Annotated in this window: 48 protein-coding genes (1 of these 48 running past the window's edge); 23 read left to right on the forward strand and 25 right to left on the reverse strand. The window is 62.8% G+C overall.

Annotation, left to right across the window (positions count from 1 at the left end):
- Window positions 1-751: 751 nt before the first annotated feature.
- Entirely contained in the window at window positions 752-1867 is a 1116-nt protein-coding gene (locus BLT42_RS11265; RefSeq protein ID WP_091770837.1) for a THUMP domain-containing class I SAM-dependent RNA methyltransferase, read from the reverse strand.
- A gap of 176 nt (window positions 1868-2043) precedes the next feature.
- Here BLT42_RS11265 and BLT42_RS11270 point away from each other — a divergent pair, with 176 nt between their 5' ends.
- From BLT42_RS11270 to BLT42_RS11285, 4 genes are all read left to right on the forward strand, one after another.
- Entirely contained in the window at window positions 2044-3480 is a 1437-nt protein-coding gene (locus BLT42_RS11270; protein WP_091770839.1) for an amidohydrolase, read from the forward strand.
- Window positions 3480-4751 (forward strand): amidohydrolase family protein, encoded by a 1272-nt coding sequence (locus BLT42_RS11275; RefSeq protein ID WP_233342451.1) that lies wholly within the window; start codon window positions 3480-3482, stop codon window positions 4749-4751. The genes BLT42_RS11270 and BLT42_RS11275 overlap by 1 nt, the downstream gene beginning before the upstream one ends.
- A 132-nt stretch (window positions 4752-4883) precedes the next feature.
- Window positions 4884-6452, forward strand: a complete 1569-nt coding sequence (locus BLT42_RS11280) for a DEAD/DEAH box helicase (RefSeq protein WP_091770842.1) — start codon at window positions 4884-4886, stop codon at window positions 6450-6452.
- Window positions 6453-6608: 156 nt separating this feature from the next.
- Window positions 6609-7664, forward strand: coding sequence for a GGDEF domain-containing protein (locus BLT42_RS11285; protein ID WP_091770844.1), 1056 nt, complete (start codon window positions 6609-6611; stop codon window positions 7662-7664).
- A gap of 95 nt (window positions 7665-7759) precedes the next feature.
- Here the strand turns inward: BLT42_RS11285 and BLT42_RS11290 are convergent, their stop codons facing one another.
- The 11 genes from BLT42_RS11290 to BLT42_RS11340 all read right to left on the reverse strand — a co-directional run bounded on the left by BLT42_RS11290 (window position 7760) and on the right by BLT42_RS11340 (window position 16857).
- Complete coding sequence (locus tag BLT42_RS11290) at window positions 7760-8350, reverse strand: glutathione S-transferase N-terminal domain-containing protein (RefSeq protein WP_091770846.1); 591 nt, start codon at window positions 8348-8350, stop codon at window positions 7760-7762.
- 2 nt (window positions 8351-8352) lie between these two features.
- Complete coding sequence (locus BLT42_RS11295) at window positions 8353-8712, reverse strand: HesB/IscA family protein (protein WP_091770848.1); 360 nt, start codon at window positions 8710-8712, stop codon at window positions 8353-8355.
- 17 nt (window positions 8713-8729) lie between these two features.
- Window positions 8730-9113, reverse strand: coding sequence for an SUF system Fe-S cluster assembly protein (locus tag BLT42_RS11300; protein WP_407657303.1), 384 nt, complete (start codon window positions 9111-9113; stop codon window positions 8730-8732).
- A gap of 59 nt (window positions 9114-9172) precedes the next feature.
- Window positions 9173-10432 carry a cysteine desulfurase gene (locus BLT42_RS11305; RefSeq protein ID WP_091770852.1) on the reverse strand — a complete coding sequence of 420 codons (1260 nt, stop codon included), beginning with the start codon at window positions 10430-10432 and terminating at the stop codon, window positions 9173-9175.
- Window positions 10429-11451 (reverse strand): Fe-S cluster assembly protein SufD, encoded by a 1023-nt coding sequence (gene sufD / locus BLT42_RS11310; RefSeq protein WP_176780341.1) that lies wholly within the window; start codon window positions 11449-11451, stop codon window positions 10429-10431. Before sufD ends, BLT42_RS11305 begins: the two co-directional genes overlap by 4 nt.
- A gap of 8 nt (window positions 11452-11459) precedes the next feature.
- A complete protein-coding gene (gene sufC, locus BLT42_RS11315) occupies window positions 11460-12224 on the reverse strand; it encodes a Fe-S cluster assembly ATPase SufC (protein WP_091770856.1) in 765 nt (254 codons plus the stop codon).
- Window positions 12225-12290: 66 nt separating this feature from the next.
- Window positions 12291-12968, reverse strand: coding sequence for a hypothetical protein (locus BLT42_RS11320; protein WP_143024124.1), 678 nt, complete (start codon window positions 12966-12968; stop codon window positions 12291-12293).
- A 38-nt stretch (window positions 12969-13006) separates the two neighbouring features.
- Window positions 13007-13732 (reverse strand): hypothetical protein, encoded by a 726-nt coding sequence (locus tag BLT42_RS11325; protein WP_091770860.1) that lies wholly within the window; start codon window positions 13730-13732, stop codon window positions 13007-13009.
- Window positions 13729-15204 carry a Fe-S cluster assembly protein SufB gene (gene sufB, locus BLT42_RS11330; RefSeq protein WP_091770862.1) on the reverse strand — a complete coding sequence of 492 codons (1476 nt, stop codon included), beginning with the start codon at window positions 15202-15204 and terminating at the stop codon, window positions 13729-13731. The genes BLT42_RS11325 and sufB overlap by 4 nt, the downstream gene beginning before the upstream one ends.
- Before the next feature lie 14 nt (window positions 15205-15218).
- On the reverse strand, window positions 15219-16370 hold the full coding sequence (locus BLT42_RS11335; RefSeq protein WP_091770864.1) for a cysteine desulfurase family protein: 1152 nt from the start codon (window positions 16368-16370) through the stop codon (window positions 15219-15221).
- A gap of 4 nt (window positions 16371-16374) precedes the next feature.
- Entirely contained in the window at window positions 16375-16857 is a 483-nt protein-coding gene (locus BLT42_RS11340; RefSeq protein ID WP_091770866.1) for an Rrf2 family transcriptional regulator, read from the reverse strand.
- Between the two features lie 209 nt (window positions 16858-17066).
- Here BLT42_RS11340 and BLT42_RS11345 point away from each other — a divergent pair, with 209 nt between their 5' ends.
- The gene (locus tag BLT42_RS11345) at window positions 17067-17750 is read left to right on the forward strand and encodes an alpha/beta hydrolase (RefSeq protein ID WP_091770868.1); all 684 of its coding nucleotides are present in this window, start codon (window positions 17067-17069) and stop codon (window positions 17748-17750) included.
- A 73-nt stretch (window positions 17751-17823) separates the two neighbouring features.
- Here BLT42_RS11345 and BLT42_RS11350 read toward each other — a convergent pair whose 3' ends face one another.
- Window positions 17824-18933 carry an anhydro-N-acetylmuramic acid kinase gene (locus tag BLT42_RS11350; RefSeq protein ID WP_091770870.1) on the reverse strand — a complete coding sequence of 370 codons (1110 nt, stop codon included), beginning with the start codon at window positions 18931-18933 and terminating at the stop codon, window positions 17824-17826.
- 63 nt (window positions 18934-18996) lie between these two features.
- On the opposite strand from BLT42_RS11350, the gene tyrS reads away from it, so the two are divergent.
- Entirely contained in the window at window positions 18997-20250 is a 1254-nt protein-coding gene (tyrS, locus tag BLT42_RS11355) for a tyrosine--tRNA ligase (protein ID WP_091770872.1), read from the forward strand.
- On the opposite strand, the gene BLT42_RS11360 is transcribed toward tyrS, so the two are convergent.
- Window positions 20247-23795: a YhdP family protein gene (locus BLT42_RS11360; protein ID WP_091770874.1), complete on the reverse strand. Its 3549-nt coding sequence runs from the start codon at window positions 23793-23795 to the stop codon at window positions 20247-20249. The two genes, tyrS and BLT42_RS11360, sit on opposite strands and share 4 nt — an antisense overlap.
- Before the next feature lie 102 nt (window positions 23796-23897).
- Between BLT42_RS11360 and BLT42_RS11365 the strand changes: the two genes are divergently transcribed.
- From BLT42_RS11365 to BLT42_RS11380, 4 genes are all read left to right on the forward strand, one after another.
- Window positions 23898-24371 carry a peroxiredoxin gene (locus BLT42_RS11365; protein WP_091770876.1) on the forward strand — a complete coding sequence of 158 codons (474 nt, stop codon included), beginning with the start codon at window positions 23898-23900 and terminating at the stop codon, window positions 24369-24371.
- Window positions 24368-25213, forward strand: a complete 846-nt coding sequence (locus BLT42_RS11370) for a ferritin-like domain-containing protein (protein ID WP_091770878.1) — start codon at window positions 24368-24370, stop codon at window positions 25211-25213. Before BLT42_RS11365 ends, BLT42_RS11370 begins: the two co-directional genes overlap by 4 nt.
- Before the next feature lie 83 nt (window positions 25214-25296).
- Complete coding sequence (locus BLT42_RS11375) at window positions 25297-26529, forward strand: peptidoglycan DD-metalloendopeptidase family protein (protein ID WP_091770880.1); 1233 nt, start codon at window positions 25297-25299, stop codon at window positions 26527-26529.
- A gap of 61 nt (window positions 26530-26590) precedes the next feature.
- Window positions 26591-27043 (forward strand): bactofilin family protein, encoded by a 453-nt coding sequence (locus BLT42_RS11380; protein WP_233342452.1) that lies wholly within the window; start codon window positions 26591-26593, stop codon window positions 27041-27043.
- Between the two features lie 103 nt (window positions 27044-27146).
- Here BLT42_RS11380 and prfB read toward each other — a convergent pair.
- The 3 genes from prfB to BLT42_RS11395 all read right to left on the reverse strand — a co-directional run bounded on the left by prfB (window position 27147) and on the right by BLT42_RS11395 (window position 32172).
- Window positions 27147-28275, reverse strand: a protein-coding gene (gene prfB / locus BLT42_RS11385; RefSeq protein ID WP_143024125.1) for a peptide chain release factor 2 whose coding sequence is annotated in 2 segments (ribosomal slippage) — window positions 27147-28205 and window positions 28207-28275 — 1128 coding nt in all. Because the reading frame shifts where the segments join, the coding sequence is not laid out codon by codon here.
- Between the two features lie 99 nt (window positions 28276-28374).
- Window positions 28375-30867, reverse strand: a complete 2493-nt coding sequence (locus BLT42_RS11390) for a penicillin-binding protein 1A (RefSeq protein ID WP_091770884.1) — start codon at window positions 30865-30867, stop codon at window positions 28375-28377.
- A gap of 93 nt (window positions 30868-30960) precedes the next feature.
- Window positions 30961-32172, reverse strand: coding sequence for an N-acetylmuramoyl-L-alanine amidase (locus BLT42_RS11395; protein ID WP_176780342.1), 1212 nt, complete (start codon window positions 32170-32172; stop codon window positions 30961-30963).
- A gap of 486 nt (window positions 32173-32658) precedes the next feature.
- Between BLT42_RS11395 and BLT42_RS11400 the strand changes: the two genes are divergently transcribed.
- The 5 genes from BLT42_RS11400 (at window position 32659) to BLT42_RS11420 (ending at window position 39114) form a co-directional block, all read left to right on the forward strand.
- Window positions 32659-35439, forward strand: a complete 2781-nt coding sequence (locus BLT42_RS11400) for a ribonuclease E/G (RefSeq protein ID WP_091770952.1) — start codon at window positions 32659-32661, stop codon at window positions 35437-35439.
- 113 nt (window positions 35440-35552) lie between these two features.
- Entirely contained in the window at window positions 35553-36914 is a 1362-nt protein-coding gene (locus tag BLT42_RS11405; protein ID WP_091770888.1) for a M48 family metalloprotease, read from the forward strand.
- Between the two features lie 3 nt (window positions 36915-36917).
- Entirely contained in the window at window positions 36918-38102 is a 1185-nt protein-coding gene (locus tag BLT42_RS11410; protein ID WP_091770890.1) for a GNAT family N-acetyltransferase, read from the forward strand.
- A complete protein-coding gene (locus BLT42_RS11415) occupies window positions 38102-38533 on the forward strand; it encodes a putative signal transducing protein (protein WP_091770892.1) in 432 nt (143 codons plus the stop codon). Before BLT42_RS11410 ends, BLT42_RS11415 begins: the two co-directional genes overlap by 1 nt.
- Before the next feature lie 149 nt (window positions 38534-38682).
- Window positions 38683-39114, forward strand: a complete 432-nt coding sequence (locus BLT42_RS11420) for an HIT family protein (RefSeq protein ID WP_091770894.1) — start codon at window positions 38683-38685, stop codon at window positions 39112-39114.
- Here the strand turns inward: BLT42_RS11420 and recQ are convergent.
- The 3 genes from recQ to BLT42_RS15330 form a co-directional block, all read right to left on the reverse strand.
- Window positions 39111-40919: a DNA helicase RecQ gene (recQ, locus tag BLT42_RS11425; RefSeq protein WP_091770896.1), complete on the reverse strand. Its 1809-nt coding sequence runs from the start codon at window positions 40917-40919 to the stop codon at window positions 39111-39113. The two genes, BLT42_RS11420 and recQ, sit on opposite strands and share 4 nt — an antisense overlap.
- A 115-nt stretch (window positions 40920-41034) precedes the next feature.
- Window positions 41035-41856, reverse strand: a complete 822-nt coding sequence (locus BLT42_RS11430) for a DUF2306 domain-containing protein (protein WP_091770898.1) — start codon at window positions 41854-41856, stop codon at window positions 41035-41037.
- Window positions 41849-41971, reverse strand: coding sequence for a hypothetical protein (locus BLT42_RS15330; protein WP_267887701.1), 123 nt, complete (start codon window positions 41969-41971; stop codon window positions 41849-41851). The genes BLT42_RS11430 and BLT42_RS15330 overlap by 8 nt, the downstream gene beginning before the upstream one ends.
- A 124-nt stretch (window positions 41972-42095) precedes the next feature.
- Between BLT42_RS15330 and BLT42_RS11435 the strand changes: the two genes are divergently transcribed.
- A complete protein-coding gene (locus tag BLT42_RS11435; RefSeq protein WP_091770900.1) occupies window positions 42096-43181 on the forward strand; it encodes a helix-turn-helix domain-containing protein in 1086 nt (361 codons plus the stop codon).
- Window positions 43182-43297: 116 nt separating this feature from the next.
- On the opposite strand, the gene clpA is transcribed toward BLT42_RS11435, so the two are convergent.
- From clpA to BLT42_RS15240, 3 genes are all read right to left on the reverse strand, one after another.
- Window positions 43298-45610, reverse strand: a complete 2313-nt coding sequence (gene clpA, locus BLT42_RS11440) for an ATP-dependent Clp protease ATP-binding subunit ClpA (protein ID WP_091770954.1) — start codon at window positions 45608-45610, stop codon at window positions 43298-43300.
- A 4-nt stretch (window positions 45611-45614) separates the two neighbouring features.
- Entirely contained in the window at window positions 45615-45944 is a 330-nt protein-coding gene (gene clpS / locus BLT42_RS11445; protein WP_091770902.1) for an ATP-dependent Clp protease adapter ClpS, read from the reverse strand.
- 217 nt (window positions 45945-46161) lie between these two features.
- Entirely contained in the window at window positions 46162-46905 is a 744-nt protein-coding gene (locus BLT42_RS15240) for a phasin family protein (protein ID WP_233342453.1), read from the reverse strand.
- 164 nt (window positions 46906-47069) lie between these two features.
- On the opposite strand from BLT42_RS15240, the gene BLT42_RS11455 reads away from it, so the two are divergent.
- The 6 genes from BLT42_RS11455 to rpmG all read left to right on the forward strand — a co-directional run bounded on the left by BLT42_RS11455 (window position 47070) and on the right by rpmG (window position 55612).
- Complete coding sequence (locus BLT42_RS11455) at window positions 47070-48362, forward strand: D-alanyl-D-alanine carboxypeptidase family protein (protein ID WP_091770904.1); 1293 nt, start codon at window positions 47070-47072, stop codon at window positions 48360-48362.
- A 119-nt stretch (window positions 48363-48481) separates the two neighbouring features.
- Window positions 48482-51184 (forward strand): type I DNA topoisomerase, encoded by a 2703-nt coding sequence (gene topA / locus BLT42_RS11460; RefSeq protein ID WP_091770906.1) that lies wholly within the window; start codon window positions 48482-48484, stop codon window positions 51182-51184.
- A 5-nt stretch (window positions 51185-51189) separates the two neighbouring features.
- Window positions 51190-53448 carry a ribonuclease R gene (gene rnr / locus BLT42_RS11465; protein WP_091770908.1) on the forward strand — a complete coding sequence of 753 codons (2259 nt, stop codon included), beginning with the start codon at window positions 51190-51192 and terminating at the stop codon, window positions 53446-53448.
- Window positions 53445-54125 (forward strand): NUDIX hydrolase, encoded by a 681-nt coding sequence (locus BLT42_RS11470; protein WP_091770910.1) that lies wholly within the window; start codon window positions 53445-53447, stop codon window positions 54123-54125. Before rnr ends, BLT42_RS11470 begins: the two co-directional genes overlap by 4 nt.
- 57 nt (window positions 54126-54182) lie before the next feature.
- Window positions 54183-55361: an MFS transporter gene (locus BLT42_RS11475; protein ID WP_091770912.1), complete on the forward strand. Its 1179-nt coding sequence runs from the start codon at window positions 54183-54185 to the stop codon at window positions 55359-55361.
- Between the two features lie 83 nt (window positions 55362-55444).
- Window positions 55445-55612, forward strand: coding sequence for a 50S ribosomal protein L33 (gene rpmG / locus BLT42_RS11480; protein WP_009800672.1), 168 nt, complete (start codon window positions 55445-55447; stop codon window positions 55610-55612).
- 111 nt (window positions 55613-55723) lie between these two features.
- Here rpmG and BLT42_RS11485 read toward each other — a convergent pair whose 3' ends face one another.
- Both BLT42_RS11485 and BLT42_RS11490 read right to left on the reverse strand, forming a co-directional pair.
- Window positions 55724-57088 carry a PleD family two-component system response regulator gene (locus BLT42_RS11485; RefSeq protein WP_091770914.1) on the reverse strand — a complete coding sequence of 455 codons (1365 nt, stop codon included), beginning with the start codon at window positions 57086-57088 and terminating at the stop codon, window positions 55724-55726.
- An 11-nt stretch (window positions 57089-57099) separates the two neighbouring features.
- Window positions 57100-57465 (reverse strand): response regulator, encoded by a 366-nt coding sequence (locus BLT42_RS11490; protein WP_091770958.1) that lies wholly within the window; start codon window positions 57463-57465, stop codon window positions 57100-57102.
- A 155-nt stretch (window positions 57466-57620) separates the two neighbouring features.
- On the opposite strand from BLT42_RS11490, the gene BLT42_RS11495 reads away from it, so the two are divergent.
- Window positions 57621-57671, forward strand: the beginning of a protein-coding gene (locus tag BLT42_RS11495; protein ID WP_233342454.1) for an ROK family protein. It continues 891 nt past the right edge of the window; only the first 51 of its 942 coding nucleotides appear in the window; the start codon lies at window positions 57621-57623; the stop codon falls past the right edge of the window.

The raw sequence follows: 57671 nt of genomic DNA on the forward strand, positions 1-57671 counted from the left end.
CACCGAAATCTCCACGCCGCGAGCGGCTGGAGGTTTGAGTGGTTCCCATCGAGATGGGAGGGTGCGGGACGCCGGCGAATGCCGGTAACCGGTAATGTTAGTAGCGTGACATTCGTGACGTCCCGCACGTGCAGTTTTCCCGTGGCGTCTCCACCGCCGTTTCCAATCCAGAAAGGTACTCAGGTCGGTCGTTTAGTGCCGTCAGACCTTAATGGACGCCCTGCCAGTGCTCAGGTTGTCACCCCTTCGCCCGGACAGGCTGCACGCTCCCGTTCGCCGCGACTGACTGAGCTCGTGCCTCCCGTGCGACCGGAACGGGCGGATTATGCGCGCAGGTTGAGGGGGTGGGGATAAGTTTGACGATTTATCGTCATCCCGACGAAGGTCGGGACCTCGATATCGCAGGCTCCGACCCTGTCACGTCACGGTCCCGGCGTACGCCGGGATGATGTGGGATAATTGTCGGGCGTTGGGGGATAAGTCGCCAAGCCGCCCACCGCCGGCGCCCGTCATCCTCACCAGCTCCGACCGCTTCGCGGCCACCTCTTCCATCAAGGATTCGCGGCCACCTCTTCCATCAAGGAAGAGGAGGTGATGATACCCACCGCCTCGATGACCGCCCTCCTCTTCCTTGATGGAAGAGGTGCGCCGGGCGCAGCCCGGGGCGGAGCTGGTGACGGCCTCGCGCTTGCGTTTGCGGTGCTCCGTGCACGCCCGAAATACGAACCTTCGTTATCCCGGGCGGACGCCCCTACTCCAACACCCCGGTCACAAACAACCGCACCTTCAACCCGCCATGATCGATATAGGGCCCGGGCGCGCCGAACGGCAGGCGCGTCGCCTTGGCGAGTGAGACCTCCGTCGTGACAAGCCCGACCCGCCAGCCAGCGAACCGCGTCATCAGCGTCTTGCCGAGACCGCGATAGAGGCCCTGCAGGGCGGTTTTATTGCCGATGCGGGTGCCATAGGGCGGATTGATCATCACCAGACCGGGCTTGCAATCGGGGGCCTCGAGCTCGGAGACGGGGCATTGCTGAAACTGGGTCAGGTGCGAGACGCCGGCGCGTTCGGCATTGTCGCGGGCAACGCGGATGGCACCGGCATCGCGGTCCGAGCCGTAAAAGCGCAGATCGGTGGTCCGCGGCGCGCGGGGTGCGCGCATCTTGTCCCAGGCAGCGCGGTCGAAGCCGACCAGATGCTCGAAGGCGAATTCGCGTGAGCGGCCGGGCGCGAGGCCGGCGGCGATTTCGGCGGCTTCGATGATGAAAGTGCCTGAACCACACATCGGATCGAGCACGGGCCCGGTGCCGTCATAGCCACATTGGCGCAGGAAGAGCGCGGCCAGGGTCTCGCGCATCGGCGCCTTGGCGACCGCCTGTTTATAGCCGCGCTTGTGCAGGAGCTCGCCGGAGGTATCGATGCTGAGCGTGCACAGATTATCCTCCAGGCGCGCCCTCACCTGCACGGCGGCATCGGCAGAGATCTCGGCACCGAGTTCTTCGCGGATCGCGGTCTCGATGCGCTGGGTGGCGGCGCCGGCATGGTAGATTTTCGAGCGTTTCGAGCTGGCATCGACGCGCACCGGGACATCAGGACGCAGGATATCGCCCCAGGGGAAACGGCGCGCCAGCTTGTCGAGCTGGGACAGATGCACGGCATGGAAGGATCCGATACGCGCGAGCACCCGGCTGGCGCCGCGAATCTCCAGATTGGCACGCCAGACGTCCGGCCAGCCGCCCTTGATCGTGACGCCGCCGGATTGCGCAACCGGTTCGGCAAAGCCCTTCTCCACCAGTTCGGCGCAGAGCATGGCTTCCAGGCCGGGCGCGGTGACGAGAAAAATATCGAAGGGTGCGTGCTGGGTCATGGCCCAGACTTATCCGAGAACGCATCGCGGATCGACGGCGCTGAGCTGTGCGATGGCGTCGCGGCGTATCCGCACATGACCCAATCGTTAATTTGACGCAAGGGTCGCAAACGCGCTCTATTCCCTCAACTTTGCCTGCGTGTGATTCAGCGGGCGCTATTGGGGAAGCAATCACAATGACCTTGAAAGCATGGATGCCAGCGACGGCGCTTGCCGCCGTCTTTGCGCTGGCGGCGTGTAGCGGCGAAACCGGAACCTCCGGCGGCGATACACAAACGGCCAGCAGCGAGAGCGGCGATGTCGTCCGTTACAGCCTCGATCCCTATCCCTCGACCTATGTGCCACGCGAGAGCGGCGTCACCCTGATCCAGAACGCCACCGTGTTTGACGGTATTGGCGGCCGGATCGAGGATGGCGATGTGCTGGTCGAGAATGGCCGGATCACCGCGGTCGGAACCGGTCTGGAAGTGCCTGAAGGCGCCACCGTGATCGATGCCGCCGGCCGTTATGTGACGCCAGGCATTATCGATATCCACTCCCATCTGGGTGATTATCCGTCGCCCGGCGTCAATGCCCATAATGACGGCAATGAAATGACCTCGCCGGTTACCGCCGAGGTCTGGGCCGAGCATTCGGTCTGGCCGCAGGATGTCGGTTTTGAAGCCGCCCTCGCCGGCGGTGTGACGACGCTCAATATCCTGCCCGGCTCGGCCAATCTGTTTGGCGGCCGCGGCATCACCCTGCGCAATGTCCCGTCACGGACCGTCCAGGGCATGAAATTCCCCGACGCGCCCTACACGCTGAAAATGGCGTGCGGCGAGAATCCGTCGCGCGTCTATGGCAGCCGCAACCAGTCGCCCGCTACCGATATGGGCAATATGGCCGGATATCGCGCCGCCTGGCAAAGCGCGGTCGAATACCGCACCAGCTGGAATAATTACTGGGAAAGCGCCGAGGCCGGTGAAGACGCTTCGCCGCCAAGCCGCAATCTCGAACTCGACACGCTGATGGGTGTGCTCGACGGCGAAATTCTCGTCCAGATGCATTGCTATCGCGCCGACCAGATGGCGCAGATCATCGACCTCTCCCACGAGTTCGACTACCAGGTCACAACCTTCCACCACGCTGTGGAGGCCTATAAAATCCCCGATCTGCTGGCGGAAAACGGCACCTGTGCCGCCGTCTGGGCCGATTGGGGCGGGTTCAAGATGGAAGCCTATGATTCCATCCGTGAAAACCTGCCAATGGTCCATGCCGGCGGTGCCTGCGCCATGATCCATTCCGACAGCGATATGGGCATTCAGCGTCTCAACCAGGAAGTCGCCAAGGCCCTGGCCGATGGCCGCCGCGCCGGGATTGATATCTCCGATGCCGAAGCCTGGCGCTGGCTGACCTCCAACCCGGCCACCGCGCTGGGTATTGCCGATCAGACCGGCTCGCTGGAAGTCGGCAAACGCGCCGATATCGTGCTGTGGTCCGCCGACCCGTTCAGCACTTATGCACGCGCCGACCGCGTCTGGATCGACGGTGCCCTGACCTATGATCGCCGCGACGAGGCCGTTCAGCCCGTCCGCGACTTCATGCTCGGCCAACCCGGTGAGGGAGACCAATAATGCAACGCTTTATCTCTGCTATTGCACTGAGCATGGCCCTGGCTGCGCCTGTGCTCGCCCAGTCCTATGCCGTCACCAATGGCCGCGTCGTCACCAATACCGATAGCGGCATCATCGAGAATGGAACCGTACTGGTCCGCGACGGCTCGATTGTCGCCGTGGGCGGCGATGTCACCATCCCGGTCGGCACCACGGTGATCGATGCCGATGGTGGCTGGATCACGCCGGGCATTTTCGCCCCGGTCACCCAGCTGGGCCTGATCGAGGTGGCGCTGGAAGGCTCAACCAATGATACCAGCGCGGATGAGTCGCCCTATTCGGTCGCCCTCGACGTGGCCGACAGCTTCAATCCGGCCGGGATGCATATCGATTCCAACCGGCTCGGTGGCATCACCCGCGCGGCGCTCTATCCGGGAACGGGCTGGAATATCTTCGCCGGCCAGGGCGGACTGATCGACACCAGCGGTTCCAATACCTCGCTGTTCGAAACCGGTAGTTTCGTCGTCGCCGATCTGAGCCAGTCCGGCGCCGCGACGGCGGGCGGCTCGCGCTCGGCGGCCTGGACCTATCTGGACGCGGCCTTTGCCGATGCCCGGGGCTATCCCGGCCGTTTCAGTGGGGATCATCAGGGCGATGCCCTCAATCGCTATGATGCGGCAGCCCTGGTGCCTGTGGTGCGCGGACGCGTACCGCTGGTGATGGAGCTTGATCGTGCGGCCGATATTCGCCGGGCGCTGCGTTTCCGGACCGAGCATGCGCCGATGCAGCTGGTGATCGCCGGCGGTGCCGAAGCCTGGATGGTGGCTGACGAGCTGGCCGCGGCCGGCGTACCGGTGCTGATCGACCCGATCCGCAATCTGCCCAGCTCCTTCGACGCGCTCGGATCGACCCTGGCCGGCGCCCAGCGCCTGCAGGAGGCCGGGGTGACCGTTGCCTACACCACGCAATCGGCTGACGGGTATTTCAATGCCCGCTTGCTGACCCAGCATGCCGGCAATGCCGTCGCGCATGGCGTGCCATGGGATGCGGCGTTCCGGGCGATCTCGCTGACACCGGCGGAAATCTACGGCGTCGGGGATCGCTTCGGCGCCCTCGCGGCCGGCTATACCGGTGATGTCGTGGTCTGGGATGGCGATCCACTCGAAGTGATGAGCGCGCCGGTGGCGATGCTGATCAATGGGGAGCCGACCGCGATGACATCGCGCGAAACCCAGCTTCGCGACCGTTACATCAATATCACTGATGAGACGCCTTTCGCCTATCGTCGTTGATGAAATACCGCCTGTACGTTGACAGAACGCACAGGAAACGTATTTTGCCCCTGCATTCGTGGCCGCGCCCTTTCGGCGCGGCCACGTCATTTTTGCTCCCAGCTATTGCTGCTTCAGATTTTAAAGGACGCCATGACGTTCGAAGACCTCGGGTTAAGCCCGAAACTGCTCACCGCAATCACTGCGGCCGGCTATACAGAACCCACACCGATCCAGGCCGGCGCCATCAAGCCAGCATTGACCGGACGCGACGTGTTGGGCATTGCCCAGACCGGCACCGGCAAGACAGCGGCCTTTGTGCTGCCCCTGATCGAACTGCTTTCGCGCGGCCGGGCCAAGGCCCGCATGCCCCGCTCCCTCATCATTGCACCGACCCGTGAACTCGCAGCGCAATGCGCCGAGAATTTCGAAGCCTATGCCAAGGGGCAGCGGCTTTCGATGGCCCTGCTGATCGGCGGCGTCGCCTTCGGACCCCAACAAGCCATTCTCGACCGCGGCGCCGATGTGCTGATCGCGACCCCGGGCCGGCTGCTCGACCATTTCGGTCGCGGCAAGCTGCTGCTCAACGGTGTCCAGATCCTCGTCGTCGATGAAGCCGACCGCATGCTCGACATGGGCTTCATTCCCGATCTCGAGAAGATTTTCTCGCTGACACCGCCGCGCCGCCAGACCCTGTTCTTCTCGGCCACCATGCCGAACGAGATCAAGAGCCTGATCGACCGTTTCCTCAATGATCCGATCCGCGTCGAAGTCGGCCGCCCGGCCACGGCCGGCGCCAATATCGAACAATACATGGTGCGCGTTCGCGACGCCCAGCCCAAGACCAAGCGGACCGCCCTGCGCGAGGCGATGACACGCACCGGCGTCAAGAACGGCATTATTTTCTGTAATCGCAAACGCGATGTCGACACGGTGGCGCGCGAGCTGACCAAATACGGCATCCCCGCCTCGCCGATCCATGGCGATCTGGATCAATCGGTGCGGACCGCAACGCTGGCCGGATTCAAGGATGACAGCATCCGCTTCCTCGTCGCCAGCGATGTCGCCGCGCGCGGACTCGACATTCCTGATGTCAGCCATGTGTTCAATTATGACATGCCGCACAATGCTGATGATTATGTCCACCGCATCGGCCGCACCGGCCGTGCCGGCAAGGCAGGCACTTCGATCACCATCTTCGCGCCGGGCGATGAGAAAAATCTCGACGCCATCCTGAAGCTGATCCGCCAGGACATTCCTGACCTTCCGCTCGAGGGCGCGGCCCCCGCGGCACCAGCCGCCGCTGCGCCAGCACCGGCCGCAGACGCCGCAGCCCCTGCTGCGTCCTCCGAAGCCGGCGAAGAAGCCGCCGCGCAGCGCACACCGCGCGGCCGCCGCTCGACGCGCAAGCCTCGTGAACCAAAGGCGCAAGCAGCGCCTGCGGCCGCCGAGACGCCCGCACCGGTCACCGCACAGCCCGATGCACCGGCAAAGCCGGCGGCTCCGGTCGCACCCGACGCTCCGGCTCCAGCCGCCGCGAAACCCGCCCCGGTCACGCCAGAACCCCGCAACCCGCCCCGCGCCGCCAAGTCAGAATCGACCCGCAACAGCCGTTCAGGCGAACGCAAATCCGGGTCCCGCCGCGGCCAGGGCGATGGCCCGGACCGCGATGTTCTCGGCTTTGGCGAGCATGTACCGGGTTTCATGCAAACCGAGGGTTGATGGCCGGAAATACCGGATCGGGGGATGCCCGGTGGCTCGCCCGATCCAGAATACTCATACCGTATGAGCAATTTTTACCTCTTCTTTTCCTTTCACGGTTAGCTTGCTTGAAAGGCCGCCGATGCCATCGGGGACCTCGGCAGGGAAGGGTTTCTCGTGAACGGACGATTATTGGGTAAGGACGGCAAGGAGTTCGCGCAAAAAGCGCTGGACCTCATGGAACAGTTCGATGTCCCGCCGACCCCTGAAAATTACGCCGTCTGGATCAGCTTCGCCAGCGACACCAATCCCGAGCTTTGCGAATCTGTCCGCAGTCACATCCAGTCTGCAGCCGCCTTCACGCCAGAAGTCAGCTCCGATCTGTTCGACCAGTATTTCCAGTGGCACGCCATCCAGGACGCAATCCTGGAAAGCGGCGGCGTCATGAGCGAAGAACTCGGCCATGTCCGCGAAACCCTGCGCGCCGCCGAAGCCGACACCCTTGCCTATGGCGAAACCCTGGCCGGCGCCACTTCCCAGCTCGACGGTGCCGTCACCGATCCGGGCATCAAGAAACTCGTCGAATCCCTGGTCAGCGCGACCGCGAAAATGCAGCGCCGCAGCCATGATCTTGAAAGCAAATTGCAGGCGACCTCGAAAGAAGTCACCAAATTGCGCGACAATCTCGAGCGTGTCCGCGAAGAGGCCATGACAGATGCCCTCACCGGCATCGCCAATCGCAAACGTTTTGATGAAAGCCTGCGCAAGGCGCGCCGCGAAGCCGATACCCATGGCACGCCGCTGAGCCTGGTCCTGTGCGACATCGACTTTTTCAAGCGCTTCAACGATACCTGGGGCCATCAGACCGGCGACCAGATCATCCGTTTTGTCGCGGGCTGCCTGACCCGGCACGCCCCGGAAAGCCATATCGTCGCGCGTTATGGCGGCGAGGAATTCGGCATCGTGATGCCAGCCGCGACGCCGCAGGAAGCCTATGCGATCGCCGAGAAGATTCGCAGCACGGTCGAATCCAAGAAATTACTGCGCAAATCGACCAATGAGGATCTCGGCAATATCACCATCTCGATGGGGATTGCGAGTTTCGAGGCCGGCGAATCCATCGAATCGCTGATCGAACGCGCCGACACCCATCTCTACCGTTCGAAAACCGAAGGTCGAAACCGCACGACCACGGATGGTGCCGAAAACCAGCTCGGGCGCAGCGCCGCCTGAGCCAGACCCGCCGCAGACCAGACACGAAAACGCCGCCCTTTCGGGGCGGCGTTTTCGTGTCTGCGCTCGATTCCCAGATTAACCCGATTCTCAGATCAACCCACTGGCGGAGCGGTCCCGGCAAAACTCGCGCGCCCGGACCAGTTGGCATGCAGGCTTTCCAGCCCGGGATGGCGCTGGCGCCAATCACTCTCCGGGTAGCGGAAGTCGAGATAATCCAGCGCCACCGCAATCGTCAGCCCGCCAAGGCTGACCGGGCTGGCGAGCGTGGCCATCTCGGCCTCCAGCTCGTCCAGCGCGCGCAATATCCCGCGCTCACGGCGCGTAATCCAGAAATCACAGAACAGGCCCGGCTCACGGACCATTTCCACCCGGCGGGCCACTGCCAGATCGAGCAGGCCATGGCCCAGCGCTTCAAGCCGGCGATCATCCCAGTCGGAGCGCCAGGGATTGGCGGCCCGCGCATTGAGCCAGGCCGCGATCAGACCGCTCTCGGTCAGAGCGCGGCCATCCTCCATCACCAGGCAGGGCACGCGTCCGAGCGGGTTGGCGCGCAGCAGGACGTCATCATCCTCGAAGGGATTGGCAGCGGTTTCGGTAATCGCCGGCTCCAGACCCAGTTCGCGCACCAGAATCCGGCACTTGCGGGCATAGGGTGAAGTCGGCGAATAGATCAGCTGGGCCATGCTCAATTCTCGCGTACCGGCACGATGGTGACGCTCTCGCCGCAGCCACAGGCATCGGTCTGATTGGGATTTCGGAACACGAATTTGGAGTGCAGCGGCGTCGTCTCATAGTCCAGCTCGGTGCCGAGCAGGAAGAGCAAGGCCTTGGATTCAAGCACGATCTCGACGCCCTTATCCTCGACGCGCTCGTCGAGAACTTCCGGCTCGTCGACATAATCCATCACATATTCCATGCCGGCACAGCCGCCATTCTTGACGCCGACGCGCAGGAAGCCGGCGCCGCGCATGGCCATGATGGATTTTACCCGTGTCGCTGCCGCTTCCGACAGGGTAACGGCCTTGGGTCTTTCGCGTCGTGCCATGATGGGGTTTCCGTCGGTCAAAACATGTTCAGGGAAAGCCGGGCCTCGTCGGACATCCGGTCCGGGGTCCAGGGCGGATCGAAGGTGAGTTCAACCTCGGCCTTGTTGACGCCGTCGACCCGCGCCACGGCATCATGCACCCAGCCGGGCATTTCGCCCGCTACGGGACAGCCGGGCGCGGTCAGCGACATCACGACTTTCAAGGTGCGGTCATCTTCAAGGTCGACCTTGTAGATCAGACCGAGCTCGTAGATATCGACCGGAATTTCCGGATCATAGACGGTCTTGAGCTGGACGATGATCTCATCGGTGATCCGGGCCAGTTCCTCGGCCGGAATCGGTTCGGGCTTTGGCGCATCGACGTCGGCCGGCGCGGCAGTGGCCGCTTCAGGCTGCGTCATGGCGGGCGATCCGGAAAGATCGATCACGTCTCGGGTGGTGCTATCGGTCATGGTCTTACCTAGATGAGAAAGTCACGGGCCTTTTTCAATGCGTCGACGAACGCATCGGCCTCTTCGATTGTATTGTAAATGGCGAAACTGGCGCGCGCCGTGGCGCTGACACCCATATGGCGCATCAAGGGCTGGGCGCAATGATGCCCGGCGCGCACGGCAATGCCGTACTTGTCGAGGATTTGCGCGATATCGTGGGGATGCGCGCCCTCCATGGCAAAACTGATGATCGCACCCTTGTCCTGGGCCGTGCCGATCATGCGCACACCCTCAATGGCAGCCATACCGGTGACGGCGCGATCCATCAGCGCACGTTCATGCTCCATGACGGCGGCGCGGTCATGGCGTTCGAGCCAGCGGATCGCCGCGCCAAGCCCGATCGCATCCGCGATAGGCGGTGTTCCCGCTTCGAACTTGTGTGGCGGATCGGCGAAGGTCAGCCGGTCCTCATAGACATCGGCAATCATCTCGCCGCCGCCCATGAAAGGTGGCAGGCGATCGAGCCAGTCGCCCCTGGCGTAGAGCACGCCAATCCCGGACGGCCCGTAGAGCTTGTGCCCGGTGAAGACGAAGAAGTCGCAGCCCAGCGCCTGCATGTCGACGGGGATGTGGACCGCCGATTGCGAGCCGTCGAACAGGACGGGCACGCCGGCAGAGCGGGCAATCTCCATAATGCGTTCGGCATGATTGATGGTGCCGAGCACGTTTGACATATGGCTGATGGCAATCAGTTTCGTGTCGCCATTAACCATGTCTGCCAGCTGTGGATAATCCAGCTCGCCGGCCGCATTCACATCGGCCCACCTCAAGGTTAACCCCTTGGCATCGGCCAATATTCTCCACGGCACGATATTGGAGTGATGCTCCATCCGGCTGATGATGATCTCGTCGCCAGCCTTCAGGCCCTGGCCGAAAGAGTGGGCGAGCAGATTGATCGCCTCGGTCGAGCCTCGGGTGAAAACGATCTCTTCGGTACGCGCGGCATTGATGAAACGGCGCACATCATCGCGCGCCAGTTCAAACGCCTCGGTCGATTCATTGGCCAGCGTATGCAGGCCACGATGCACATTGGCATAATAGCTCCGGTAGACGCCGGCGACGCTTTCAATGACGAATTCCGGCTTCTGGGCCGAGGCCGCATTGTCGAGATAGACCAGCGGCTTGCCATTGATCTCGCGCTGCAGGATCGGGAATTCATCGCGGATCGCGGGTATGTTGAGCGGCGCGGTCGGCGTCCCGGTCCGGCTGTTTTCTGGCTGCGCCGTCATGAGATCGCCCTCAACCGGTCGCGCAGCCGTTCCCGCAATTGCTCGCGCAGCGCTTCATCGCTGATGAAATCCAGCGGTTCGGCCAGATAGCTCTCGATCAGGAGCGCCCGCGCCTGGACCAGCGGAATACCGCGTTGGCGCATGTAGAAGAGCGCCGTCTCGTCGAGCGTGCCGATGGCATTGCCATGGGCGCACTGGACATTGTCGGCATAGATTTCCAGCTCGGGCTTGGCATCGATCTCGGCGCGATCATCGAGCATCAGGGCGCGATGGGTCATCTTCGCATCGGTCAGCTGGGCGGCGCGATCGACCTTGAACTTGCCCTGGAAGACACCGCGGGCATGGGCCGTGACGGCCCCCTTCACCAGCTGGTGAGTGATCCCGCCCGGGCCGGTATGGTGGACCGACGTCGTGTAGTCGTTATGGCGGCCCTCATCGAGCAGATACACGCCGTGCAAATGCGCCTCGCTATGCTCGCCAGCGTGCAGGACATGCGTCTCATTGCGCACCAGCTTGCCGCCAAAGGAAAAGGCGACCTGGTTGAGATGCGCGTTCACCGCCAGATCGATGCTTGAGGACGCAACCAATATCCCCTCCTCCGCCTCGTCCTGGATGCAGATGCGCTCAAGGCGGGCACCATCCTCGATCTCGATGTCGAGATGGATATTGCCCAGCGAGCCGGCCTCGGCGCGATAACGTTCGACCAGGGTCACGGTGCGGCCGGACTTCACCACGACGCTCAGAGCCGCCGCGCTGGCACCGGCACTGGCCGATACACTCAGCTCGACGGTTTCGCCATCAGCGGGCTCCAGCACGCCATCGGCAGCGCCCGTCACTGTGATCTGGCCAGCCGATGTGATCTCACCGGCGGCGCGGCGCAAATCCGACCATTTCCACATTTCATGGCGCCGCGTCGGCAGGCCCTGAACGCGGGTGGCCTCACGCAATTGCGCCAGCCAGCCGGTCGCACCGTCGAGGGCGTCGATCAGGGCGGTTTCAGCCGCGATAGGTTTGATCACGCCCATGGTCAGGCCGCCTCGCCGATATATTTGTCATAACCTTCGGCTTCCAGCTCGTGTGCGAGCTCGGGACCACCGGATTTGACGATGCGGCCCGCGGCCAGGATGTGGACGACATCGGGTTTGATATAGTCGAGCAGGCGCTGATAGTGGGTGATGACCAGCATGCCCCGGTCCGGTGCGCGCAGCGTATTCACCCCGTCAGCGACGACTTTGAGCGCATCGATATCAAGCCCGCTATCGGTCTCGTCGAGGATGAGGAATTTCGGCTCCAGGATCAGCGCCTGCAGGATTTCCAGGCGCTTTTTCTCGCCGCCGGAGAAACCGACATTGACCGGGCGTTTGAGCATGTCCATCGAGATGGAAAGCTGTTTGGCCTTGGTCCGCGCCAGCTTCATGAAGTCGGGTGCCGAAACTTCCGCCTCGCCGCGCGCCACGCGCTGGGCATTGAGCGCTTCCTTCAGGAAGATCAGGGTCGGCACGCCGGGGATTTCGACCGGATACTGGAAGGAGAGATAAAGCCCGCGCGCGGCGCGTTCCTCCGGCGCCATATCGCCGATCTCCTCGCCATTGAAATTGATCGAACCCTCGGTCACCTCATAACCATCGCGGCCGGTGACGGCATAGGAGAGCGTCGATTTGCCCGAGCCGTTCGGCCCCATGATCGCGTGCACTTCGCCGGCGGGGACTTCGAGTGAAATCCCGTTGAGAATGAATTTCTCCGCCCCATCCTGAGCTTCAACTTTGCAGTGCAGGTTGTTGATTTTAAGCATTTTTACTCTCTTGCAATCGTCAATATCGGGTGGCGCATTTCGCCGGGCTACAGATCGTGTTCAGGGCTACCAGTCGCGCGCTTCGCAGGCCGCGACGACCGCGGCCGGGTTCAGCCGCATGGCGGCCATCCCGCTCTGGTCGAGCAGTCGGCAATCGCGGGCGGCATAGTCAATCAGCATTTCATAGACGGTGCCCAGACCATCGGCGGTCAGACGGCTGGCGGTCTCGTAGCTGGTCGCTGCATCGCCGCGCGAATGGGTAATCATCAGACCATTGCGCAATTCGAACCCGTCGACATCGAAGCCCGACACTTCGCCGGCGCGGTGGAACAGGCCTTCATCGTCCTGCTGCCAGAGCGAATAGAGCGTGTTCACATTGCCGGTCATCATCGGGATGAAAAGCTCTTCGCGGTCATCATTATTGATGTCGCGCAGGGCCGGGTGCGCCATGGCGCCGTCAATCGCGATCGGGCCGAAGCTTTGCACTTCCTGGCCCTCCAGCGTGTTGAGATTGACCACAAGGCGCGCGCCACGCGCCGTCGCTGCGTATTCGAAGAAGATCAAATGATCCTCGCCGAGCAGCAGGGCACAATCGGTTGAGCCGTTGCCCACCTCCAGCTCATCACACCAGGGCTGGCCTTCATCATGGACGAAATCGGCCTGGTCGAAATCCTGGGTGCAGGCCGCACCGCCCAGCAGGACAGAACAGCCAAGGGCCATCATCATGCGGTTTTTCAGGCTCATTTTCCCCTCCCTGGGGAATGAAGGTTTGGCGGCGGACATCAATTTCCCCAATCGCGCGCTTCGCAATCGGCAATCAGGCTGGCGGCATCGAGACCAGCCGCGGCAAGATCGGTGGAATAGGTCAGCTGGCAGGTGCGCTGCTCATAATCGATTTCAATCTCGTAGACGGCCTCAAGTCCGCTGGCGCCAATGCGCGATGCCGCCTGATAATGGGTGACGGCATTGCCGCGCGACGGCGCGATCACCAGGCCATTGCGGGCTTCGAAACTGTCAATGCCATAGCCGGAGAGCTCACCCACGGGCGCGAACAGACCGGTCTCATCCTGGTGCCAGACCGAGAAAACCGTGTTCACATTGCCGCTGAAGAGCGGGATCAACAGCTCGGCCGCGCCATCGCCATCCAGATCACGCAGGCCCGCGACACCGTATACCGGCTCGACATCAATCGGCTCGGACGTGGCCAGCGTGGTGCCGGCAAACCGGTGTTGGCTGAGAACCAGCTGCGACGCATACCCGTCATCATCGGTGAGATAGTCGAGATAGAGGAAGCGCTGATCATCGACGCGCAGGGCGCAATCGGTGGACGCGCCCTCGCCGGCTTCAAACTCATCGCACCAGGCATCGCCGCCGCGCTCGGAGACTTCCGCTTCCGGCGCCGGCGCCTCAGCCGCGACGGCCAGCGCCGCCGTCTCGGTCGCCGCATCGCAAGCGCCCAGTGCCAGCGCCGCAGCGCAAACCAGTGTCAGTTTGTCGAGTCCACTCATCCCACACTCCCCTCAAGGCTGACCGCGAGGAGTTTTTGCGCCTCGACGGCAAATTCCATTGGCAATTGCTGCAACACGTCGCGCACGAAACCATTGACCAGAAGCGCGGTCGCCTGCTCCTCGGAGAGGCCGCGTTGGCGGGCGTAAAAGAGCTGATCTTCCGACAGTCGCGTCGTCGTCGCTTCGTGCTCGAGAATGGCTTTGGGCGTCTTGCATTCGATATAGGGCACGGTGTGGGCGCCGCAGGTATCGCCGATCAGCAGACTGTCACACTGAGTGAAATTGCGGGCGCCTTCGGCTTTCGCATGCACCGAGACCAGGCCGCGATAGGTCTGGTCAGACTTGCCCGCCGAAATACCCTTGGAGATGATGCGGCTGGTCGTGCCCTTGCCGAGATGGATCATCTTGGTGCCGGTATCGGCCTGTTGATGACCATTGGTAACGGCGATCGAATAGAACTCGCCGCGCGAGTTTTCACCGCGCAGGACGCAGGACGGGTATTTCCAGGTGATGGCCGAGCCGGTTTCGACCTGGGTCCAGGAGATTTTGGAATTCTTGCCGCGGCAATCGCCACGCTTGGTGACGAAATTATACACCCCGCCCTTGCCGTCGGCATCGCCGGGCCACCAGTTCTGTACGGTGGAGTATTTGATCTCGGCATCATCGAGCGCGACCAGTTCAACTACGGCGGCATGCAGCTGGTTCTCGTCGCGCATCGGCGCGGTGCAGCCTTCCAGATAGGAGACGTAAGAGCCCTTGTCGGCGATGATCAGGGTGCGCTCGAACTGGCCGGTGCCCTCGGCATTCATGCGGAAATAGGTCGAGAGCTCCATCGGGCAGCGCACGCCGGGCGGCACATAGACGAAGGAGCCGTCGGAGAAGACCGCCGAATTGAGCGTCGCGAAGAAATTGTCGGAAGCCGGGACCACCGTGCCGAGATATTTCTTCACCAGCTCGGGATGATCGCGCAGGGCTTCGGAAATCGGGCAGAAGATGACGCCGGCCTTGGCCAGCTCGGCCTTGAAGGTGGTGACGACGGAGACGCTGTCGAACACGGCGTCGACCGCGACCTTGTTTTCCGAACCCTTGACGCCGAGCAGGACTTCCTGCTCGCGCAGCGGAATGCCCAGCTTGGCGAAATCGGCGAGGATTTCCTCGGGCACGTCATCGATCGACTCGTATTTCACGCCGCCCTTGGAGCCGGCATAATAGCGAACATTCTGGTAGTCGATTTCGGGGAAACGGACATTGGCCCATTGCGGGCTTTTCATTTCCTGCCAGCGCTCATAGGCCGCCAGGCGCCAGTCGAGCATCCATTGCGGCTCGTCCTTGGAGGCAGAGATATAGCGGATGATGTCCGTATTCAGGCCCTTCGGCGCAATGTCCTGTTCGACATCGGTCGTGAAGCCATACTTGTACTTGCCGGATTCCAGCTCGCGGACATCGTCGATGGTCTGTTTGATCGCTGCCATAATTCCTACCGCCTTCAGGCGTTCACTGCTGTTTTCGGGGCGATACGCATGTGCGCAGCCGTCCAGGCGCGCGCAAACATATCGATGTCGGATTCAGTCGAGGTCCAGCCAAGGCTGATCCGGATCAGGCCTTCGGCCGCATCGCTGGCGAGGCCGAGCGCGAGGCCCGACTTGGAGCCGCGCGTGCGGCCGGAAGAACAGGCCGAACCGGCACTGATCGAGATATTGGCCAGATCCATCGCCATCACTTGCGTCTCGCCCTTCCAGGACGGGTGGGCAATGGAGAGCGTATTGGGCAGGCGCGGCGCGCCCTCACCGAGGATTTCGATGTCCGGCGCTGCCGCCTTGAGCCGTGCGGCCAGGCCGTCGCGCCATATTGCCAGGGCGGCGAACTGGTCGAGATCGGCCAGCGCCAGTTCCAGCGCCCGGCCAAGACCGGTAATGCCGGCAACATTGAGCGTGCCGCCGCGGCGACCCTTTTCCTGGCCACCGCCATGGTGGTGGCGCGAGAGCGGCGCGTTACAGGCGGCAATCAGTGCGCCAATGCCCTGGGGGCCGCCAAATTTATGCGCCGAGATCGCCATGTAGTCCGCGCCGAGCGCAGCGAAATCGACGGCGATCTTGCCGACCGCCTGGATCGCATCAACGATCATCAGGCCATCATGCGCGTGGATCATGGCCGCAGCTGCCTCAACCGGCTGGATGGTGCCGATCTCGTTATTGGCCAGCATCAGGGCCAGCATAGGACGGCCATCGCGCTCGATATCCCAGCGTGCCAGACGCGTTTCCAGCCAGGCCAGGTCGGCCAGCCCCGACGGTGTCACCGGCATGGTCTCGACCGGCAGGCCCGAAGCGCGGGCTGTGGCAGCGACGGCTTCATGTTCCAGCGCCGAGACGATCAGGCGCCGGGCTCCGCCCGCATCAATGGCGGAATGCAGCGCCAGATTGGTCGCTTCAGTCCCGCCGGAGGTGAAGATGACATCTTCGGCCCGGGCGCACAGCAAGCGGCCCACAACACGGCGTACATCCTCGACGGCGCGCGCGGCCTGCTGGCCATCGCGGTGTACGGAGGACGGATTGGCCGTATGGGCCATCGCTTCGGCCATTGCCGCGATCACCTGCGGCCTGACCGTCGTGGTGGCATTATGATCGAGATAGAGGCGCATAATGCTATTGGGCCGCCTCTTGGCTGAGATCGAGCTCCAGCGCGCGGTCAAGCCGGCCGAGCGCGCCGCTGGCCGAGCCGAGCAGGCGACGCTCGGTCACGTCTTCCAGGGTCACAGAACTGAGGAAGAGGAAAATATGCCGGCCCAGCTCGTCCCACAAATCATGGGTGACGCAGCGCCGGCCATCGGCCAGACAGCCCTTGGCATTGGAACAGCGCGTCGCGCGCAGCGGCTCGTCGACCGCCGTGATGATGTCCGAGATACGGATTTCAGCGGCTTCGCGGCTCAAACGATAGCCCCCGCCCGGCCCGCGCACACTGGACACAACCTCGGCCCGGCGCAGCTTGGCAAACAATTGTTCGAGATAGGACAGGGAGATGGATTGGCGCGAGGCGATCTCTGCCAGGGTCACCGGACCGCTACCGCTCGCGGCTGCAAGGTCGGCCATCGCCATGACGGCGTAACGCCCCTTGGTGCTCAGCTTCATGCGTTTGCCTCCTTAAACACTCGCATCTCGCACGCCGATCATGCTAAGACCCGCCCCTTCGGAGGGACGCGCGCTCATTATTGGGCATGCGAGTCCAATATCCGAGTAGGTTAGTCAAGTATATGGCCCCGGTTTCGCGCCGTTACAAGGCGCGAATTGCCGCATGGTCACGCGAAAATCAGTGGTACCACCCAGGAAGGCGAGACTGAATGCCTGACGTAATCATTCCCGGCCCGGCCGGCCGGCTGGAAGGGCGTTACAGCCCGAGCGAAGACCCAACGGCGCCGGTCGCGCTGATTCTCCACGCCCATCCGCTCGGCGGCGGGCATATGGAAAACCCGCTGGTGGAGATGATGTATGATTCATTCCGCAAGCGGAATTTCGCGACCCTGCGCTTCAATTTCCGCGGCGTCGGCCGGAGCCAGGGCAGCTATGACCAGGGTCTGGGCGAATTGTCGGATGCCGCCACCGTGCTCGACTGGGTGCAGGGCTATAATGCCACCGCGCGCTATTGCTGGGTTGCGGGCCATTCCTTTGGTGCCTGGGTCGGCATGCAGCTTTTGATGCGTCGCCCGGAGATTGCCGGCTTCGTCTCCGTCGCCCCGCCGACCAATATGTATGATTTCACCTTCCTGGCGCCCTGCCCGGCGTCCGGCATCATCGTCCATGGCGGTGCCGACAAGATCGTGCCGGCCGATGATGTCGAGCGGGTGATGTCCAAGGTGCGCGTGCAAAAAGGGATCGAGATCAAACGCGACATCATCCCCGATGCCAACCACCTCTTCACCGAACACCTGCCCGAGCTTGAGCGGCGGATGAATACCTATCTCGACGAGCGCATCCCGCTGGTCGAGAAGGAACGCTCCGAACGCCAGATCACCGGCAAGCGCTGATACGCGCTGTCGTGCAGACCGGGAATTGAAGAAACCGCCAGCCTTCGGGCCGGCGGTTTTTTCATGGCCCGGTTCAGGACCGGGGGTGAGCGATAAGGCCGCCGCAAGTCGGCCGTGACACTCCCGTTGTCGAAGGGATACTGGTCGGCAGGCCAGCGGCAACCCGGGCGGCAAGCCAGGCGAAGGCCTCCGCCTCGAGCAAATCGCCGCGCCAGCCGACGCGCTCGACCGCTTCAGGACGCACCCCCATTGCCTCGCCCATCATCCGCATCAGCACGGGATTATGCCGCCCGCCACCGGTCGCGAGAATCCGTCCGGGCTGGCCCAGTTGATCGATCGCCGCAGCGACTGTGCGGGCCGTAAAAGCAGTCAGGGTCGCAGCGCCGTCTGCGTCACCGAGATGTTGGACCGGGTCGAGCGAGAAATCCCAGCGATCGAGTGATTTCGGTGGGGCCTTGGCGAAAAACGGGTGCTTCATCAGGGCCTTCAACGCCGCCGGGTCGATCTTGCCGCGCGCCGCCAGCTCGCCATTACTGTCATGGCTGGTCCCGAGCCGCTGCTGGCACCAGGCGTCAATCAGGCCATTGGCCGGACCGGTGTCGAAGGCAATGGGATCCGTGTCCGGTGCCAGCCAGGTGACATTGGCGACGCCGCCAAGATTGACCACGGCCAGGGGAAGCTCCAGCTGGCCCTGCGCCACCAGCGCGGCATGATAGAGCGGCGCCAGGGGCGCGCCCTGCCCGCCGCCGGCCATATCCGGGCTGCGGAAATCGTAAACAACATCAACACCCAGGCGATCGGCGAGCGCTTGCCCATCGCCGATCTGGCAGGTCCGGCCCTGTTGCCGTCCGGCCGGTGCCCGGTGCAGGACGGTCTGGCCATGAAAACCCACCAGGCTGATCTGGCCCGCCGTCAGCCCCGCCTCCGCGATCACAGCCTCGACCAGCTCGGCATGACTGGCCGTCAGGACGGCCGCAGCCGCCGAGAAGTCCGGCATTTCGCCCTGGAAATTCCACGCCAGCGCTGTGTCGACAGCAGCCTGCAGGACAGCCCGTTCGGCCTTGCCATAGTCTCGGGTTTCCCCGACGCCGAATTCGGCAATCCGCTCGCCATCGGTGCGGATCAGGGCCGCGTCAACACCGTCCAGCGACGTGCCGCTCATCAATCCGATCACGTATTTCATGCGCGGCCCCTCTTTTCTCGCAGCCATTGTCGACCTAGAAGCCCATGTATCAGGAGAGACGTCATGAGCGAATACAAATCCGATCTGGTCAACACGCTGGTCGAGCGCGGCTACCACTTCCAGTCCACCAATCTCGATGGCCTTGATGAGGCCGCGATGAAAGGGATTGTGACCGGCTATATCGGTTTCGACGCGACCGGCGCGAGCCTGCATGTCGGATCACTCGTGCAGATCATGATGTTGCGGCGGATGCAACAGGCCGGCCACAAGCCCATCATCCTGATGGGTGGCGGCACGACCAAGATTGGCGACCCGTCCGGCAAGGACAAGACGCGCTCCATGCTGACCCATGAGCAGATCCAGGCCAACAAGACCTCGATCCTGACGGCCTTCGATGCGCTGGTCAAAATCGGCGACGGCCCGACCGACGCGATCGTGGTCGATAATGATGAATGGCTGTCGCAATACGGCTATATCGAATTCCTGCGCCTGTTCGGCCCGCATTTCACGATCAACCGCATGCTGACCTTCGATTCCGTCAAGCTGCGGCTTGACCGCGAACAGCCGCTGACCTTCCTGGAATTCAACTACATGCTGCTGCAGGCGGTGGATTTCCTCGAACTCCTGCGCCGCCATAGCTGCACGCTGCAACTGGGCGGGGCTGACCAGTGGGGCAATATCATCAACGGGGTCGAGCTGTGCCGCCGCGTCGACCAGCGGGAAGTGTTCGGCTTCACGACCGAGCTCATCACCACCTCATCGGGCACCAAAATGGGCAAGACCGCCGAAGGCGCGGTCTGGCTCAATGCCGACCAGCTCAGCGCCTATGAATACTGGCAGTTCTGGCGCAATACCGAGGATGCCGATGTCGGCAAATTCCTGCGCCTGTTCACCGATGTTCCGATGGCCGAAATCGCGGCGCTCGAAGCGCTGGAAGGCGCAGACATCAATACCGCGAAAATCCGTCTCGCCAATGAAGCGACCAGCCTGATGCACGGCGCCGCAGCGGCCCGCGAAGCCGAGCAGACCGCACAGCAGACCTTCGCCCAGGGCGGTGCCGGAGCCGGCCTGCCGACGATTGAATTCACGGGTCTGGAGAGCGGCGAGGTTTCGCTGGTGAGCCTGTTCGTCGAGGCCGGACTGGCCGCCTCGAATGGCGAAGTCCGCCGTCATATCAAGGCCGGTGCGGCCAAGGTGAACGGCGAAACACTGACGGACCCGATGGCAATGGCGCGCGCTGATATGGTGCAGGACGGGGCCATCAAGCTGTCGATCGGCAAGAAACGTCACGCCCTCGCCAAACCGGCCGCCGTCTAGCCCGGCTCCGGCTCCGCCGGGGTTTCAGCCTCCGGTTCGGGTTCTGGCGCGGGTTCCGGTTCGGGCTCTGCCTCGAAATCCGGTTCCGATTGTGACCCGGCCTCCGTCGCAGGCGCGAGTTCGCGCAATACCGCGTCAGGCAAAATGTCCGGAATGGCGTCGCTGCGCGCCTCCGCCCGGTCGCGGGCCGCCCGGTCAGCGGCGCTCCCCTCGAAGATCCGGCGCAGAAATCCGGGCGCCAGGGCCGAAAGCGGGTTGGCGAACACGGTCAGACTGTCGAACGGGCCTTCGACGGAATAGACAATGCCGATAATTCCCTCGCCCGGCCTCGAAACCAGCATGTCGCCGATCAGGGGTAATTCGCCCAGGAAGGAATTGAGCACATAGGAGGGGGCAAGATTACCGTCGATCGCCGCGCTCTTATTGGCGAAGTCCACCGTCCCGCTCGCCGTAACGCCCAGCGCACTGCCCCGCGCCCGCGCCTCGCCAATCGTCAGCAAGCCATCCTCGAACATCACGCTGGCATCGATGGCATCAAATTCAATCCCCTCGCCATTGAGCAGGGCCGACAGGCCCTCAAAGGATCCTGCCGCCAGAATGCGCGCCAGGATCGGCACCTGCACGAGGGTCAGCTCACGAATTTCCACCCGCGCGGTGAGCGGTCCGTCCGTGCCCAGGGGCGGAGCCTCACCGAGTACTGAGACCCGGCCATCACGGGCATACCCCTCCCCGCCGAGCATCGCCGCAATCCGCCCGACGGATTGCGCTTCAAGACGCAACTCGCGCACGCCGCCATCCTCGGCCGCGCCGAAACTGGCCTGCAGCGGCCCGTCGCTCGCCGTTCCGGCCAGTGAAAACGCCCGGATTCCGGCCGCCTCGCTGCGCCAGATCAGGTTGAAATCATCGAGCTGGCTGCGATCCGACACCACCAGCCGCGCCACATCCAGCGCCGCATTGAGCGGCATCATCCCGCCTTCACCGCTGCCAAGGCCACGCAAATGCGGCATCAGATCGCGGATATCGAGATAGCGCCCGGCCATGCGGGCGGAAAAGGCATCACCCTCCCGGGCCGGTCCGGTCAGGCTGCCGCTGAGGTCCACCAGTTCCTCGACCAGCAATTGCTCGAAACTGGCCGTCTCCAGACGCCCCTGTGGCGAGAGCTGCGCCGTTGCGGCCACCGAGAGCCCGGCCGATTCCGCCAGAAAATCCCCGAACTGATAACCGCCATCCTCGCGCAGGTGCAGCGTGAAGCCGACATGGCCCGGCTCGCCGGCCTGCTTGGCCCAGACCCCGCCCGGCGCTTCCAGGCTGGCATCGAGCAAATCGGCGTCAATCCGCACATCATTGACGCCCATCCCGGAGCCCGTTGCTCGGGCCTGCAACCGGATATCGCCGCCCAGATAGCGCCGCGCCGGGATGCCGAGCCTATCGAAGGTCCGCGCACCAACCATGGCCGTCATCTCGAACGCGGTCGCCGCTTCGTCAGGTCCGGCGCGGAAATTCTCGCTCCAGACGAACTGGACCGGTGTCTCCAGCACGATGCCATCACTGGTCGCCGTCAGCCCGTCGGAGTCGGCGTGCAGCTGCACCCGCCCGTCGGTAAAGGCCCAGTCGGTACCCGGCACAATACCGAATGCCTCCTCGACCTGGCCCTCGATATTGAACGGGATATCCTCCGGATCGACATCGTCGAGCATGGGGCGACGAAATTCGAATTCGACGACGGCCTGGCCATCGACAATGTCGGACGAAACGCCAAAATTGGAGGTCAGGAAAAGCGGCGGCTCATCGATCAGCGCCAGGATATCGGCTGCCCGCCCCCGGGCCACGCCGGCAAATCGCGCCCGGGCGCCCTTCGGGTTCAGGCGCGGGATATCGACGACACCGCGCGACAATTCGATATCGCCGATACGGCCACTCGTCATGTCGACCTCGAAGGCATTGCCCCGCAAGACCGCATGTCCCCGGCCATGATCGAGAACCGTCATCTCCGGGACATAGCGCACGACCGCATCCTCGAAATCGAAGCTCAGCGTCAGGCGGTCATCGGCGAGTGCACCCGCGGCGACGGATTCCGCATCGATATCGAGATCAAGGCGCGCATTGAAATAATGCCCGCCCAGAATGCTCTCGCGGATCCAGACCCGCGCCGTATCGGCCAGCAGGACCGGCCAGTAGGCCAGCACGGTTTCCGGCTGGACATCGCCTTCGATCGGACCGTTCAGGCGCAGATTGGGCAACCAGCGTCCATCGGCCACCGCCGAGAGCGAGGTCTCGCCCGACAGTCGTGCCTGGATCGGCCCGAGATCGACATCGAGCTGGTCCAGCTGGATTTTCGCCTCGTTCAGATCGACAGACCCGGCCAGTTCAAGCCCGGTCCAGACCGGCGGCCGTTCGAATATGCCGCCCAGGTCGATATGGCCCGGCCCGGCCGTCAATTCATAGCGCCAGCGCATCGGCAGCGCGCCGATATAGTCGGAAAGCTCGAACATGCGACCACTGAGCTCGGCGGTGAACACGTCGGATTCGAGCCGCGCTTCCGACAGGGTGAGCTCTGCCGCATCGGGATCGAAATCCATGCGGACGGTGGCGCTGTTGAAGGCGGTCGATTCGCCATCGCGCAGGACATGCCCTGCCCCGATATCCAGATTGATCGATGCGCCGCGAATGCCCGATTCCCGCGTCGCATTGAGCAAGAGGTCAAGGCTGACGGGCGCATCCAGCACGCGCAGGACCGAGAGCGGACCGATCCCGGGCGCCACCGCCGCCGGCGACAGCTCGGACACCCGGGCCTCCAGCAGCAGACTATTGAGCGCCGCGCCGGCCTGGATGCGCACCTCAAGCGGTGCAAAACCGGACGGCGTCGCCAGCTGGCCGGTCAGCTCGGCCCGGATCCGGCTATCATCCCGGTCGAGGACGACACTCGCCTGGTCAACCAGCCAGGCGATGCCCGTGATCGCATCGACGATCCGCACTGACGCATTCTCGATATCGACATGTCGCAGCTGGCCGAGCATGCCGCCCGGACGTGCCGGTTCCTGCAGCAGCTGAAAGAGCGAGGCACTGTCATCACCGCCGCGGGCCGGCCGCTGTGCCGTGGCCGAAACCCGCTCGACACTGCCCAGCCCGACCCCGACCGCGCCATCGGCGCGCCGGACCATGGAGATGGAGCCACCTGAGATACTGACCGTCACCGGCTCGAACCGCCCGATCAACAGGCTCTGGACCGCAAACCCGGCCTCCAGACGCGGCGCGCGGGCAATCACTTCGCCATGGCGTTCGGCAACGGTGACATCGCGCGCCAGAATCACCAGGGCCCGCGTCTCCGGGTCGAATCGCGCTTCCAGGGCCCCGAGCGCCACGAGTTCGCCCTCGAAGGCCTGGGCCAGCATGATTTGCGCATCCTCGCGCAAAAAATCCAGCTCGATCGGGCCGCTCGACAAACGCACCAGCAGGGCGCCAACCGCGAAGATTGCCAGAGCCAGCAGGACCGCGATGGCCTCGAGCGTATAAATGACGCACAGACGGATCGATCTTCGCAGCATCAGCCAAGGCCTCGCGCAGCGTCACGACTGGACGCAGACAGCAGGAGGCGCACACTGGGGCGAATTTGACACGTCCGCCCGGGCGGCGACAGGAGGGGATAGATGAGCGATCTCAAGACAGGCGACCTGGCTCCACATTTTCGGTTGGCCACCGATGGCGGCGGCGAAGTCGATCTGGGTGAACTACTCGGCAAAACGATTGTTCTCTATTTTTACCCGAAGGACGACACCCCCGGCTGCACAACGCAAGCCATCGAATTCTCCAAGGCGAGCGCCGCCTTCGCCGAAGCCGGTGCGATCATCATCGGCGTATCCAAGGATAGCGTAAAAAGACACGACAAATTCAAGGCCAAGCATGAATTAACAGTCATCCTCGCTTCCGACGAGGCTGGCACAGTGATCGAGGCCTATGGGTCCTGGATCCTGAAGAAACTCTATGGCCGCGAATATATGGGCATTGATCGCTCGACCTTCCTGATCGGCCCCGATGGCCGGCTCGTGCAGATCTGGTACAAGGTGAAGGTCAAGGGTCATGTCGAAACCGTCCTGGCGGCTGTGCAGGCGATCGCCCGATGAGCCTGGCGGCTGGCGACCTGCGCGAGATGGCAGTTGGTGTCCTGCAGACCGCCGAGCCGCGCGCCAAGGCCGCCGCGGCACGCGCGGTGTGTCAGGCCCTGGAGGCAAATGATCTGGCCTGGCCCTCGCCATGGCCCGCAGCCGTGCCGGATGACACGCCGGCGCGGCCGGACCGGCCAGAGCTGGTGGCTCCGGGCAAGACACCCCGCCGGCGCCTCGGTTCGGTTGAGGGCCGCATCGCCCTGCTGCATGCCGTCGCCCACATCGAATTCAACGCCATCGACCTGGCCTTCGACATGGCCGTGCGTTTTGGCGGCGACGCGGCGATAGCGCCGCAGGCCCGGCTCGACTTCCTCACCGACTGGATCCGGATCGGCGATGACGAGGCGCGCCATTTCGGTCTCATCGCTGACCGGCTGGAAACCCTGGGCGCCGCCTATGGCGACCTGCCTGCCCATGACGGACTGTGGGACGCGGCGCGGGCGACCGGGAAAGATGTCGCGGCCCGGCTGGCGATCGCCCCGCTGGTACTTGAGGCGCGCGGTCTGGACGTCACACCCGGCATGATCGACCGGCTTGTTTCTGCCGGAGACACAATCAGTGCCGATATTCTGAAAATAATCTACGCCGATGAAGTGGGCCATGTCGCCGCAGGCATGCGCTGGTTCAAACATGTCTGCGCGGTCGCCGGAATCGAGCCCGAAGCCCGCTATCACAGCCTTGTACAGCAGTATTATCGGGGTGGCTTGAAACCACCATTCAACACCGATGCCCGGGACCGCGCGCGCTTTCCCGAAGAATATTACCTGCCATTGGCAGCAACCGGCGCACCACTTGCATAAACAAGAGTTGAAAACTGACGATCTTTTGTGTCACATGCCCGACTTGGGCACCGGGGCAAGCGGAAGTCTGGGCAAAGTAACGCATGTTCTCACGACTCAAACTCGCTGTGTGGGGCACAGCACAACGTTGGTTCCCGGACCGGCAAATCTACCATCGTAGCGATGGTCAGGTTCGCTATTTCGCGATCTCGACGGCGGTTCAGATCAGCGCGCTTCTCAGCGCCGCGGTTCTGGCGTGCTGGCTCTGTTACTCGACTGTCTCTGTCGCGTTTCACGGTCAGGCCCTTGCGGCCAAAGACTCGGCGATCGAACGCGAACGTATCAATCTCAATCGCATGGTCGCCGAAGCACAGGCCAGTGAAGCCACAGCCTATTCCTTCATGGAATCGCGCATGGAAGAGTTTGATCGCGCTGCCTATGAATTCCAGATGCGCCACGAAACGCTCAGTCAGCTCGTGGAATTCGCCGAACAATTGAGCGGCAATGATATGGCGCCCTCGCCGGCCCTCGCCGATGATCGCGTCCTGATGGCCGCCACGCCGGCCGACCCGACGCCGCGAATGGCCCGCGACCCACTGATCAATATCGCAGCCATGTCGGATTCTCCGGAAGACCAGATTTCGTATCTGATGGGCGAACAGGACAATGTCCTCGCCCAGGCCGAGGACGCTACCGAAGCGCGGCTGGAAAACCTGCGTGCCGTGTTGCGCCTGACCGGACTGGACATTGATCATGTCGTGGCCAGCGGGCAAAATGGCGAGGAACAGGGCGGCCCCTATATCCCGATCAATGACACACAACTGTTTTCTGACGGTTGGGACCTGGAAGCCGATTTCTCCTCCCGCATCACGCGCGTCGCCGCGCGCATGCTTGAGGTCGAGGAATTGGAACGCTTCATCGAGACCGGCCCACTGGGCGTTCCCGTCGACGCCGCCTACCGCCGGACCAGCCCGTTCGGTGTCCGGCTTGACCCCTTCAATCGCCGTGCGACTCAACACCGCGGCATTGATTTTGCAGCCTATCGGCGTGCACCCATTGTCGCGACCGGACCCGGGCGCGTCATTTACGCCGGCTGGCGCAGCGGCTATGGTCGTTGTGTTGAAATCGACCATGGCTACGGGTTCGTGACGCGTTATGGTCACATGAATGAAATCGCAGTGAGGCGTGGCGACACAGTCGAACGTGGACAACAGGTCGGGGGCATGGGTTCCACAGGACGCAGTACGGCCACGCACTTGCATTATGAAATCTGGTATGAAGGATCTGCGATAGATCCCGAACGCCTATTGAGGGCCGGACAATATGTTCAAGGGTAACAAAGACGTCTCACCATCCGATTCGATGTCACAGTCGAGCATGCCGACCAAGAGGACTGCCATGAAATCCAGAGCCCCATCCATCCTCTCGGGTGATCTTGTACTGACCGGATCGATTGTGTCCGAAGGCGAAGTTCAACTCGATGGTTCCGTTGACGGCGATATCCGCGCCGGATCGCTGATCATCGGCGAAGACGCGGTCGTCACCGGCGAAGTTTACGCCGAGACCGTCGTCATCCGCGGGAAAGTCTCTGGCAGCGTCCGCGCTCGCCAGGTCCAGCTGGCCGCAACAGCGCGCATTGAAGGCGACATCGTGCATGCCGCCCTGTCTGTCGAAAGCGGTGCTTTCTTCGACGGCCATTGCCGCCACTCAACCGATCCACTCGCAGAAAAGAGCGGGCCATCGGCGACCACCAGCGCGCCAAAGATGGACAGCCGTCCACCTGCACCGCCAGCCAACAAGCCGGCCGCTGTGGACCAGCCACCGCTGGCCGCGAACAAGTCCAGCCTCTGATCGACAGACGCAGGTCAAAATGAGAAAAGCCGGCGTGCCCATCGGGACGCCGGCTTTTTCATGTCTGGAGCTCAGCGCTCAGTCGCTCACGGCCTGTGCGAAATCAGGACTCAGCGTCCTCACCACCCACACGCGCAGCCAGGGCCGCAGCCATGAAGGCATCAAGGTCACCATCGAGCACACCGCCTGTGTCCGAGGTTTCAACGGCAGTCCGCAAATCCTTGACCATCTGATAGGGCTGCAGCACGTAAGAGCGGATCTGATGCCCCCAGCCAATCTCGCTCTTGCTGTCGGCCAGCGCCTGGGCAGCGGCCTCACGGCGTTGAAGCTCGATCTCGTAGACCCGGGCACGCAGCATGTCCCAGGCCCGTGACCTGTTCTTGTGCTGGGAGCGGTCATTCTGGCACTGAACCACAACCGCTTTCTCTTCACCGGGCATGTCATAGGTCAGGCGCACGGCCGAATCCGTCTTGTTGATGTGCTGACCACCGGCGCCGGACGCGCGATAGGTGTCGGTCCGCACCTTGGATTCGTCGATATCGACCTCGATCGCATCATCAATCTGCGGATAGACGCCGACCGAGGAGAAGCTGGTGTGGCGGCGGGCGCTGGAATCGAACGGAGAGATCCGAACCAGACGGTGCACACCGGCCTCCGTCTTCAGCCAGCCATAGGCATTCTCGCCCTTCACCAGCATGGTCGTTGACTTCAGGCCCGCCTCTTCGCCGGCCTGTTCTTCCATGATCTCGACCTTGTAGTCGTGCGCATTGGCCCAGCGCGCATACATGCGCGCCAGCATCGCGGCCCAGTCCTGGCTTTCCGTGCCGCCGGCACCGGAATGGATTTCAACGAAAGCGTCATTGCCATCGGCCTCACCGGAGAGCAGCGTCTCCAGCTGGGCGCGGCGCATGCGTTCGGCGAGCCTGTTGAGGCCGTCGACAGCCTCCTCGACCATCTCGGCATCCTCTTCCATCTCGGCCAGCTCGATCATTTCGACGCTGTCGGAGAGCTCCTGCTCGGCCTCGTTCACCGTGCTGATCGCACCCTCAAGGCGGGTGCGTTCACGCATCAATTCCTGCGCCTTGGCTGGATTGTTCCAGAAGTCGGGATGCTCGGATCGAGCGTTGAGTTCGTCTAGTCTTTTCTGGGCTGTATCCCAGTCAAAGACGCCTCCTCAGCAGGCCTACGGCCTGCTGGATTTCGTCGGACAGGTTCTGGATATCTGCGCGCATCGGGCAAAGGCCTTCCTGGATCAAGCGGATCAGTCTTGGAGATAAAGGGCGAGGACCGGTCCGACAAGACGGGCTGTGCAGACCGGGCCCTGCGAACCGCTAGTAGAGGCCGCCCAGATCATCTTCCTCGTCATCCTCGCCGGTTCCGTCTTCCGGTTCAGCGGCCAGCTGCGACAACGGGTCCTCGCTGACCGAATTGCGCGCAAAGCTCAATCCGCTCTCATCCTCGCGCGACTGCCGGGACGGCTCTGTCCCGGGCCGGAAGGCTTCCAGGATCACGCCCGACTGCCCAAGAATACCCGGCTCGCCTGTCGTGCGATCAATTGGCACCAGACGCACGCCTGGTGGCACCCGGAAGGGCGCAACCGGGTAGTTTTCAAGCGCCTCGGCAAGAAAATCGCGCACGATCGGTGCCGCGACGCGGCCACCGGCCTCACCCGAGCCCAGCTGGTAGGGCGTGTCAAAACCGATATAGGCGCCGACAACGATGTCGGGACCGAAGCCGACAAACCAGGCGTCGCGGAAATCATTCGTGGTGCCGGTCTTGCCGCCGAGCGGCCGGCCAAGCGAACGCAGGGCGGTACCCGTACCGCGCTGGACGGCGCCTTCGAGCATGTGCACGACCTGATAGGCAGTGACAGGACTGACGACCTCGACACCGGTTTCCGGGAAGACCGGTTCGGCCAGACCCGCTTGCCAGTCAGGCGTATCGCAGGTTTCGCAATCGAGCTGTTCATGGGCGTAAATCGTCGCGCCAAAACGATCCTGCACCCGATCCAGCAGGGTGGGTTCGACGCGGCGGCCGCCATTGACCAGGGTCGAATAGGCCGAGACCAGGCGATAGAGCGTGGTTTCACCGGAACCCAACGCCATCGCCAGAACCGGCTCAAGCTCGTCATAAATGCCGAAACGCACACCGTAATCGACGATCGGATCCATACCCATTTCCTGGGCAAGCCGGACCGTCATGACATTACGGGACAATTCGAGGCCGAGTCGCAGGGTCGACATGCCGTAATATCGTTCCGAATAGTTCTGCGGCATGTAGAAACGCTCTTCCGGACCGCCCGAGGCGACGAAGGGCGCATCGAGGATCAGGCTGGCGGGCGTGTAACCACTGTCCAGCGCGGCCGCATAGACGAAGGGTTTGAAGGATGAGCCTGGCTGCCGGCGTGCCTGTGTGGCGCGATTGAACTGGCTCATCTGGAAGCTGTAGCCGCCGACCATCGCCAGGACGCGGCCGGTATGCGGGTCCATGGCGAGAATCCCGCCATTGATCGCGGGAACCTGGCGCAAGCCGTAATCGCCGTCCGTCTCGGGCAAGGCCTCGACAATGATCACATCGCCGGCGCTGAGCACGGCACTGGCGCGGCTGATCGACGGTCCGACCTCGCCATCGCCTAAGGACTCGCGCGCCCAACTCAGTTCGGACAGGGGAATACGCCCCTCCTCGCCATTGAGAAGACCGATCCGGGCCTCACGATCACCGCTCTCCAATACGAGCGCCGGGATCCAGCCCTCATCCATGTCGCGCGGGATATCGACCGCAGCGAGGCGCTCGACCCAATCATCGCCAAGCTCGATCTGGGCCAGGGCACCATGGTAGCCATGGCGCCGGTCATAGACTTCCAACCCGTTACGCAACGCCCGGCGGGCCGCCAGCTGCAGCGTGGTATCCAGCGTGGTCCGGATGGACAGGCCGCCATTATAGAGCTCGTCATCGCCATACATGGAGAAGACTTCGCGCCGGACATTTTCCACGAAATACTCGGCGGCGGTATAGGTCGCGCCCGACAGGCGATCGACGGTCGTCATCGGCCGCGCGGCGGCTTCGCTGGCCTCTTCCTCGGAAATATAGCCATTGGCCGCCATGCGCGAGAGCACCCAATTGCGCCGATTGACGGCGGCTTCGGGGTGGCGTTCAGGATGGAAAAGCGCCGGTCCGTTGACCACGGCAGCGAGGTAGGCAGTTTCCTCGATCGATAATTCGTCGATCGATTTGCCGAAATAATTCAAGGCGGCGGCGGCGATCCCGTAGGAGCGGCGGCCAAAATAGATCTCATTGAGATAGAGTTCGAGGATCTGGTCCTTGGTAAACGCGCGCTCGATCCGGCGCGTCAGCACCATTTCCTGCACCTTGCGCTCAAGGCGCTGCTCGCTGGAGAGGAGGAAATTCTTCGCGACCTGCTGTGTAATCGTCGAGGCGCCTTCGAGGTTTTCACCGCGCATGACATGGCCGACATTGGCCATCATCGCGCGCAAAATACCGCGGAAGTCGAGCCCGCCATGGTCGTAAAAACTCTTGTCCTCGGCGGAGATGAAGGCATGGACGACATTTTGCGGGATATTGTCGATCGGCACGAAAACCCGATGCTCGCGGGCATATTCGGCGATCAGCAGGCCATCGCCGGCATGGACCCGGCTCATGATCGCCGGCTCATACTCGGCCAATTGCTGGTAGTCCGGCAGGTCATCGGTCACCCGGACGACATAGATCGCCACGGCAATGAAGCCGACAACGGCCAGCACGACCGCTGCAATCCCGCCCCACAAGGCGGCACGCATGACATTACGCAAAGTGAAAATTCTCATGACGCCCTCTGGACCCCCGCCCCAACAGTCCGAATGCAAAACCACGACACCGCGGCGGCATTATGGCCACCCAGCGTCCAGGCACAAACCGATTTAGCGGACAGGCAGTTCCCGTGACGGGTTTTCCTGCAGTGGACCGAGATCCCCGCGCTGCTCAAAATAGGCATCAATCCCGTTCAGGACAGCCGCCATCTGGCGACGACGCGCGGCCGCCGACGTCAAATTGGCCTCATCATTTCGATTGGTCATGAAGCCCATTTCCAGCAATACGGCCGGCACACGCGAATCGAGCAGGACGAAGAGATTGGCCTGCCGGTGCGGATTCTGGAGCAAGGGACCGGCCGTCCCGAGATGCTCCAGCAAGACTTCGGCGAAGGCCGTGGACTGATTGCGCTTCTCGCGCAGTTCCAGCTCAACCAGGATATTGTTGACGTCGACCTGGTCGGTCGGCCCCTGGCCCTGGTGCGCCCGCTGGCGCGCCCGGTTCTCGGCCCGGTCATTCAGCGTATAGACGGCGGTACCGTGCACCGAGCTGTCGGCCGAGGAATCGGCGTGAATCGACAGGAAGAGGTCGGCCCGTTGTTCGACCATCACGCCGACGCGATTCTCCCAGGACGGGTAAACATCGCGGTCGCGGGTCATGTACACGTCATAGCGGCCGGTCGCCTCAAGCTGGCGCCGCAGTTCGCGCGCGGCTTCCAGGGCGACATCGCTTTCGCGTGTACCGCTCGGGCTGAGCGATCCGGGATCGCGGCCGCCATGACCGGCATCGATCACGAGGACACGACGCGCCCGTGATGGTGGCGGCGTATAGACAGCCTCGACGCGCTCGGCGATCAATGATTCGAGTTCACCCGTGCGGATAAAGCCGGATGTTGCCGCGAAACTGCGTGGATTGGCCGGAGCCAGGTCGATCACGAGGCGGTAATTATCCCCGGCGCTCGACGGATCCAGCACGAATTGGGAAGCGATCACAGCCGGGCCATCAAGCTCGAACACGACGCGCGAACTATTGGCGGAATTATTGAAGAAGCGGAAATTGCCAACCAGGCCAGCGCCGAGGCCCTCGCCGGTATCAAGCCCGCGTACGGCCCAGGCTGAGGCCGGCATGTCCACAACCAGGCGGTCGGGCGGGCCTTCCAGCGTGAAGGCCCGAAAACTGGCCGAATCGGAGATTTCAATCACGACCCGGGTCCGCTCATCCTCGACGCCAAATCGCACATCGCGGACCTGCTGATCCGCAACGGCACCCGCGCTGACGAGCAGACTACCGAGGATTGCCCAAATAAGCCGTTGAACTTGCATCACCACACCATCGCACATACCGTGATTCTGTACACGGCTTTTGATGCACCCTAACCGGTGGAGCTTGACGTTTCGTTGATGAAGCCCTGCAAACCCCGCTTTATTTTGCGACCGCCACAAAGGCTTTCCTTAGCCAACCGAATGTTGCATGCTCAAAAGGCCTTGGCAGATGATCGACTCCAAATGGAGTTGCGATACTTTTCCAGGCGCGAAGAGGCTGCGTCCGATCCGGACGTGCCGACACGCTCTTCTTTAGCTGCGGGACAGATCTCTGATTACCCGCGGCCCCGACCGCCGCGCCCTCGCCCGCATGGTTTTCCATGGCCCGGGCGCGTTTTTGAAAACAGCCGACACGTGAGGCTAGCCTGATGCTTATATCTTTGCTGCCAGGCCACAGCTCACCCATCGCGCCCCCGCCACTCCTGATATCTGCGCCCTTCCTTCCGGAAGCCCGCGGTCAGGATGTGCGCGCAGGAGACACCTTTTATGTCAAAGAAAATGTTGATCGATGCAGGTCACCCGGAAGAGACCCGCGTCGTTGTCGTCGACGGAACCAAAGTTGAGGATTTCGACTTCGAGTCTGCATCACGCCGCCCGATTCGCGGCAATATCTATCTCGCAAAAGTCACGCGGGTAGAGCCATCGCTGCAGGCGGCCTTCGTTGAATATGGCGGCAATCGCCACGGCTTTCTCGCCTTCAACGAAATCCATCCCGATTATTATCAGATTCCCTATGAGGATCGCGCCGCCCTCGCCGCCGAGGAAGCCAGCGCTGCTGATTCCGATTCCGACGATGAAGCCGAAACCGTCAGCGAAACGCCCGCCGTCGAGACTGACGAGTCCGGTGAGCCGATCGAGGCTGCCGAAAGCTTCGGTGATGACAGCGATGACGATGATGACGACATCGCAGAAGAAAAGGCCGCCCGTCGCAGCCGGCAGCTTTATCGCAAATACAAGATCCAGGAAGTCGTCAAACGGCGTCAGATCCTGCTGGTCCAGGTAGCCAAGGAAGAGCGCGGCAATAAGGGCGCGGCCCTGACGACCTATCTCTCGCTGGCCGGCCGCTATTGTGTCCTGATGCCAAACACCCCGCGCGGTGGCGGCATCTCACGCAAGATCGCCAATGTCACCGACCGCAAGCGCCTGAAATCCGTCGTCAGCGAGCTGGACCTGCCCAAGGGCATTGGCCTGATCATTCGCACCGCCGGTGCCTCGCGCACCAAGATCGAAATCCGCCGCGATGCCGATTATTTGCTGCGCCTGTGGGAAAATATCCGTGAGCTGACGCTGAAATCCGTCGCTCCGGCGCTGATCTATGAGGAAGGCAATCTCGTCAAGCGCGCGATTCGCGACCTCTATGACAAGGATATCGACGGCGTGCTGGTCGAAGGCGAGGCCGCCTATAAGGAAGCCAAGGCCTTCATGCGCATGCTGATGCCGAGCCATGCCAAGAAGGTTCAGCACTATAACGAAATCGTGCCGCTCTTCCTGCAGCATCAGGTCGAAACCCAGCTGGAAGCGATCTATTCGCCCATCGCACCGCTGAAATCGGGTGGCTATATCGTCATCAACCCGACCGAAGCGCTGGTCTCGATCGACGTCAATTCCGGACGCTCGACCCGCGAACGCAATATCGAAACCACCGCGGTCAAGACCAATATCGAGGCCGCTCATGAAGCGGCGCGCCAGATGCGCCTGCGTGATCTGGCCGGTCTGATCGTGATCGATTTCATCGATATGGATGAATCGAAGAATGTGCGTGCCGTTGAAAAGGTGATGAAGGACGCGCTGAAACGCGACCGGGCCCGCCTGCAAATGGGCCGTATTTCCCAGTTCGGGCTGATGGAGATTTCCCGTCAGCGCCGCCGCACCAGTCTGATCGAAGGCTCCACCGAGCCCTGCCCTCACTGTAAGGGAAGCGGCTATATCCGCTCGGTCGAATCGAGTGCGCTGGTCGCCCTGCGCGGGCTGGAAAAGGAAGGCATGCGTGGCCGCGCCAAGCGGGTCCGCATCTCACTGCCGACCTCGATTGCCATCTATATGCTCAATGAGAAGCGCGATCACCTCCTGGCGATCGAAGAGCGTTTCCAGATGAATATCTCCGTCGCATCCGATGACGAGGTCATCGCGCCGGAATTCGTCATCGAAGCCATTGAGCTGCGGGCACCGGGCGAGGAATTCGTAATTCCGCGCCAGGCCGTCGTCGCTGACGCCGAGGATCTCGCCGACCAGCTCGTTATGGACGAGGAAGAAGACGAAGCGGAAAGCGTTGAAAGCGAAAGCCAGGAACGGGGCCGTTCGCGCTCCCGCGGCAAGCGTGACGCAGCCCCCGCCGAGGGCACCGAAGCGGGCGATGGTGAAACGGCCGAGGACGGCACGCGTCGCCGTCGCCGCCGTCGCCGGCGCAAGGGTTCCTCTGATGACGGGAGCGCCGAAGCCGGCACCAGCGCCGAAACCGCCGAAAACACCGCGGACGAGGATGGCGCTGAAGCCGGGGACGCCGAAACGGACGAACAGGCACCGGGAACGCCGGCAGCCGAGGATGGTGATGTACCACGCCGCCGCCGTCGCCGTGGCCGTCGGGGCGGACGTTCGCGCCGTCGCACAGAAGGACAGGGCAGCGAAGGTCAGGGCAGTGACGATCAGGCCAGTGAGAACCAGGCCGAAGCCACGCCTGCCGACGAGACCACCGCTGCCGCGCCCGTCACAGCCGGCGCCGATGCGGCAACACCCGCCTCTGAAGCCGCGGACACTGCCAGCGCCGAGAAGCCTGTGCGCAAGCGCGCCCCTCGCCGCCGCAAGACTGCGGACGCCGAGACAGCGCCCGCCGAGAGTGATGCTCCAGAAGCGGCCGCAAGCGAGGCTGTCGCGGCGCCGGCGGACGAAGCTGCGGCCACGGATGAGGCGCCCAAGCGCCGCACCCGGCGCCCCCGCAAGACCGCCGAGACGGTAGCGTCTGAGGCCGATGCCGCACCGGCTGAAGCCGAAAAGCCCAAGCCCAAACCCCGCACCCGCCGCAAAAAGGCCGAAGTCGAGGCCGAGGCTGCGGTGGTGACGTCTGAGACTGAAGCGGCACCTGCCGCGACGGAAAAACCGGCGCCCAAGCGTAAACGTGCCACGACGGCCAAGCCGGCAGCCAAAGCGGCCGCCAAGCCAGCCCCTGCCGCCGAACCGGAAGCCCAGGCTCCGGTCGAGACGGCCGAGGCCCAACCCGCCAAACCGGTCAAACGCGGCTGGTGGAACCGGACAGGGCTGTTCGGCAAGTAAGATGACCGGCGGGCCGGGCGATCCATTCGCCCGGCCCGCCTGGCCATACCATTGAATTCTGTATCAAAAGCGTGCAGGGTTTTGCAAAGCGGGGGCTTGGGAGTGGAAGCTGAATGCGACCTCTGAAATCCATCGTCACAGCCTGCCTGGCATCCGTAGCCCTGCTCACGCCGGTCTCGGCCCAATCGCTGATCCGCGACACCGAGATCGAGCACACCTTGCGCGATTATGCCGACCCCCTGCTCGATGCAGCGGGTTTGACGCCCGCCAACGTGCATCTCTACATCATTGCCGATCCGTCGATTAATGCCTTCGTGACGGGTGGCCAGAACATCTTTCTGCATACCGGCATCATCATCGAAGCCGAAACCCCCAACCAGCTCAAGGGGGTGATCGCCCACGAAACCGGCCATATCGCTGGCGCCCACCTGGCGCGGGTCGGTGACGGAATCGGCGCGGCACAAGTGCCCATGTTTATCTCGCTCGGCCTCGGTTTGTTGGCTGCTTTCGCCGGAGAAGGCGGGGCAGCTGGCGCGCTGATGGCCTCGAGCCAGCAATTTGGTGCCCTCTCCTTCATGACCTATAGCCGCGCCCAGGAAGCCTCGGCCGACCAGGCCGCGCTGCAATATCTGGAAACCACCGGACAATCGCCGGAGGGTCTCGTCGAGTTCTTCGAGCGCTTTCGCTACCAGGAAGTGATGTCGAATGCGCGCCGCTTTCCCTATTTCCGCTCTCACCCGCTCTCGTCGGAGCGCATCTCCATTCTGCGCAATAATGCCGATGCCGCCGACCATGTGAATGTCAACGACACGCCAGAGGAAATTGCCAATCTGCGGCGTCTGCAGGGCAAGATTTACGGCTTCCTGACCGAGCCGGAATTCGTCCTCTACCGCTATCCGCGCACGGATCAGAGCCTGCCCGCGCGCTATGCGCGCGCCGTGGCCTATTTCCGGGTGGCCCGGCTGGACGAAGCCCGGCTGGAAATCGAGAGCCTGATCGCCGAGGAGCCGGACAACCCCTATTTCCAGGAACTCTACGGACAGATGTTGTTCGAAACCGGCAATATCCGCGAATCCATTCCCTATCATGCACGTTCCGTCGAGCTTGAGCCGACCGCGCCACTGCTGCGATTGAATCTGGCGATTTCACAGATTGCCTCCGACGATGACAGCCTGCTTGAGGAGGCCGAAGGCCATCTTCAGGTCGCCCTTGATATCGAACCCGACAACGCCTTCGCCTGGTATCAGCTCTCCATCGTCCATCAGCGCAATGGCGATACCGCGCTGGCCCAGCTGGCCGTCGCAGAGCAGGCTTTTTCGGTTGGTGATGCCGACCGGGCGGTGATGTTCGCCGGGCGCGCGCGCGCCTCGCTCGACCAGGGCACGCCAGCCTGGATCCGTGCGACCGAGATCGAGACGATCAGCATTCCCCTCGCCGCAGAACAACGCCGCCAGCGGCGCATCAATTTGCGCTGAGCAATGGACACAAGCGAACAGGCCAATGATGAGGCGCAAGCCACACCATCGCTGACCCTGGCGGCTATTGAGGGTCTGGCCGGCATCGCGCCGGAAGACTGGAACGGAATCGCCAACCCTCCAGGCGCTGAATACGACCCCTTCCTGAGCTGGAATTTCCTGCAGGCGCTTGAGGAGAGCGGCTGCGTTGGCGGTGAGAGCGGCTGGGCGCCGCACCATCTGCTGGCCCGCGATGCGGCCGGCGCGCTCAAGGGCGCCCTGCCGCTCTATCTCAAATTCCACAGCCAGGGCGAATATGTCTTCGACCATGGCTGGGCCGAGAGTTTTGAACAGGCCGGCGGGCGCTATTACCCCAAACTCCTGACCGCCATTCCATTCTCTCCCGTGACCGGGCGCCGGATCCTGGCGACAGACCACGCGGTTCGCCGTGCACTTGTGACCGGCATGACCGAAGCCGCACGCCAATGGGGCGTGTCGAGCTGGCATGTAAACTTTCCCACGCCCGCAGAATGGTCGGAACTGGGCGAGGCCGGCCTGCTGCAACGCATCGACCGGCAATTCATCTGGTCCAATCGCGGCTATGCCAGCTATGACGATTTTCTCGGGGCCCTCTCCTCACGCAAACGCAAGGCCCTGCGCAACGAACGCGCCTCGGCCCAGGCCGGGCTAGAGATCGAGCATCTCACGGGTCCCGATCTGAAACCGGAGCACTGGGACGTCTTCTTCGCCTGCTATCAGGACACCGGCGCACGCAAATGGGGCCGCCCCTATCTCAACCGCGAATTCTTCGAACTGATCCATCAACGCATGGCCGACCAGGTCCTGCTGGTTCTGGCGAAGAAGGATGGGCGCCATATCGCCGCCGCGCTCAACTTCATTGGCTCCAATGCCCTGTATGGCCGCTATTGGGGCCTGCTGGAAGAGCATCCTCACCTGCATTTCGAGCTCTGCTATCACCAGGCGATCGATGTCGCGATCCGGCTTGGTCTCGACCGTGTTGAAGCCGGTGCCCAGGGCGAGCACAAGCTGGCGCGCGGCTACCGCCCGCAACCGGTCTATTCCGCCCACTGGATCGCGCATGAGGGCTTCCGCCATGCCGTCGCCGACTATCTGGAACGCGAGCGCCCGGCCGTGCTCGCGGACATCGCCTTGCTTGATGCGGAAAGTCCGTATAAAATCTGTGATTGATGGTCAACCCAACCACACCCGTACTGGTCCACTCCCACGGACACGCCGTGATCGTGGTGAATGCCCTCCAGGCCGCCGGCATCCCGGCGGTGATCGCCGACAATCATATGCAGGACCTCTATCCGGGGATGGATCACGGATTTCTTCGCCCCCGTATTCTGGTGCCTCCGGCCTGCGAGGCCGAGGCGCGCGCCATCATCGCGCAGGCCCAGGTCACAGACGAAGCCCCGCTCTACCCCTGCCCGCACTGCGGCGGTGAAACCCAGGTCAGGACACGCCCTGTCATGGCCGCGGTCCTACTGACACTGACGGGACAGTTTTCGAAACTCCGCAACCAGCCTCGCTTTTGCCGCGACTGCGACAGCTATGACGACGTCGCCGATCCCGAGCCCTTCACGGCCGAAGAACTGGGTTATCCGCCCATCCGCTGACCCTGCAGTGAAATCGCTGATTTCCCTTTGAGGGCGCGGCGGCCAGCCATCCCCTGACAGCGCTTGGCAGGATGCAGCTCGCCCGATCACGCTGCTGGATCATCCGCGCCCGAAATCCTACACTCCACCGGCAAACTCGGAGACACGCCATGAGCCTCGACGGCAGCTACGACCCGGACAATATTTTCGCGAAGATCCTGCGCGGCGAACTGCCCTGCGTGAAAATCTATGAGGACGATGTGGTCCTCTCCTTCATGGATATCTTCCCGCAGGCACCCGGCCATGTCCTCGTCGTGCCCAAGGAAGCGGCGCGCAATGCGCTGGAGCTGTCGGATGATGCCCTTGCGGCAGCCATGTTGCGGGTCAAGCGGATCGGCAATGCGGTCAAGGCCGCGCTGGCGCCGGACGGGATCATGATCGCCCAGCTCAATGGCGCGCCCGCCGGCCAGACCGTCTTCCACGTCCATTTCCACATCATTCCGCGCAGCGATGGCGCGCAACTCGCCATGCATGCCGGCGGCAAGGCGGATATGGCCGAGCTGGAGGCCCAGGCCAAGAAGATCGCCTCTTTCCTGGACTAGGCCCCGGCCTGCCCCTGGATCGCTGCCAGGAAAGCCTCGCCGAGATCGGCCAGCTTCTTCGGTCCGACGCCATTAACGGCCGCCATCTGCTCCAGGTTTCCAGGCCGGAGATGGCACATATCGATCAGGGTCGCATCAGAGAAAATGACATAGGCAGGGACATTGCGCTCGGCGGCGAGTTCGCGACGCAGCCCTTTGAGCGCGGACAGCAAATCCGAATCAACATCGGCTTCAGCGGCAAGGCTGGCGGCGCTGCGGCGGGGCTTTTTCTCGCCCTTCGCCGGGACGATTTCGCGCAATTGGAAAGTCTCGCGCCCCTTGAGCACCGCCTCACCACGCGGGGTGAGTTTGAGACCGCCATACTGGTCGATATCGACCACGAGATAGCCGCCCGCCACGGCCTGCCGGATCAGCCCCTGCCAGAAGGGTTTTGGCCTGTCCTTGCCCACACCCCAGGTCGGCAGGGCGTCATGACCGCGGGCGCGAATTTTATCGGTATCACCGCCCCTGAGCACATCGATGACATGACCGGCGCCGAACACCTGGCCGGTGCGCAAAATGGCGGAAAACAACATTTGCGCTTCGCGCGTCCCGTCGAGCAGAACCGGCGGATCGAGGCAGATATCGCAATTGCCACAGGCTTTCGAGCCCGGCTCGCCGAAATAGGACAGAAGCGTGATGCGGCGGCACTGGGTCGCCTCACAATAGGATAACAGCGCATCGAGGCGCTGATGCTCGCGCCGCTTGTGGGCGTCGTCCTCGCCATCATCATCGATGAAACGCCGGCGAAGGCTGGCATCACCGAGGCCATAGAGCATCATCGCATCGGCCGGCGCACCATCGCGGCCGGCACGGCCGATCTCCTGGTAGTAGGCCTCCATCGAGCCGGGCATGTTGAGATGGAAGACATAGCGAATATCGGGCTTGTCGATCCCCATCCCGAAAGCGATCGTCGCCACCATGATCACGGCCGCCTCGGCCATGAAGATTTCCTGGTTCTCGCGCCGCATCTCCGGCGACATGCCCGCATGATAGGACAGGGCGCGATAGCCCTCCGCCTTCAGCATGGCAGCGACCTCTTCGGTCAGCTTGCGCGACAGGCAATAGACGATGCCGGACTGTTCCCGCCGCTCGGCGAGGAAACCGAGCAATTGCGGCTTCCACTGCGCCTTCGGCAGAACGGCGAGATTGAGATTGGGGCGGTCAAAGCCGCGCACCACCGTATCGCCCTCACCGCCAAACAGTTTCTCCGCGATATCGGTGCGCGTGGCGCTGTCGGCGGTGGCCGTGAAGGCGGCCAGGGTCGCGTTGGGGAAATGGTGTTTGAGCTGGGAGAGTTGCTCGTATTCGGGCCGGAAGCTGGCACCCCATTTGGAGATGCAGTGCGCCTCGTCGACCACGAACAGACCCGGATTGACCGGTTTGAGCGCGTCGAGCATGCGCCCCGTCATCAACCGCTCCGGCGAGAGGTAAAGCAGTTTCGCCTCGCCCGACTGGAAAGCCCGCCAGGCAGCAACATTCTGTTCGCGGTCGCGCCCGGAATGGATCGCTGCTGCCGTTACCCCATTGGCCGCGAGCCCGGCAATCTGGTCATCCATCAGCGCCACGAGCGGCGAAACAATGATTGAGGGCCGCTCCAGCATCAAAGCCGGCACCTGGTAGCACAGCGACTTACCCGCCCCGGTCGGCATCACACACAGCGTATGCGTCCCTGCGAGCAAGCGCTCGACGATGGGCAACTGACCCGGCCGGAATTCGGGGAAGCCGAACACGGATTTGAGGATGGATTGCGGGGATTGGGTCATGGGACACGTGAGGCAGAGGGGCCAGATCAGCCTGGCACACCCCCCCGACTAGCACGCGTGAGCGCGATCAAACAGGGCCCGCGCGCCCTTGTGCACAGACCCGGTCTTCCCGGCGCTAGAGGTGCGGACTCCACATGAACATCCAGGCACCGAAGATCCCGGCGGCTGTGACCAGGGTCAGCAGCAGGACCAGGCCCGCCACAGCCAGCTTGGGTGCCGCCGCATTGGCGCGGCCTGCCCTGAAGTAGAGTTCCAGCACGGCCAGCGGCAGGAGATAACAGGCGAAGGCGAGTGTCAGGTCGAAGGGACCATCGAGTTGCGGGGTCGAGCCGACCGGGCCTTGCATGGCGATGATCCAGGCCATGAAGCCGATGCGGAAGAACCAGACGCCATTGACCAGGATGAAGAGCCGCATCGCCCAGCGCCTGTGCGGGTCGATGCGGCGCTTCATCGCCAGGCGCAGGGCGACCGGTGCGGCAATCAGGATCAGGACGCCGTTGAGGCTCACGCCCAGCGCCCCGAGATCACTCAGCCGGGCCTCGCGTAACCAGGTCATCCACAGGCCGCCAACCGCCAGGACGACTGCAATGACCATGAAGACACGTCCATTCCAGCGATGCAGGGCGGGCACCCGCTTTCGCAGCATCGGGATCAGCTGCAGCGTGCCACCCATCGTGATGACAGCCGCCAACAGGACATGGACGGCGAACATGAGATTGCCGAACCAGTCGCCGCCCACATAACCGACGATCACACCGGTCTCGTTCCAGTCCTGCGGGTTACCAGTGGCGGTGGTCACGCCGTAAACATTGAGAATATACCAGACGAAGGTCCACTGGCCGGCCGTGGCGACCAGGAACCAGGCCAGGCCGGCTCCCTTGAGCAGTCCGCCAGCACCGAGGCGCGTGCGAGATCGTGTTTGCGAATTATCACTCATGATTGATCCATTTTCCAACGAGACTGGCTTCAGCCTCATTCATCCATTGTCCGGCAAGACCGGCCTCAGCCTCGCCCATCGCCCCCTGGCCTGGATGGAATGCATCGCCGGGCATCCCCGGGTCTTGCCGATTTGGAAATCGGCGACAGTTTTTCGGGTCCCGGTTGCAGACAGGTGCGGGGTTGCCATCGCTTCCCGCTCCAGGCGAGTATGCGGGCGTGAACGCAGGGAATTTGCCGATGGACGTCGCACTGATCACCACCACCGTCCGGCTTGTCGTCGCCGCATTGGCGGCTATCGCGCTGATCGTCACCCTCGCCCGGCCGCACAAGCGCGCCCTGCACATTTACTGGGCTGTGTTCTGCGGCGCGATTTCCCTGACGATGCTGCGCTACGCGCTGCCGATATCGCCCGAATGGGTCTCAAATCTGATGCGGATCGCATCGGGGGCCACATGCGGCGGATTCTGGCTGGTTGCGCGCTGTCTGTTCAGACCCGGCAATCCGATCAAGCTGCACCACCTTTTGCTGGTCGGCGCGGTGATGGCCGGGATTGCGGTCGATATCACACTGCCCGCCCTGATCGACCCGGATGGAGTGGTGGGCATGCATGCGGGGATCTGGCAATTCGTCACCCTCGTCAGCTCCACCGCAATCGTGCTGGCGTTCTGGGAGGGCGTGCAGGGCTGGCCGGCCCGCACCCAGCGCAATGAGGTCCAGCTGCGTTATCTCTATCTAGCGATCTTCAGCCTGTGCGCCACCGTTTGCACCGTCCTCCCCGAGCCCAATGCGGCCGCGGCAGCGAATGCCCGCCTGCTCGAAGCCTGCAGCGCCCTGGCCATCCTGTCCGTCACTTCGGTCGCTGTGGCATTCCGGCTCCGCAATCCCTTGCTCACCCCCGCCGCCGAAAAACCGGTCGCAACCGCTCAAGACCACGCCCTCGCCCGCCGGCTGGAGCGTCTGATGCACGATGAGAAACCCTATCTGGAACCCGAATTGAAAGTTGCCGACCTGGCCCGCTGCCTCCACACACCCGACTACAAGGTGAGTCGCGCGATCACAGCTGGCCTGCAACAAGCCAATTTCAATCGCTACGTCAACGCATTGCGGGTCGCGCACGCCAAGGCGCTATTGCGCGATTCGCGCTCGGCTACCCGCTCCATCCTGTTGATTGCCCTCGATAGCGGCTTTGCCTCACTGGGCCCCTTCAACCGGGCCTTCAAGGCCGATACGGGAATGACACCGCGCGCCTGGCGGTCGGCGGGTTCCGACGCGGCGTCGCAGCCAACACCCGGCCCGGTCGCAACCGCGCGAGCCACGAGCTGAAAGCAAGACGAGACCGCCCGCGCTAGCGCCACTTTCCCGCGATGGCACCAGGTCGAACGAAAAACGGCGCTCCATCGGAGCGCCGCTTTCCATTCTGCAGAGCGTAGGCCGGACGCCTAGACCTCGACCTTCTTGCCCTTCTTCCCGGCTTTCGCATTGCGCGGCAGCAAGCGATCGCCCGGGGTGATGTGGAAGTCGAGGCGGCTATCATCGGCCGGGTCGGTATCGACCTTGACCAGCCCACCCTTGGCGAGTTCACCGAACAGGATCTCGTCGGCCAGCGGCTTCTTGATATGCTCCTGGATGACGCGGCCAAGCGGGCGGGCACCAAAGCGGCTGTCATAGCCCCGCTCGGCGAGCCAGGCGGTGGCATCCGGGGTCAGTTCAAAGGTGACGCCGCGATCGGTGAGCTGGGCTTCCAGCTGCAGCACGAATTTCTCGACGACGCGGCTGATCGATTCCGGCCCGAGCGGCGCGAAGGGAATGACTGCGTCCAGACGGTTGCGGAATTCCGGCGTGAACAGACGTTCGACGGCCTTGTCAGCCTCGTCATCCTTCTTGCCACGCCCGAAGCCGATCGCTTCCTTGGCGGCATCGGCGGCGCCCGCATTGGTCGTCATCACCAGGATGACATTGCGGAAATCGACCTTCTTGCCATTGCTGTCGGTCAGCATGCCGTTATCCATGACCTGCAGCAGGATATTGAACAGGTCCGGATGGGCTTTCTCGATCTCGTCGAGCAGCAGCACGCAATGCGGATGCTGGTCGACGCCGTCGGTGAGCAGGCCACCCTGGTCGAAACCGACATAGCCTGGAGGTGCACCGATCAGCCGTGAAACGGCGTGGCGTTCCATATATTCCGACATGTCGAAACGAAGCAGCTCGACGCCAAGAATATCGGCCAGCTGTTTGGTCACTTCCGTTTTGCCAACACCGGTCGGGCCGGAGAACAAATAGGAGCCAATCGGCTTGTTCGGCTCGCGCAGGCCGGCGCGGGAGAGCTTGATCGCCGTCGAGAGACGGTCGATCGCATCCTGCTGGCCGAACACGACCCGTCCCAGATCCGTGGGCAGGCTCTTGAGCGCCTGGGTATCGTCCTTGGAGACGGATTTCGGCGGAATGCGGGCCATGGTCGCAACCACGCCTTCGACTTCCTTGACGCCAATCGTCTTTTTGCGCTTCGAGACCGGCATCAGGCGCATTTGCGCCCCGGCTTCGTCGATGACGTCGATCGCCTTGTCGGGCAATTTGCGGTCGCCCATATAGCGCGAGGACAGCTCGACAGCCGTTTTCAGCGCTTCATTGGTGAAGCGGACATCATGGAAGTCCTCGAAATAGGATTTCAGCCCCTGCAGGATCTTGATCGTGTCCGGCACCGATGGCTCGGCCACATCGATCTTCTGGAAGCGGCGAGCCAGGGCCCGGTCCTTCTCGAAATGCTGACGGTATTCCTTATAGGTGGTCGAACCCATGCAGCGCAGCCCGCCCTGCAGGGCCGGCTTGAGCAGGTTTGACGCATCCATCGCACCGCCCGAGGTCGCCCCGGCACCGATCACGGTATGGATCTCGTCAATGAAGAGTACCGAATCCTCGGTTTCTTCCAATTCCTTGACGACCTGTTTGATGCGTTCCTCAAAATCGCCCCGATAGCGGGTGCCCGCCAGGAGCGAGCCCATATCAAGCGAATAGATGGTCGCATTGGCCAGAACGTCGGGAACTTCATTCTCGACGATCTTGCGGGCGATCCCCTCGGCGATGGCGGTCTTGCCAACACCGGGATCCCCGACCAGAAGCGGATTATTCTTGCGGCGACGTGCGAGCACCTGGATGCAGCGCTCGACCTCGGCATCACGGCCAATCAACGGGTCGACCTTGCCGGCTTTCGCTTTCTCGTTGAGATTGACGCAATAGGCGGTCAGCGCATCGCCATCCTTGCGCTTTTCCTCGGGCTCCTCGACGCCGCGCACGACTTTCTGCTCGGTAGCGCCGGGCTTGCGGCCAATGCCGTGGGAGATGAAATTCACCGCGTCGTAGCGGGTCATATCGCGCTCGGCGAGGAAATAGGCGGCGTGGCTTTCACGCTCGGCGAACAGAGCGACCAGGACATTCGCCCCGGTAACTTCCTCACGCCCGGCGTTTTGCACGTGAATCACGGCGCGCTGAATGACGCGCTGGAAACCGGCGGTTGGCTTGGCGTCCTCCTCATCATCGACCACCAGCTCGGTGAGCTCGCTATCGACATATTCGACCAGGGTGGAGCGCAGCTCGTCGAGGTCGACGTCGCAGGCCTTCATCACCGCATTGGCATCGCCATCGTCCACGAGGGACAACAATAAATGCTCAAGCGTCGCAAATTCATGACCGCGCTCATTGGCATAACCGAGGGCACGGTGAAGGCTGTCTTCCAGATCGGCTGAGAAAGAGGGCACCACGCTATTCCTTTTCCATCGTGCACTGGAGCGGATGTTGAGCCCGTCGTGCGGCGTCCATGACCTGGGCTACCTTTGTTTCGGCAACCTCATATGTGTACACGCCGCACATTCCGACACCGTTCTGGTGGACATGCAGCATGATCGTGGCCGCATCTTCGGGGGATTTGCGAAAGATCCGAACCAGGACCTCCACGACAAACTCCATTGGCGTATAGTCATCATTGAGTAGCAGAACACGGTAAAGCGAAGGTTTCTTGGTCGCTGGCCGCGTCTTCAGAGCGAGGCCATGCTCCTCCTCATTCCCTGCATCATCTTGTTTTCGTTCGGTCATATTAAAATCATATTCGAAAGACAGTCAGGGTGATTTCGCGGCGAGGATAGGCCTTGTGCCAGCCCGAGGGAAGAGTTTGCCCTCAGCAAACCGGCGCTTGAGTGTGTCTGCGATTCTCGCTTCGACCCAATGGATCTGGGTATGCGAACCGCAAAAAGAAAGGGCCCGGTGCAGAACACCGGGCCCAGGCGGGGAGAAAATTGTCAGTCTGCGGCGATTAGCGCTGCGACTGGGCCAGCTCGGCAACGGCGGCGAAGCGGGTGTTCAACGGCTTCGCGCCATCCTTGACCAGACCCGAGAAAAGCTCGGTGGTCTTGTTGAGCTCGGCGAGATAGCTGCCCATCGCCGATTTGGCGTAGTTGGACTGGATCTCGAAGATTTCCTGCAGGGACTTGGCCGAAGACAGCGCCTTCGTAGCGGCAACGCCCTCTTCCATCGCGGTTTTCGCGTAGGCTGCGGCATTGCTGCCGGCCGTCTCAAGACCCTTGCCGGTCACAGTGGCGGAAGCGATGACAGCTTCGACGGTGTCCTTGTGGAAAGCGGTCGCTTCATTGACAGCACTCAGCGTCTTTTCGACGCCTTCCTTGAAGCTGTCATTGGTCGCGGCGGTCATGGATTCGATCGTATTGTTCATGAGAGTGCTCGTTTTTGTCTGGGCCTTCACAGCGGGCTTGCTGGTGGCCGGTTTCTGTTTGGCGGGCGCAGCGGGCTTGCTGGCGGCCAGTTTTGGCGTTTTCGCGGCAGCCGGTTTGCTGACGCCGGTTTTCTTTTTAGCGGCCTGCGACTTGGCAGCAGGCTTGGTGCGCGCCGCTGGCTTGGTGGCCAGGGGCTTCGCAGGAGCCGCAGGTTTCTCGACGACAGCTGGCTTCGCGGCTTTCGGCGCAGCTGCAACAACCACCGGCGCTTTCGCTTCGGCAGCGATTGCGGTGGTCCGGGTGGTTTTGGTGTTCGTGTCGGTCATGGTTCACTTCTTGATTTGCTGCATTGGCTCTTCGCAGTCGCAACATATCTAATCCCCTGCCCCGTGGGCGTCAAGAGGATTATTGTGCAGCGCACCATTTTCTTTTGGGCAAGGCCTGAAAGCCCTTAACCGAGTGGAAACTCTGCGCGTCGGACACTGCCGGGATGATCTCGTACGCCCCCCGCCTCGCCGCAGCCTTGTTGCTGGCCCTGAGCCTGATGGTTCCGCTTTCGTCGGCCAAGGCTGACACCTCGCGTTATGCAGCCTTTGTCGTCGACCAGAATACCGGGGTTGTGCTGCACTCCCGCCAGTCGGAGGCCACGCGCTACCCCGCCTCGCTGACCAAGATGATGACGCTCTACATGCTGTTCGAGGCGATGGAAGCCGGTGAGATCGGGCTGCGTGATCCGATCCGGATATCAGCGCGCGCCGCCAACGCGCCGCCCTCACGTCTTGACCTGCCCATTGGCTCGACAATTTCAACCGAGGACGCGATCCGGGCGCTGGTCGTGCGCAGCGCCAATGATGTTGCCGTCGCTGTCGGCGAGCGGCTCGGTGGCACCGAGAGCGGTTTTGCCGCAGCGATGACAACACGGGCGCACGAGCTGGGCCTTCCGGGCACCACTTTCCGCAATGCGTCCGGCCTGCCCGATAACCGCCAGGTCACAACAGCGCGCGACATGGCGCGGCTCGCCATCGCCCTGCAGCGCGATTTCCCGCAGTATTTCCACTATTTCGACGAAACCCGCTTTGTCTGGGATGGCCGAACCTACCGCAATCACAACACGCTGGTCGGCCGTGTCGATGGTGTCGACGGGTTGAAGACGGGCTATATTCGCGCCTCGGGCTTCAATGTTGTCGTTTCCGCCGAACGCGGCGAGCACCGGCTGATCGCTGTCATCATGGGCGGCCCGACGGCAGCATCGCGCGACGCCCATGCCGAGGAATTGCTCGACGCAGCCTTCTCGACACTGGAACAGCGCGATGACCGGCTCTTGTTTGCCGCCCTCTCCTCGCCGCGCATCAATCCGATCCGCCAGCAGGCGCTGATCGCTATGGATGTCGCAGCCCTCGGCCTTGCGGAACCCGTCGAAATGGGGTCCGCGCAAGCAGCGCCGCCGCTTCGCATCGTGCTGGCTGATGAGACGTCCCAACTCGCTGATGCTCACCCCGCCACGCACAGAGCACCGGCCGAGCCTTCCTTGTTGCGCGGAGCCTGGTCCGTGCAGGTCGGAGCTTATAATTCGGCTGCGGCCGCGCGTGACCGGCTTGACCGCGTCACACCCGCTTCCTCAATCCTGGGCCTGGCCCAACCGGCGGCGCGGGCTGTCGATGTCGGCGGCAATCGCCTGTGGCGCGCCCGTTTCGAATCGTTGACGGCGGAAGAGGCCGCTCATGCCTGTGCCGAACTTGGTGCCCGCAATGAGCCTTGCTATACAGTCGCCCCCGGACGATAGAAGCGCCGTTCATTCAGGCCAAAAGCCGCCTGTCTGTTGACTTAGCCTGCCTGCTCGCACACTTTCCGGCGCCTTGACCGCAGCCTGGTCACCCTCATCCCGCCCCGGAAATGAACCCGATGAATGTTGTCGTCGTAGAATCCCCTGCCAAAGCCAAGACCATCAATAAATATCTCGGCTCGGACTTTATCGTGCTCGCCAGTTTCGGCCATGTGCGCGATTTGCCGGCCAAGGATGGCTCGGTGAAACCGGACGAAGATTTCGCGATGATGTGGGAGGTCGACGCGGCCTCAGCCAAGCGCGTCAAGGCGATCGCCGACGCCCTCAAGGATTCCGACCGTCTGATCCTCGCGACTGACCCGGATCGTGAAGGCGAAGCCATCTCCTGGCATTTGCTCGAAGCGCTGACCAAGCGCCGCGTCCTGAAGGATGTGAAGATCGAGCGCGTGGCCTTCAACGCCATCACCAAACAGGCGGTGCTCGATGCGATGAAGCATCCGCGCGCTGTCGACATGGAATTGGTCAATGCCTATCTGGCCCGTCGGGCGCTCGACTATCTGGTCGGCTTCACCCTGTCCCCGGTGCTGTGGCGCAAACTGCCAGGCTCGCGTTCGGCCGGCCGGGTCCAGTCTGTCTCCTTGCGCCTGATCTGCGACCGCGAACTGGAAATCGAGAAATTCCGCTCCGAGGAATACTGGTCGGTTGATGCCGACATCGCCTCGGGCAGCGACACATTCCGCGCCCGCCTCGTCACCCATGACGGCAAGAAGCTGCAGAAAATGTCGCTCAAGGACCGCGCCATGGCCAATGCGGCCGTCGCTGCGATTGATGCGGCCAGATTCACCATCAGCGCCGTCGAGGCCAAGCCGACGCGGCGCAATCCGCCGCCCCCCTTCACCACATCGACCCTGCAGCAGGAAGCCGCGCGCAAGCTCGGCTTCTCGGCAACGCGCACCATGCAGACGGCGCAGAAACTCTATGAAGGTGTCAATCTGGGCGGCGAGACCACCGGTCTCATTACCTATATGCGGACCGACGGCGTCTCGATCGATGGTGCCGCCATCAATCAGGCCCGCGATGTGATCTCACGCGAACATGGCGCGCTCTATGTACCGTCCGCGCCGCGCGTCTATGTGACCAAGGCGAAGAATGCCCAGGAAGCTCACGAAGCCATCCGGCCGACCAGCTTCTCACGCCTGCCGGAATCCCTCAGCCTTGATGGCGACATGGCGCGCCTCTATCAGCTGATCTGGCGCCGTGCCATGGCCAGCCAGATGGAAAGCGCCCGATTCGAGCGCACCACGGTCGACATTACCAGTGCTGACCAGAAGACCGCCTTGCGCGCCGTTGGTTCGGTCCTGTTGTTCGACGGCTTCCTGGCCCTCTACCAGGAAGGCACGGATGACGAGGAAGACGAGGCCGAAGCCCGTCTGCCTAAAGTCGTTGCAGGCCGCGATGTCGGCATTGCCAAGACCCATGCCGACCAGCACTTCACCCAGCCGCCACCGCGCTTCACCGAAGCCTCGCTGGTCAAGCGGATGGAAGAACTCGGCATTGGCCGCCCCTCGACCTATGCCTCAACGCTGCAGGTCCTGTCGGCACGCGAATATGTCCGCCTAGAGAAGAATCGTTTCTATCCCGAGGACAAGGGCCGGGTCGTCACCGCCTTCCTCGAGAATTTCTTCGCCCGCTATGTCGAATATGATTTCACCGCGGCGCTCGAGACCCAGCTCGACAAGGTCTCGGCCGGCGAGCTGGACTGGAAGCAATTGCTGCGCGACTTCTGGACCGATTTCCGTGCCGCCATCGACGATATCGGCGAGCTGCGCATTACCGCCGTGCTCGATGCACTGAACGACGCCCTGGCGCCGCACATCTTCCCGGAAAAGGAAGACGGCAGCGATCCGCGCCTCTGTCCGTCCTGCAAGGAAGGCACGCTGAGCCTGCGACTTGGCAAGTTCGGCGCTTTCCTAGGTTGTTCAAACCATCCCGATTGCAAGTTCACGCGCCAGATGAGCCCGAATGATGAGGGTGCCGGCGATAGCGATCGCGAGCTCACGCTCGATCCGGTCACCGGTTCGATGATCATGCTGAAGAATGGCCGTTTCGGCTGGTATCTCGAAATCCCCGGCGAGGACGAAGATGCCAAACCCAAGCGCGCCTCCATCCCCAAGGGCTGGGATCCGCAGACCCTGAGCGATGAACAGGCGATCAAGCTGATCGCCCTGCCGCGCACCATCGGTCCGCACCCGGAAGATGGCGAGCTGATCACCTCGAATATCGGGCGCTATGGCCCCTATGTTCATCATGGCAAGACCTACGCCAACATCCCCAATGTCGAGGATGTGTTCGATATCGGACTGAACCGGGCTGTCGCCGTGCTGGCCGACAAGAAGGCCGGCGGCGGGCGTCAGAATTCCGCCACGACGCTGAAGGATCTCGGCGAGAATGATGGCAAGCCATTGCGGATCATGAGCGGCCGTTTCGGTCCCTATGTGAAGTATGAGAAGATCAATGCCACTCTGCCCAAGGGCACCGATCCGGAAACGGTAACCGTCGAACAGGCCATGGAATGGGTCGAGGCGCGCGCCGCCAAGGGTGCCAAGCCGAAGAAGAAACCGGCCGCCAAGAAAAAGGCCCCGGCGAAAAAGCCGGCCGCAAAGAAAAAAGCCCCAGCCAAGAAGAAAGCCCCGGCCAAGGCGGCGGCTGACGACGAGGCTGACGGCGCTACCAAGACGGCTCCGGCCAAAAAGGCCGCAGCCAGGAAACCCGCCGCGAAAAAGCCGGCGGCGAAGAAACCAGCTGCCGGAAAGGCGGATTAATCGCGGTGAGCGACAAGGAACAGACTGCTTCCGGCTTCAGCCGGGAAACCCTGATCGAGGCCATCAAGCTTGGCGCCGGCAGTTTCGACAAGCGCGGCATTGCCCGCGCGCTCGGTCTCAAGACCGGTGAACAGAAACACCTGCTCAAACAGGCACTCGGCGGCCTTGAAGCCGAGGGCGTGATCCGGCGCGATGACCAGCGTAATTACGCCCTGGCCGGAGAACTGCCCGCCGTGTGCGTGGTCGAAATTACCGGCCGCGATATCGATGGCGAATTGCTGGCCCAGCCGGCCCGTGCCGAAGGCAAGGTGCCGCTCATCCGGCTTGCACCCGGCCAGGGGGCCGGCGGTCGCGGCGAAGCGGCGCTCGGGGTGGGTGACAAGGCCCTGGTGCGTCTGGCTGTCGATGATGAGGGCGGCTATGAAGCGCGCCTGATCCGCAAGCTCGGGCATTCGGTTCAGAAGATTCTCTGCGTCCTGCGCAAGCCCGCCAAGGGACCATACCGGCTGGTGCCGGTTGATCGCCGTTCGCGCCACGAGCTGGTGCCGGCCAAGGGCGAATCCGACAAGGCCAATGATGGCGAGCTGGTGGTGTGCGAACTCGCCAAGGAACGCCGCAACGGGCTGAAGACAGCGACGATTCTCGAAGTGCTCGGCGATGTCAATTCGCCCGGCGCCGGCAGCGTGATTGCGCTGCACTCGCATGGCGTGCCGATGGGCTTCGCTGACCAGGAAATGCGCGAAGCCGAAACCATCGCCTCGGCCAAACGGCAGGGCCGTGAAGATCTGCGCGACCTGCCCCTGCTGACTATCGATCCGGAAGACGCCAAGGACCATGACGATGCCGTCTGGGCCGCCGCCGACACCGATGCGAAGAATGAGGGCGGCTGGATCGTGATGGTCGCGATCGCCGATGTCGCCGCCTATGTGACGCCCGGCAGCGCGCTTGACCGCGGCGCCTTCAAGCGCGGCAATTCGGTCTATCTGCCCGACCGCGTCGTGCCGATGCTGCCCGAACGCCTGTCCAATGATTTGTGCTCTTTGCGCGAGGGCGAGGAACGCCCCTGCCTCGCGGTCCGCATGGTGTTTGATCGCCATGGCAACAAGAAGAGCCACAAATTCCTGCGTGGCTGGATGAAGTCCGCCGCCAAGCTCTCCTATAATGATGCCCAGGCGGCGATAGACGGCAACGGCAATGCCAAGGCCAACGCCCTGCTCGACACGGTCCTGCGACCGCTCTGGAGCGCCTACGCCGCCCTGTGCGTGGCTCGCGCCAGACGCGAACCGCTGGAGATCGACTCGCCCGAACGGCGCGTCCAGGTCGGCGCTGACGGCAAGGTGACCGGAATTGAGCTGCGCGAGCGATTCGACGCCCACCGCCTGATCGAGGAATGCATGATCCAGGCGAATGTCTGTGCTGCGGAAACCCTGGAAGAGAGACGCGTGCCCCTGATCTACCGGGTGCATGAAGAGCCCTCGCGCGAGAAAATCGATGCGCTGGCGGACTATCTGCCCAATGTCGGCCTGAAATGGACGCGTGGCGACAAGATCGCGACCAGCCGTTTCAATCACCTGCTCAAACAGGCCAAGGGCGGCGAGCATTATGAGACCGTCAATGAGGTCGTTCTGCGCAGCCAGTCCCAGGCCGTCTATCACACCGTCAATCAGGGCCATTTCGGCCTGCATTTGCAACGCTATGCCCACTTCACCTCGCCGATCCGGCGCTATGCCGACCTGACCGTGCACCGGGCCTTGATCCGCGCCCTCAATCTGGGTGATGACGGGCAGAGCGATGAAGAACGCAGCCGCCTGACCTCGATCGCCGAGGAGATCACCCAGCTGGAACGGCGCGCCATGGCCGCCGAACGCGATGCGGTTGACCGCTTTGTCGCGCTCTATCTGGCCGATCATGTCGGCGGCGAATTCCCCGGCCGTATCACCGGCGTGACGCGGTTTGGCGCCTTTGTCCGCCTCGCCGCCACCGGCGCCGACGGGCTGGTGCCGATCAGCCGTCTGGGCGAGGAGCGCTTCGTCCATGATGATCGCGCCCACGCCCTGATCGGCGAGCAGACGGGCGGACGCTACCGTCTCGGTATGATCGTCTCAGTGCGGATCGAGGAAGCCACGCCGATTACCGGTGGCCTGCTGCTGGACATGGTCACCGAGGCCGAGCCCGGCCCGCGGCCCAAGCGTGGCACTGGCCGCAGCGCTCCGGCCGCCGGTCGCACCGGCGGACGGCCCTGGAAAAAGGGCAAACGGCGGTGAGTGACGAGACCCGCAAACCGGCCACCAAGGCGCTGCGCCCTCGTCTGGCCGCCTCGCTGATCCTGACCCGCGGCAGCCGGCAGACGACCGAAGTCCTTATGGGACGGCGTTCGGCGCGCCATGTCTTCATGCCGAACAAATACGTGTTTCCGGGCGGACGCGTCGACCGCGCGGATCTGACGGCACCGCTGGCGCAGGATCTGCCCTCCGACATTCTGGCCGTGATGAGCCGGGTCCTGCCGGAACGCCGCGCGCGCGCTGCAGCGATCGCGGCGGTGCGCGAAACGGCTGAGGAAACAGGCCTTCTGATCGGCCGGCAAGGATCATTCCGCTCGCGCCACGGCAATTGGGCGCCATTCCGGGCCGCGGGCGTGGTGCCGGATCTGTCGGCCTTGCGCCTGATCACCCGGGCGGTAACGCCGCCGGGCCGGTCACGGCGTTTCGACACCTGGTTTTTTACCGCGAATGCCGACGCGCTGTGCGATGACCGGGCACCGGAGCCGAGTTCCGAGCTTGAGGATGTGCAATGGGTGCCGCTGGACCAGGCCCGCACACTCGACCTGCCCATGGTGACGCATTTCGTGCTCGATGAGCTGGGCCGCGTCCTGCCGCCCTCACCTCAGCCAACCCGCTGGATTCGTGACGTTCGCGGCAAAATGGCGATCGAGACTCTGTGACCGGCCCAGGTGCAGAAATCCACTGACGCACGATCCGGGCCTGCCTATAGCTGAGCCATGATTACGCTTCTCAACGCCCCGCAATACGCCAATAATCGCGCCCTGTTCGCCGCCATCAGTTGTGCGGCGGTGTGCGGTATCATATTTGGCCTGTCCATCCCGTTGATTTCATTGCGGCTGGAATTCATGACCGGCTCCGGTCTGGTGGTTGGATTGAATGGCGCTGCGCTCGCCATATCAACCCTGGTGATGGCGCCTCTCGTGCCCCGACTGATGGCGATGGCGCCGGCGCGGACGCTCCTGATCGGCTCGCTCGTCCTGTCGGCCGCCGTTTTCCTGTTATTCCCGATCCTGCCCTCCGTGGTTCCCTGGTTCATCCTTCGCTTTGTCGTTGGATGCTTCATCACGGTCGTCTTTGTCGTCTCCGAAACCTGGATCAACCAGATCGTGACACCGGAACGCCGGGCCTTCATGCTCGGCGTTTACGGCACCGCGTTAGCCGGCGGTTTCGGTATTGGTGGCTTGCTGTTCGCCGTCTTCAGCACGGCTGAAGTCTTGCCGTTCTATCTTGCCAGCGGGATATTCCTGCTCGGCATCATCCCCGTCGCCCTGCTCAATGGCCCTCAGGCCACCGCCCCGGCGCATGAAGACTCTTCAATGAGGGCGATCCTCGCCGCGGCCGGATCGGCGCCTGCGGCCATTCTGGCGGGCCTCGCCTTCGGCGCGATCGAAACCCTGACCTTCTCCATGCTGCCGGTCTATGCCGAGCGCATCGCGATCGATCATACCTCGATCGGGGTGATGGTGTTTGCGGTCGCGATGGGCGTCCTGGTATTCCAGATTCCGCTGGGCTGGATCGCTGACCGCACCGGGCGCCGCAACACCCTGCTGGGAGTAGCCCTGGTGGCCACGCTCGGGCCACTGCTTGTCTGGGTCGCCGGAACGCGGATCGGCTTGCTCGTGCCGATCCTCTTCATCCAGTCGGGCGTCGCCAGCGGACTCTATTCCGTGGGCCTGTCCCTGCTCGGAGAACGTTTTACCGGTGGACGCATCGCAGCGGCCAATGCGGCGTTCATTTTCGCCTATGGGCTGGGGTCTCTGCTGTCGCCACCGGCTGCCGGCCTGGCGATGGACGGCTTTGGCCCGGCCGGCCTGGTGGTCGTTCTGGCAGCGAGCGCGGGCGCGTATCTGCTCTTCCTCGCCGTGACACACCTGAAAGCGGCGCGCCGCAGTTGACACCTGCTGCGCCTTGCGTATGTTCGCGCGCTCTCGCGACGGCATGGGGCCGAGCGCGCGCGCAGCATCAGGACGACTGAGCCATGGCGAAACCTACTACCATCAAGATCCGCCTGAACTCCACGGCTGGCACGGGTTATTTCTACGTGACCAAGAAGAATGCGCGCACCATGACCGAAAAGCTCGTGCTCAAAAAGTACGACCCGGTCGCCCGCAAGCACGTCGAATTCAAAGAAGGCAAAATCAAGTAAGACGGTTTTCCGTCTGACTTGCCAAGCGTAGATCAGGCTGCAGCACACGCTGCGGCCTTCTACGTGTTTTGGCTATCAGGAAAGAGCTGGGTCAGCTCTGACCAACCCCGGTCAGGCCGCAGCGCTATGCGCTGCCTCGACGCGATTGCGCCCTTCATCCTTGGCGAGATAGAGCGCTTCATCGGCCCGGCGCAGCAGCGATTCGGCGCTCTCACCATCCTCGGCCTGGGCACAGCCAATACTGACCGTGACACAGGCTGAACGTCCATCGCCGAGATCAAAGGGTTCCGATGCAATGGACGCCCGCAGGCGCTCCGATGCGCCCCGGGCCTCGGCCAGCCCGGCTCCCGGCATAACAATCACGAATTCCTCGCCGCCATAACGGGCCGCCAGATCGAGCGCCCGCAAGTCGCGTTGCACCCGTTCGGCAAAGCCGCGCAGCACGTAATCGCCGCCTTCATGGCCATACCGGTCATTGATACTCTTGAAGTGATCAATATCGGCGATCAGCAGGGAGACCGGCGCCCCGCCATTATTGGAGCTCTCCATCGCCTGATGCAGGCGGGAGGCGATATAGCGGCGATTATGCAGCCCGGTCAGCGGATCGGTGATCGCCATTTCCAGGCTCTCATCGAGCTGGGTGCGCAATCGATCCGCATAGCGCTTGCGCCGCAACTGGGTGCTCACGCGTGCCATCATCTCGCCGGCATCAACCGGGCGATGGATAATATCGTTCACGCCCAGGTCGAGGGCACGTACGGCGCTCGGCGTATCGCCGGGATTGATCACGGCCAGAATCGGCAATTGACGCGTCGCGGCATCGGCGCGGATGCGGGCGCAAAGACGCAGTCCGTCAAATCCGGGACTGGTCAGATCAACGATCAGGAGATCGGCATTGCTCCGCGCCGCCTCGAGCCCCGTCACCGGGTCGGTCTCGACCTGGGTACGAACCTGGGCCGGCATGGCGGCGGCATAGCGCGTCGCGGCCCGCGGATCGCCGCTGATCACCACAGCCCGGGCAACGGAGTCCAGATCGCCAATCGGCTCGGACATGACATAGCTCAGCGCATCGCTTGATTCGCGGTGACGCAATTCGTCGAGCACGGTCTTGAGACGCAGCAGCGAGCGGACGCGGGCGAACAGGGTGACATCATCAATCGGCTTGGTGAGAAAATCATCGGCGCCCGATTCCAGGCCCCGGATACGGTCTTCGCGCTGATCGAGCGCGGTCACCATCACAACAGGGATATGCCGGGTACGCGGCTCGTCCTTCAGAAGCCGGCAGGTCTCATAGCCATCCATGCCGGGCATCATGACGTCGAGCAGAATCAGATCGGGTTGTTCAAGCTTGGCCGCTTCGATGGCAGCAAATCCGTCAACGGCCGTACAGACGTCGAAATACTCGGCCTGCAGCTTGGCCTCAAGCAGCCGGACATTGGCCGGCTGGTCATCAACAACCAGGATTCGCGCGCTCATCGCATCGACCCCTAATCGAGAAAGTGTCGGACGGTTTCGATGAAAGTGGTGACCGTAATCGGCTTCGAGAGATAGGCCTCGCAGCCCCCCTGACGAATCCGCTCCTCATCCCCCTTCATCGCGAACGCGGTCACTGCCACAATCGGGATCGAGCACAAGGTCTCGTCATCCTTCAGCCATTTGGTCACTTCAAGGCCGGACACTTCCGGCAATTGAATATCCATCAGGATGAGATCGGGCAGATGTTCACGGGCCATTTCCATGGCCTTGAAGCCGTCCTTGGTCTGCAAGGTCTCATAGCCATGAGCCTCGAGCAGATCGTTGAACAGCTTCATGTTCAGCTCGTTGTCTTCGACAATCAGGACCTTTTTGGGCATGACCTGCAGCATGTCGATGACGCGCTTCCCGTTGTTTGAGCGCTTGTACCGCGCCTGTTGAACCCCATCCGCACTAAACCCGATCTTCCTTAACCAACAATGAGTCAGCCGCCACTTTCATCGCCAAAAGGAACAAGATAAGAACAAATATCGGCATGGGTAGTATATCGGCACCGGAAAGCGGCGAAAGCATGATTCGAATCGGC

The organism is Maricaulis salignorans, from assembly GCF_900103475.1.
Taxonomy (GTDB): domain Bacteria; phylum Pseudomonadota; class Alphaproteobacteria; order Caulobacterales; family Maricaulaceae; genus Maricaulis; species Maricaulis salignorans.

Bases quoted from the DNA above. Each gene is read 5' to 3' on its own strand.
- BLT42_RS11265 (WP_091770837.1), bottom strand. From the start codon at position 1,867: ATGACCCAGCACGCACCCTTCGATATTTTTCTCGTCACCGCGCCCGGC.
- BLT42_RS11270 (WP_091770839.1), top strand. From the start codon at position 2,044: ATGACCTTGAAAGCATGGATGCCAGCGACGGCGCTTGCCGCCGTCTTT.
- BLT42_RS11275 (WP_233342451.1), top strand. From the start codon at position 3,480: ATGCAACGCTTTATCTCTGCTATTGCACTGAGCATGGCCCTGGCTGCG.
- BLT42_RS11280 (WP_091770842.1), top strand. From the start codon at position 4,884: ATGACGTTCGAAGACCTCGGGTTAAGCCCGAAACTGCTCACCGCAATC.
- BLT42_RS11290 (WP_091770846.1), bottom strand. From the start codon at position 8,350: ATGGCCCAGCTGATCTATTCGCCGACTTCACCCTATGCCCGCAAGTGC.
- BLT42_RS11295 (WP_091770848.1), bottom strand. From the start codon at position 8,712: ATGGCACGACGCGAAAGACCCAAGGCCGTTACCCTGTCGGAAGCGGCA.
- BLT42_RS11300 (WP_407657303.1), bottom strand. From the start codon at position 9,113: ATGACGCAGCCTGAAGCGGCCACTGCCGCGCCGGCCGACGTCGATGCG.
- BLT42_RS11305 (WP_091770852.1), bottom strand. From the start codon at position 10,432: ATGACGGCGCAGCCAGAAAACAGCCGGACCGGGACGCCGACCGCGCCG.
- sufC (WP_091770856.1), bottom strand. From the start codon at position 12,224: ATGCTTAAAATCAACAACCTGCACTGCAAAGTTGAAGCTCAGGATGGG.
- BLT42_RS11320 (WP_143024124.1), bottom strand. From the start codon at position 12,968: ATGAGCCTGAAAAACCGCATGATGATGGCCCTTGGCTGTTCTGTCCTG.
- BLT42_RS11325 (WP_091770860.1), bottom strand. From the start codon at position 13,732: ATGAGTGGACTCGACAAACTGACACTGGTTTGCGCTGCGGCGCTGGCA.
- sufB (WP_091770862.1), bottom strand. From the start codon at position 15,204: ATGGCAGCGATCAAACAGACCATCGACGATGTCCGCGAGCTGGAATCC.
- BLT42_RS11335 (WP_091770864.1), bottom strand. From the start codon at position 16,370: ATGCGCCTCTATCTCGATCATAATGCCACCACGACGGTCAGGCCGCAG.
- BLT42_RS11340 (WP_091770866.1), bottom strand. From the start codon at position 16,857: ATGAAGCTGAGCACCAAGGGGCGTTACGCCGTCATGGCGATGGCCGAC.
- BLT42_RS11345 (WP_091770868.1), top strand. From the start codon at position 17,067: ATGCCTGACGTAATCATTCCCGGCCCGGCCGGCCGGCTGGAAGGGCGT.
- BLT42_RS11350 (WP_091770870.1), bottom strand. From the start codon at position 18,933: ATGAAATACGTGATCGGATTGATGAGCGGCACGTCGCTGGACGGTGTT.
- tyrS (WP_091770872.1), top strand. From the start codon at position 18,997: ATGAGCGAATACAAATCCGATCTGGTCAACACGCTGGTCGAGCGCGGC.
- BLT42_RS11360 (WP_091770874.1), bottom strand. From the start codon at position 23,795: ATGCTGCGAAGATCGATCCGTCTGTGCGTCATTTATACGCTCGAGGCC.
- BLT42_RS11365 (WP_091770876.1), top strand. From the start codon at position 23,898: ATGAGCGATCTCAAGACAGGCGACCTGGCTCCACATTTTCGGTTGGCC.
- BLT42_RS11370 (WP_091770878.1), top strand. From the start codon at position 24,368: ATGAGCCTGGCGGCTGGCGACCTGCGCGAGATGGCAGTTGGTGTCCTG.
- BLT42_RS11375 (WP_091770880.1), top strand. From the start codon at position 25,297: ATGTTCTCACGACTCAAACTCGCTGTGTGGGGCACAGCACAACGTTGG.
- BLT42_RS11380 (WP_233342452.1), top strand. From the start codon at position 26,591: ATGAAATCCAGAGCCCCATCCATCCTCTCGGGTGATCTTGTACTGACC.
- BLT42_RS11390 (WP_091770884.1), bottom strand. From the start codon at position 30,867: ATGAGAATTTTCACTTTGCGTAATGTCATGCGTGCCGCCTTGTGGGGC.
- BLT42_RS11395 (WP_176780342.1), bottom strand. From the start codon at position 32,172: ATGCAAGTTCAACGGCTTATTTGGGCAATCCTCGGTAGTCTGCTCGTC.
- BLT42_RS11400 (WP_091770952.1), top strand. From the start codon at position 32,659: ATGTCAAAGAAAATGTTGATCGATGCAGGTCACCCGGAAGAGACCCGC.
- BLT42_RS11405 (WP_091770888.1), top strand. From the start codon at position 35,553: ATGCGACCTCTGAAATCCATCGTCACAGCCTGCCTGGCATCCGTAGCC.
- BLT42_RS11410 (WP_091770890.1), top strand. From the start codon at position 36,918: ATGGACACAAGCGAACAGGCCAATGATGAGGCGCAAGCCACACCATCG.
- BLT42_RS11415 (WP_091770892.1), top strand. From the start codon at position 38,102: ATGGTCAACCCAACCACACCCGTACTGGTCCACTCCCACGGACACGCC.
- BLT42_RS11420 (WP_091770894.1), top strand. From the start codon at position 38,683: ATGAGCCTCGACGGCAGCTACGACCCGGACAATATTTTCGCGAAGATC.
- recQ (WP_091770896.1), bottom strand. From the start codon at position 40,919: ATGACCCAATCCCCGCAATCCATCCTCAAATCCGTGTTCGGCTTCCCC.
- BLT42_RS11430 (WP_091770898.1), bottom strand. From the start codon at position 41,856: ATGAGTGATAATTCGCAAACACGATCTCGCACGCGCCTCGGTGCTGGC.
- BLT42_RS15330 (WP_267887701.1), bottom strand. From the start codon at position 41,971: ATGCCCGGCGATGCATTCCATCCAGGCCAGGGGGCGATGGGCGAGGCT.
- BLT42_RS11435 (WP_091770900.1), top strand. From the start codon at position 42,096: ATGGACGTCGCACTGATCACCACCACCGTCCGGCTTGTCGTCGCCGCA.
- clpS (WP_091770902.1), bottom strand. From the start codon at position 45,944: ATGACCGAACGAAAACAAGATGATGCAGGGAATGAGGAGGAGCATGGC.
- BLT42_RS15240 (WP_233342453.1), bottom strand. From the start codon at position 46,905: ATGACCGACACGAACACCAAAACCACCCGGACCACCGCAATCGCTGCC.
- BLT42_RS11455 (WP_091770904.1), top strand. From the start codon at position 47,070: ATGATCTCGTACGCCCCCCGCCTCGCCGCAGCCTTGTTGCTGGCCCTG.
- topA (WP_091770906.1), top strand. From the start codon at position 48,482: ATGAATGTTGTCGTCGTAGAATCCCCTGCCAAAGCCAAGACCATCAAT.
- BLT42_RS11475 (WP_091770912.1), top strand. From the start codon at position 54,183: ATGATTACGCTTCTCAACGCCCCGCAATACGCCAATAATCGCGCCCTG.
- rpmG (WP_009800672.1), top strand. From the start codon at position 55,445: ATGGCGAAACCTACTACCATCAAGATCCGCCTGAACTCCACGGCTGGC.
- BLT42_RS11485 (WP_091770914.1), bottom strand. From the start codon at position 57,088: ATGAGCGCGCGAATCCTGGTTGTTGATGACCAGCCGGCCAATGTCCGG.
- BLT42_RS11490 (WP_091770958.1), bottom strand. From the start codon at position 57,465: ATGCCCAAAAAGGTCCTGATTGTCGAAGACAACGAGCTGAACATGAAG.